The organism is Sunxiuqinia sp. A32, from assembly GCF_052690465.1.
The window spans coordinates 57,672-115,342 of sequence record NZ_JBQYLI010000002.1; the positions used below are offsets into that span (position 1 = coordinate 57,672).

Sequence of the window (57,671 nt, forward strand, 5' to 3'; positions counted from 1 at the left end):
GAAAGTGAGGTTCTCTGCCAATTGGTTGAAGCCTGTTGAAACAAGTTTTGAAATCCGCTAAAATTATTTAAAATGAAAAATGTATATCAATTTTGGATGTTGATAGGAGCTATGATCTGGTTTGTTAATGTTCAGGCTCAAGATGATAAGGCTTTTGAATTCCAAGCTACGGGAAATCCTGTAATCACACATAAGTATACTGCTGATCCAGCAGCATTCGTCTACGACGACGTATTTTATGTGTATGCCGGGCAAGATACAGGAGATGGTAGATGGTATGATATGCCTAACTGGTTGGTTTTTTCAACTGAAGACTTTAAAACCTGGAAGGAATACCCGATACCATTGAAAACAAGTGATTTTGAATGGGCCAAAGACCATAGTTCTTGGGCAGCACAAGTGATTGAACGCAATGGTAAATTCTATTGGTACGTTTCTACAGAGCATCAGACAGGAGGGAAAGCAATTGGAGTGGCAGTTTCCGATAATCCCACAGGCCCATTCATTGATGCGCGCGGTACCGCTTTGGTCACAAACGATATGACGACCGAATGCACAAGCATTTCCTGGGATGATATCGACCCAACCGTTTGGATTGATGATGATGGACAAGCGTATCTGATTTGGGGAAATACCTGTTGCTACTATGCCAAATTAAAAGAAAATATGATTGAATTGGACGGTGAAATTGGCACCTTTATTTTGCCCCACTTTACCGAAGCACCCTGGATTCACAAACACGGCGATTGGTATTATTTATCTTATGCTGCCTGGTTCCCTGAAAAAACCTGTTATGCTATGAGTAAAAGTATCACTGGCCCTTGGGAATACAAAGGAATTCTAAACGAAGTGTCCGGTAATAGTAATACCAACCATCAGGCAATTGTGGAATTCAAAGGTGATTGGTACTTCGTATATCATAACGGCTCAATACCAACAGCTGGAGGCAGCTTTTTACGCTCGGTATGTATTGATCGCCTGTATTACAATGAAGACGGAACGATGAAACGTATTCAGATGACAACGGAAGGAGTTGTGCCAAGGGATTACAGATAGAAGTTGCCAATCTTGTATTGGTGAGCGTTTTAGAATGATACATTGCCTTGTCTTTCATATATTCATCATAGGGGGCTAAACCATTTGCTTTACGTCATGAAAATTCAAAATACTATTTTGATCATAGAAAATTCACTAGACCTGAATTGATAAAAAGCTTTTATTGTTGAATTTTGGCAAATTATCGGATGTTATTTTAGGAAATGCAGAACAAAAATTTTATCACCCTTCAATAATGGTTTCGGATATTGAAACAATTTGAAATGAAGTTACTTATCGATATGAAAAGAAATTGAACCTAACAAGCAGGCCTGTAGAATAGTATATGTCACAACTAATAATTTAAAATGGTAGTAGAAAAAAGCGATAGAATTTAATACTAAATTCACAAGTTGTAAAATCAAATTAAATTTTATTCTTTTATCGGAAATCAAATGGGAAAAGTGTTAGAAATGGAATCTTTTATAATGCAGAAGATGGTTGAAGGAGACGAGATTGCCTTCAAATATTTTTTTGACACATACTATGATGATTTATGCAATTTTGTTAACAGTTATTTACGGGATACCACGCTTTCAGAGGATATTGTTCAAAATATTTTTATTTATCTATGGGAAAAGAGAAAATTGCTCCCATCTGATTGTTCTATTAAATCGTACTTATATACTGCGTCAAAGAATAAGAGTCTGAATTTTTTACGTAATCAAAAAAGTAGGAATCAAATTCTTGAAAATTTTAAGATCGCTGGACAAAACGAGTTTTTTGAATATTCATCTGACCAGTATATGGAATTTGAAGAACTAAAAACAATTATTGAGAATGCTGTTAATAATTTACCCGCAAAATGCAAAACAGTATATCAATTAAGCAGAAATGAAGGTTTGACTAACAAAGAGATTGCCGAAAGATTGCAAATTTCTGTTAAAACAGTTGAAAATCAAATTACAATTGCTATTAAAAAATTGAAAGAAAACCTGCAACCTTACCAAGATAGAATATTCATTCTATTTCTATTTTCAAATTTTTTCTGATTTTATTTAGGGGGTATTCGAGACTTACGTGCTATAAGAGTATTAAACACATAGCACAATGGAAACTAAAATTCCTTTTTATAAGATCATTCAAAATATTTCATCTCAGGGGATAGACAACAAAGATGAAATTAAAGAGTGGTTAAATTGCTCATCTGAAAATAAAAAAGTTTACCGGGACCTGAAAGATTTGTGGCAGGTGACAGGAAGTTTTCCAGAACGCTTTTCTCCAGATAGGATAAAGGCGTGGAAAAAAGTGAAACGTCATATTCACTCACAGAAAAGTAAAAATATTATTATCATAAGATTTGCTCAAATCGCAGCTGCTATTGTTTTGGTGTTTCTGAGTATCTGGGTCGGTACCGAAATTGGAGATCGGGGACATTCACCTTTATTTACTGAAGTTATTGCGCCCAAGGGACAAAAAACTAGTATTATTTTACCTGACAGTTCATCTGTTTTACTGAACGGAGGTTCAAGTGTGCGTTATAGCAATGATTTTAACGAAAGTGATCGGCATATTGTACTGCAAGGAGAGGGGTACTTTGATGTGCGAAAAAATCTAAAGAAACAATTTGTTGTTCACACCACAGATATTGATGTGAAAGTTTTTGGTACTTCATTTAATATTAAAGCATATGGGGATGATCAAACAATTGAGGTTGGGCTTAAGAAAGGAAGTATTGGTATTGACAGGAATGGAAAAGAAATATTAAAACTCGATCCGGGGCAATTAGCAACTTTTGACAAAGAAGAAAAGAAATTGGACATACAAACCTTCGATATTGCTGTTGTTTCAGCATGGACGAAAAATGAATTAGTTTTTGAGGAAAATTCTATCGAAGAGATTTTTAAATATTTAGAGCGTTGGTATGGTGTTGAATTTGAAGTTTCTCCCGATGTTTTGAGTGAAGATCGTCTCACCTTTAAAGTTAAGACAGAGTCTCTTAGCGAGACTCTGACATATCTTGGAATCCTTAAACCAATTAAATTCCAAATTGACGGTAAACATGTGATTATTTCAAACCCTTAAAATACAGAATGCCAATGAAAAAAATCACCTAATTAGATTCTAAAAACAAAAAGGTTTGCCCTAAGACAAACCTTCCTAATCAATTTTTATTAACCCAGCTTAGATAATGAGGTTACTGGAATAACCGAATTCATTGAAAGCTGAATTAACACATCAAAATTATGAAAAAAAACTTTAGTTCGGATAGATTTTCCGTTTATCGGTCTATTCGGCGAAAATTTATTTTAAAAATGAAGCTAGTTATAATTCTGACATGTATTATCGGTTTAACGGGGAGTTATGCTTCTGTATACAGTCAAAAAGCAAAGCTGAACCTCAACGTGCAAAACATGACAGTAAAAAATGTTTTAAAGTTAATTGAGGATCAGTCAGAATATACTTTTATGTATAATGCTACAAAAATTGACGTTTACAGAGAGGTTGATCTTAATGTTGAAGAAAGCAATATCGAAGACATTCTTGAAAAGATTTTTGGTAGAGAAAATGTGTCATATACAATAATAAATAGGCATATCATCATTTCATCAGGCATGAATGATTTCATGCAACAAGAAAAGTCTATTTCAGGAAAAGTGTCTGATTCTTCTGGTTCTCCCTTGCCTGGAGTAACCGTTGTGATGAAGGGAACCACTCAGGGAACGATAACAAATGAAGATGGGATTTACTTTCTATCAAATGTAAGAAGTGATGATGTTTTGATTTTTTCTTTTGTTGGAATGAAGACCCAAGAAATACCTGTAGGAGATCAGACAAAGATTAATGTCAAGTTGGTAGAAGAGACTGTTGGAATTGAGGAAGTAGTGGCGATTGGTTATGGGACTGTGAAAAAAAGTGATTTGACAGGTGCTGTTGGCAGTATTAGAGGGGATAAGTTACCCATATTAGGTGAAAGTTCTGTTTCGAAGGCGTTACAGGGTGTGTTGGCTGGAGTTCAGGTAGAATCGGCAGGCGGCGATCCTGGGACAGGAATGAGAGTCCTGATCCGGGGAGTAGGTACCTGGAATAATAATGATCCGTTATATGTATTAGATGGTGTACAAGTTGCAAACATTGATAACATAAATTCTAGTGATATTGCCAGTATATCAGTATTGAAAGATGCCTCTGCTGCGGCAATTTATGGTTCTCGGGCTGCGAATGGAGTAGTGCTGGTAACTACGAAATCAGGAACCGCTGGTAAAACTTCTATGGGGGTGAATGCTTATTTCGGTGTACAGCAACTACCTCATAAAATGGATGTGCTAAATGCAGAGGAATTTGCCCAGGTGGATAATGCAGCTCATGACGCTGCGGGCGTCCCACGTCTTGATTTTTTAAAAGAACCTGGATCGAATGGAGTTGGGACGGACTGGCAGGACGAGATATATCGTATAGCTCCTATACAAAACTATGACCTTAGTGTGAGTGGAGGAGGGAAGGAGAGCAACTATAGTGTGTCATTTGGCTATCTTAGACAGGAAGGCATTGTAAAAGAGACGAACTATTCACGTTATAACCTACGGGTAAAATCCCAAACCACCCTGGGCCGACTCACAATTGGGGAAACCGTTCTTGTTTCCAATGAGAACCGAAAACTTATACTTAGTGGATGGGGGGGGCTCGGAGGTAATGCCGTTGGGGCAGCCCTCCATATGATTCCAAATTTTGACATCTACGATAGTAACGCCATAGGTGGATATGCTGGAGCTTACGGACAGGTCTCAAATGTAGAAAATCCGGTAGCCTTGCTGAATCTGAAAGACCCCAAAAGTCAGACAACGGATATAATGGTAAATGCTTATGCTCAGGTAGATTTAATTAGTGGATTATTTTACAAGCTGAATCTTGGTTATACCAATAGTTTGGTAGCTGACTATCTTTATACAAAACGCTATCAAGTAGGACAGTTCTTTACTAATCCGACAAACAACCTGACTGAAGGTAGCAGTAGAAACCCTTTTATGATGGCAGAAAATACATTGAACTATGAAAAAACGTTCGGCAAGCATAATATCCGAGGCTTAGCGGGGTACACTATGCAAAAAAATCAGTACAGAAATATATCTGCAACCGCCCAAGGCTTGCCTGATGGAATAGCTGTACTGGATGCGGGTCAGGGTACAAAGTACAATGGAGGTTCGGAAACGGAAAACACGCTTGTTTCCGAATTTGGCAGGATAGACTATACTTATGACCAACGTTATATGTTAACAGTTAATTTTCGCAGGGATGGCTCATCACGTTTTTCACAGAAATACCGTTATGGGAATTTTTCTTCTGTTGCTGTAGCATGGAATATTGCCAAAGAACAATTTTTTAGCACCTTAGTTTCAAAGGTGTCATCATTGAAGCTAAGGGGTAGCTATGGTAAATTAGGTAACCAATTAATTCCAGATTATGTTTATATCCCCGTTATCAGGCTCAATCAAAATTGGGTAGCAGGAACAGATCAACATTTGTGGCCAGGTGCCATCCAAACAGATCTTGCAGCTCCTGACATTCAGTGGGAAAGTACAAAGACATTTGATATTGGGCTGGATCTTAGTGTATTCAACAATAAAATAAACCTCACTGCAGATTATTACAATAAGGAAACATCTGGTATTTTGGTAGGGATGCCGATTCCAGGCTCTGTGGGGGCTAATAATGAACCCACAGTCAATGCTGGTAACATTCGGAACCGTGGATTGGAATTAGCTCTATCGTATGCGGGAGGACATGAATTCAGGTATAATATAAATGGAACTCTCAGCATTAACAGAAATCGCGTGTTATCCTTAGCGGGTGGAAGACCATTGCATGGCCCTGTTAATATCACAAAAGAAGGAGGTCCGGTCGGTGCTTTTTATTTAATCAAAACAGACGGAATTTTTAATTCAGAGCAGGAAGTACAATCCCACAATAAGGACGGGAATCTTATACAACCTAATGCAGCTCCCGGTGATATTCGCTATGTAGACGCTAACGGGGACGGTATGATCTCAAGTGCTGATCAGGTATATTGTGGAGATCCCAGCCCTAAATTTTCGGGTGGCATTGGTTTTAATATTTCTTGGAAAGGGTTCGATTTATCAGCGTTTATGCAGGGAACATATGGTAATAAAATCTATAATGGAATTGGTAGAAATCAAATGGTATTGTACGTGGGCAATGAGGGTAATGTACTTAGCTCTTTGTTAGATTCCTGGACACCTGATCACCACACTAATATTCCAAGATTAATCTTGACTGATCCCAATAATAATAGTCGTTATTCTGACCGTTTTCTCGAAGATGGTTCTTATCTGCGTATGAAAACCATGCAGCTCGGTTATACTTTTAATTCGAATATGATTAAACCGGTAGGTTTTTCATCCCTTAGAGTTTATGTAAGCTCCGATAATGTATTTACCATTACAAATTATTCAGGGTATAATCCTGATATTGGGAGAGGTGGAAGTGTATTAAATCGTGGTGTAGATTTTGAATCAGTAGCCTATCCATTGGCTCGCACTATTGCGCTTGGTGTCCAATTAGGTTTATAATTTTTAATTTATTTTATTATGAAAAGGATTTTTTCAATATTATTTATAGTAATATTTTTCGTGGGATGTGGAGACGATTTTTTAAACGAATCTAATCCTAATACCATTACAAAGGAAGCTTTTTGGAAATCTGAGGGTGATGTACTAAAGGCTTTGGCCGGCACTTATAATTATTTAGGAAACTTAGATAACGGTGGGTATTATGATCACAGTGGGATGGATTTGACTATCGATAGGGGAGATGATTTCACTGCTGCTAATTCTTTTAACTATTTACCTGGGATAGGAAGCAATGTATGGAATGGGGCTTATAAAGGGATATTTCGTGCAAATCAAATAATTGAAGAGACACCACAAATATCTACTATAAGTGATGATAGTAAGAAGCGTTATATCGCAGAAGTAAAATTTCTAAGAGGCCTGAATTACTTTCACCTAGCTAGCAACTGGGGAGCTGTCCCGATTCATTTGACAACACCTAAAAGCATGGATGAATATTTTGTAGCTAAATCTCCTGAAGATTCAGTGTATATACAGATTATTAGTGATTTTACTGATGCTGCAGAGGGCTTGCCAATATCTTATTCATCAGAATGGGTTGGAAGAGCAACAAAAGGAGCGGCACTGGGATTCATGGGGAAGGCCTATTTATATCAAAAAGATTATGCTAAAGCGGAAATCGTATTTGAACAATTAATGCAGCCCCCTTTCTCCTATGCTCTTATGAACAACTATGCTGATAATTTTGATTTGCAACATGAAAATAATATAGAGTCAGTATTTGAAATACAAGTGCAGGATGTAGGAGGAACGTATATGTGGGCTAGTGATGCAAATGAAAACTTAGGAACCAGGTTAAACATGGAGTATATGCCCAGAGAGGTTGGTGGTTGGAGTCAAGTGTATACTACAAATAAAATATTAATGGAATTTCAAAAAGAGAAAACTACAGATGGCGAATTTGATCCCCGTATGGTAGCCACATTAATATGGGAGGGAGAACCCGGACTTTTTTATCAAAGACCAATATCTGACTTTTTCCCAGACCTATATGATACAAAATGCAAGCTTAAGAAGTATCTGAATTGGCAACAGGAAAACGAAGAGATTGGAATTAATGGTGGTGTTCACTCAAGCAGTATTAATATAAGAGCCCTGCGTTATGCTGATGTTCTGCTGATGCATGCCGAAGCGGTAACTATGCAGGGCCGCCCACAGGATGCTTATAATGATGTAAACCTTATAAGACAACGCGCTCATCTTTCTGACTTACCTGCAGGATATAATCAGGGGCAGATGATGGCTGAAATACGCCATCAGCGTATGATTGAATTCGTCTTTGAAGGCCAGCGTTTTTATGACCTGAGACGGTGGGGTTTATTGCAACAGGAAATCAGTAATAGTGACAAAAGAGGAAGGGAAAATTTCGATCCAGAAAAACATCAGTATCTTCCTATCCCCCAGTCAGAAATGGATAATAATCCAAAAATGGAACAACTGCCAGGATGGTAATTAAAGAATCACTGCTTTTCCAAGATGGAGGCCGATTTGATTCTGGTAAGTTCTTATAATCAGGAAGTGCCCCAATTGGGGCACTTCCTGAACCTGTAAATTTTAAATGTCGGTAAATAAACGTACAATAAATAAACTAAAATTTTATGACTCGTAATCAATTCATTTTTACAACTTTGTTGTTGGTAGTTCTCACAAATTTTGCTTCTGCACAAGGGAAAGATAAAGCTAAAAGCGCCTCTAAAGGTATATCTTCTGCAACGCCATGCATGGACGTACTGGGGCTATTTACTGCTAGTAATGTTCCGGAGTTTGGCCCAGATGAAACTCCAGCGGTTGCAGGTAACTGGAGGTTTGGAGAAACTCCTCCCAATTTGCCCGGGAATGGTTTAGCTCAGCATCCAATGCTCTTAGTGGGTGAAAACTACGACAAAATGTTCCTGATTAATGAAGGAAAAGTGATTTGGACATATTCTACGGGTACAAGCTACGAATATGACGATGTGTGGATGCTCTCTAACGGTAACATCCTGTTTACCCGTCAGGAATATGTAGCAGAAATCACACCAGATAAAAAAGTAGTATGGCGCTATGATTGTAACATTGAACCTGGACCTGATCATACCGAGATACACACTTGTCAGCCCATTGGATTAGATAAAGTAATGTTTATTGTGAATGGCTTGCCACCAAAGTTGATGATTGTTAATATAAAAACCGGAGACGTTGAGGTAGAGCATGAGCTTCCATATACGCACCCTGCAAATCCCAATGGCATCCATGGGCAATACCGGAGGGCCCGTGTTACCGCTGACGGGACTTATCTTATTGCCGTTTTTGGTCTTGGATATGTAGCGGAATACGATAAGGACTTTAATGAGATTTGGAGGTATAACTGTAAGTTGCCTTGGTCGGCTCTTCGTTTAAAGAATGGCAATACGTTAATTACCAATGAAGCTGATGCACTGACACTGGAAGTTAATTCCAAAGGGGAGACGGTATGGGAATTCAATACCAGAACCGATCTGCCAGAGGCTTATCGGTTTGCTTCAGCTCCTCAAACCTGTACCCGTTTAGCCAATGGTAATACCATTTTTACATCACGTGGAGACAATGATGGTAATGGTCCACAGATGGTAGAAGTAACAAGAGATAAGCAGGTTGTGTGGGTTATGCAAGATTGGAAGACGCTTGGTCCAGTCACTACAGTTCAAATTCTTGACGATCCAGGCATTCCTGAAATTCCGGGTCAATCAGAGCATTGATATGAAATTAACTGTTCTAAGGTAGATTGTTTTGTAAAGCAGCAAGCACTTTAAATCGTTTAGATTCTTGTTTATGTGATTGATTAATATGTGCTTAACGTAAGTGTAGTTTCTTTCGGTGTCCACTTTGTCGACGAAGAAAGTTAGTCACCTCTTTTCAAGACGATACGGACGGAAAAAGATGGCGTATGTGATCGGTTGTCAGGTCAACCGATCACTATGTCTTCCAAAAAAATAAATGGAGCTATCATTAAAAGTACTGCAAGGCAAGAATATCGTTGCGTAATGATACCATAAGGAAGGATTCCAAATTGTCCTTCATGACCTTTGTTTCAGCCCTATAAATTCCGCAGTTTGCATGTAGAAAATGGAAAATTACGGATTTCATTGACTTTTGATTTTAACCTTGAATTAATAATAATATTTAATCATCATGAAAAATATTCTTCAAAAACTAGTATCTTTTTTTAGTGCCAGGTGGACTAAAATAGTGAGCATTGCGATGGGGATGGCGGCCTTAGTTTGGTTCCTAATCAGGGTTATCCCAAAACCAAGCCGCGCTTCATATCCGTGTCAGCAGGCCGCATTCCCGTTAGCCAGTGCTTTTGTAATTTGGTTGACTGGTTTAATAGGAAGTTTAGCAGGAATCAAATATTTAGGAAAAAGACTGGGTAACTATCGCTGGGTTGCTATTGGAAGTTCTGCGATGGTTGTTGTCGTTTTGTGCGTGTGGTTACAAATTATTCCGTCTAGTATTTTAGATTCTTTTGCGTTAGGTTCGGGTGATGGATATCAACCTGCTGTCGGTTTCAATTGGATACCAGGCCCATCGAATCAGCCGATTGGTGATGCAAAGGGGGTTTATCCGGGCCGGGTTGTGATGACCCGAAATCCGGAAGCAACCAAGTGGTCTGGTAACTGGCAGCTAAATGAAGACCAGTGGTGGTTGGATGAAAATACCGATACTGAAAAAGTCGCAGAAATGTTATCCGTGACTTTACAGGAACTTACCGGAACAAAAAAAGACAAAAAAGCCTGGGACAAAATTTTTAAATATTATAATAAAAATAGTCGGGGTTTGACAAAAAGGGGATACGAACCGGGTGAAGTCGTCGCTGTAAAAATTAACTTAAATAACAGTGGCGTTTCAAAAGTTGATAACCAATCGGATGCTTCACCACAAATGGTTTTGGCGATGATTCGCCAATTGGTGAATGAAGCTGGAATTCCACAAAAAGATATTTTTATTTACGATGCCCGCAGGCAAATTTATCCGTATATGTTGACTACAATATGGAAGGAATTTAAAGATGTTCGATTTTTGCAGTGGGGCGAGGCTCAGGATGCTCAGCCTGTTAATCCGGCATACGGTGATCATACCGGAATAGAAGCAGTTGACTGGGTGGAAGGCATTAGTTATTCGGCAGGCAAGTTTAATGAGGCGAAATTGATTCCCCGACAGGTAAAAGAAGCAACCTATCTTGTAAATTTTGCGATGCTTAAGTTGCATTCATATCCTTACAATTATATGGAAGATGGTGATGAAGGTCAAACTGCTGTTACCATGTCTGCAAAAAATCATGCGGGCTCCATTAAAGGAACTCCTGAATTGCACGATTACCTGGATACAAAGAAATTGGGAACTAAAAATGCCTACTCACCTTTGGTTGATCTGGCTACATCGCCAAATCTTGGAGCCAAAACAATTTTGTACTTACTTGATGGATTATATTGTGGACGAAAATGGCGAACCTACCCATTGCACTTTCCCAATCCACCATTCAATAATAAGGTTGAGCCTTACGAAAATTCGGAGTGGCCGGCATGTTTATTGGCTTCGTTTGACTGTGTTGCGCTTCAGTCCGTTGGTCTGGATATTATGTACGCGCAAAGCAAAAACAATAATGAAACTGCTTACCACGATGTGCCACGAATTTTAGTTCGCGATAATGCGGATGATTTTCTGCGAGAAATGGCAGATCCGGATCATGCACCTTCTGGGACACGATACATTCAGGGAGGCAAGCCAATTGAGAGTTTGGGGGTTTTTGAACACTGGGATGATGATCTTACGATGAGATACTCGCGTAACCTGGATCCAAAGAATGGAAAGGGAATTGAGCTAATCTATCTTCCTTTGTAAATTTAATTAGTTAACTACATATCACTTGGGACAAATCTAAACCACGTTCTCTAAAAATATGACTGTTTTTACTACGTTAGCTGTCTTCGGACAGCTTTTTTATGTCTGAAAATTGGCAAATAATGATAGGTAATATAAAATAGATATATTGGAAAAACTATAAGACGTTAAGCAAAGGAACAAAAAGACTAAAGTTGACAAAAAGCTAGAAGTTTTTGTCCTCGGGTTTGATCAAGATAACTTGAGTTTCAAACCTACTATATATATTAGCTTATCCAATGCCATTTATGATGAAGATGATGAAATTATATTGAATGACATTTAATGATAAGAATAGATAAAACTAAATTTCACTTTTTCATCCTGTTTTCCAACGAAATTCACTCATGTCCGAAGTTCAACCGAATAATTTAATTAGGAAGTATACAACCAGAATTATATTCTTTTTAATATATATGTGACTAAAGGACAATATTTTTAAATTTGCAGTCATGCAAACCATTGGAGGCATATTGGAGAAGGACCTAATTGTTCGTCTCAAAAGTGGAGACCAAACTGCTTTTGAGTTATTATTCCATTTTTATTACCCGGGACTTGTGATATATGCCTCGCAATTTACCCTCGATACGGAAGATGCTGAAGAGATTGTTCAGAGCTTTTTTGTGCGTTTCTGGGAAAAACACACGCAATTGATCCCAAGAGAATCACTTAAAAATTACTTTTTTTCATCGATAAAAAACGGAAGTCTTGATTTTTTGAAACATCGAAAAATTGAACAAAAATACATCGATGAAATGAAGGAATTATCAAAAAATCATTTTGCGTATGATATTGATTTGTATGTGCACTCTGAACTTCAGGAAAAACTGAAGCAAGGGATTGATCTCCTTCCGGAAAAATGCCGCGATATTTTTATGATGAGTCGTATTCGTGGCCTCAAAAATGAAGAAATTGCTGAAGAATTAAATATTTCAAAGCGAACTGTAGAAACGCAGATCAGCAAAGCCTTAAAAATCCTTCGTGTTGAACTGAAAGACTACGTTGGATTATTATTCCTTTTAGGGCTTTAAAAACCCAAAATCTAAATTTTATTCATTTTTTTTCAAATTGCGTACGTGCATTTGTTCATTCAATCGTATTTAATACAAATTCAGGAAAAACTGAAAAATTCAAAGAATGACAAAAATCCGACATAATACGCAGCAATACGCAGAATTTCTTCAAAAAAGGAAGGAACAAGATGTTGAAGCACAAATCACAGAAGCAGAAGTCATTGTTCATAACATTGACAAAGTTGATTCAGGGAAAGCATTTGCGCTGGTAAAAAAGCAAATTCAAGAAAGCAAAGGTAATCTTCGTTATATCAATATCCTTAGTCGGGTTGCGGCAATTCTTTTTGTTCCTGTTCTAATTGCATCCATCTTGTTTTTTTATAAAATGAAAAATGAATTTGGTACAGATCAATTTGCAATGCAAAAAATCTCCAACCCCTTGGGGATTCGCTCTGAAATAGTATTGCCAGATGGATCAAAAGTGTGGTTAAATGCAGAAAGTACCATTAGTTATCGTATCCCATTTGATCGTAAAACCAGAAATGTAAAACTTATTGGGGAAGCATTTTTTGACGTACAAAAAGATGAGCATAAACCCTTTGAAGTGGAGTCGGAAAATGTAAGCGTAACCGTATTGGGAACCCGATTCAACTATAAAGCATTTCCCGAAGACACAGTTGTAGAAGTTGTTTTGGAGGAAGGAAAGGTGAGATTGAACTCAATCGATCAAAAAGTTGGTGGTGAAGTTATTATGAAGCCTGGAGAGCGGGCTGTGGTTAACAAGGCTACCTATCAAACAGAACTTGCAGCCGAAGATATAAATAAGTTTATTGGCTGGCACGAGGGGAAATTAATTTTTGACGATTCTCCTCTCTCAGATGTAGCAAAACGTTTGGAACGTTGGTTTGGGATTGAAGTAAAAATAGCTGATCCGGAAATAATGAATAATAGAATTTCAACGACATTCGAAAATGAATCACTTCGTCAAATTGTGACCATGTTGGAATTAGCTTCTCCAATATCAATTAAGCTAATTCCTGCTAATCAGGATAAAACCAGTAGAGAAATATTAATAATATCCAATAACGAATAACAGCCAATGAAAATTTAAAATCACTGGGAAAAGAAAGGAAGTGCGTCAACACTTCCTTCCAAATTGCCCAAAAAGAGCAGATTAAATTTCAGTAATTTAAACATTCAAATTTATGAAAAAAAAAGCGAACTTATTGTGTTCGGGTTTTCCCGAGCATAGAAAAATTTTTAGGATTATGCGACTTACTTTATTTCTTGTTTTTATTAGTACGTTCCAGTTACTAGCGGAAAATAGCTACTCACAATCCGCACGGTTTACTCTGGAAATGAAAAATGTAACGATAAAAGATGTACTTTCTCAAATGGAGGAGCAGAGTAATTTCTACTTCCTTTACGATAATGGATTAATTGATGTCTATAAAAAAGTAGATATTGTCGTTCAAAATGAACCGATAAATGAAATATTGAATAAGTTATTTGGAAAAGGAGAAGTCGATCTGGAAATTAGAGAAAGGCATATCATAATTACTCCTGCAAAGATTAGGGTTGTTCAGCAAAATCTGACTATTTCAGGAATAGTTAATGATTCTAACGGTTTGTCACTTCCTGGTGTAACAGTAGTTGTGAAGGGAACCACACAAGGAACCATTACCGATATGGATGGTAATTATACGTTAACAGATGTTCCCGGGGATGCAATTCTTGTGTTTTCATTCGTAGGGATGAAAAGCATTGAGGTTCCTGTTTCCGGCAGAAGTACAATTGATGCTGTTTTGGCTGAAGAAACCATTGGATTGGAAGAGGTCGTTGCAATTGGTTATGGTTCAGTAAAAAAATCAGACTTAACCGGTTCTCTAACATCTGTAAATAGCGATGATTTTAAAGAGCAGAATGTAACCAGGGTGGATCAGGCTTTGCAGGGTAGAGCTTCAGGTGTCCAGATTTCAAATACTGCAGGTGCTCCCGGAGGTGATGTGCGAATTCGTATTCGTGGTGCCAACTCTGTTTTAGGTGATAATAGTCCGTTGTTTGTTGTTGATGGATTTGTTGGAGTTGATTTTAACATGATCAATCCCAATGATATTAAGTCAATGGAGGTATTAAAAGATGCTGCGTCAACAGCTATTTATGGTAGTCGGGGAGCAAATGGTGTTATCCTTATTACCACTAAAAACGGTAATAAAGACGGAAAAGTATCTGTTGATTATCAGGGGAGCGTTTCACTTTCATCGGTCGTAAAAAAATACGATAAAATGTCAGCTGCTGAATTCGCAGAGACAGTAAATGAGAAGAACCTGGCACTTGGTCTGGATCCATATTTTAGCCAGGCACAGCTTAGCGAATATCAACAAAACGGTGGATACGACTACCAGGATGAAATTTTCAGTGAAGCAATTTCAAATCAACATCAGCTGAGTGTTTCTGGTGGAACCGAAAAAACACAATACCGGATTTCTGCAAACTATGTTGATCAAAAAGGAATTGTCAACAATTCTGACTATAACCAAATCAACTTTCGCACAAACATAGCTTCTCAGTATAACGAGAAATTGTCGTTCAGATTTACGATGAATGGAGCTTCAACTGTTGGATTAAATACTCAGTCTCGTACTGGTGGAGAAGGTAATCCAATTGTTCAGACTTTGGCATGGGCTCCAACAACAAATCCTTATGATGGAGAAGGTGGTTATACCCTGAGCGATCCGGTCGGTTCAATAAAAACCAATCCGCTGGCAATTATTTACGATACAGAGAACCGAAATGAAAAAACATTTGCAAATCTGGTTGGAGGTATTAATTATGAATTGGTAGATGGATTGTCTGTTGATTTTCAGGCAGGTGCTGATTTGTCGTTCAGAACCTTAAAAACTTTTGGAGGTAACTACGCGACAAATTATAACCCAATTGCTTCCATAACAAGTGGGAAATCAATCAATTTTCAAACAACCAGTCAGATAAGCTATGCGAAAGAGTTTAATGAAAAACATAGGATAAATGCTGTTGCTGTTTTTGAATCGCAGGAATATAGATACAATTATTCTATGGCTGCGGGAGCGATGTTGAAATTTCCTGATTTGAAGTACGATAACCTGGCTCAGTCAGAATCCTATAATATTGGTTCAGGATTCACAAAGTGGACACTTTTATCCTACCTTGGGCGTATCAATTATTCGTTGATGGATAAATACCTGCTTTCTGTATCGGTGAGGCATGACGGTTCTTCAAAATTTGCAGAAGGGCACAAGTATAGTACATTCCCTTCAGCGGCCCTGGCATGGAATATGGGAAGAGAATCATTTATTTCTGATTTGAACGCTTTCAGTAGTCTTAAACTCCGCTTAAGTTGGGGATTAACAGGAAGCCAGGCGATTGACCCTTATTCCACCTGGTCCACGTATAACACCGACATTTATTATGCATTTGCAACAGGTGATCAAACAAGCGGAATACAGATTGGTGACCCCGGAAATAATATGCTAAAATGGGAGACAACCGAACAAAAGGACTTAGGATTAGAAGCTAAGTTTTTTGATGGCAGGTTAACGATGGAGTTTGACTATTTTATAAAAGATACCCGTGATCTGTTGTTAAATAAGTCGGTTCCTTTCTATTCAGGTGGTGGCAGTATGACATCCAATGTTGGTAAAATAAGGAATACTGGTTGGGACTTTAGTCTCGGAGGCAAAATTATTTCGAAAGAGGATATTTCGTGGAACAGTGATTTTAACATCTCGCATGTGAAAAATGAGGTGGTAAGTCTGGGTGATGAAACACGTATTTTTTCTCAGCCTGATTTGATTGGATTTAATGGTCAGCCTGAATTTATATATGCAGTTGGTCAGCCACTCGGTTCGTTCTGGGGATTGAAATACCTTGGTCCTTGGGGGGCAAACGAAAGTGCCGAAGCAGCAAAATTTGGTCAGGTGCCTGGAGATGCACGTTATCAGGACCTAAATGGTGACAATGTAATTGATGGGAGTGATTACCAGATAATTGGCAACGGACTGCCTGCTACTACATTGGGTTGGAATAATACCATTAATATTAAGAAGTTCGTGATTAACATGTTTTTCCAGGGAGTGTTTGGTTTCGATAAGCAAAACTATACCCGCGCGGTACACCTAATGGGAGCCCGCGACGCTCGTCAAGCGACGCTGTCAGAAATACGCGACCGTTATATTCCTGGAGTAAACGAAGACGCCTACCTGCCTGCATTTAGTGAGTCTAGCTTAATTGAACCACAATCAAGCATTTGTCTTGAAAATGGAGGTTTTATGAGATTGAAGAACCTGAGTGTTGCATATAATTTTAAGCTTAAAAATGCAACGAATATGAAGGTGTATGTGAGTGGTTCAAATTTGCTAACATTCACAAAATACAAAGGAATTGATCCTGAATCGAGCAATGTTGGTGGAGATGGTTCAGACATTAATCAAAGTGTCGATTACGGTTCTTACCCTAATTCACGGACCTTTACTCTGGGAGTTGATTTCAATTTTTAACCGAATCTAAAAATTAAAAGATATGAAAAAGACAATATATATATTTCTTCTTTCCGCGTCCATGCTGTTTAGTGGATGTTCAGACTTTTTAGAAGAAGACATGAAAGGACAGGTTTTAGGTGATGCCATTTTAACATCTCAGGTGGGACTTGAATCTGCTTTGACTGGCGCTTATCGGGGACTTTCTAATACGTGGTACTATGGATTTACTACTGGATGGTCGACAGAAATGAGTCTCGGTGGCGACGATATAACCACCCTTCCAGGAACCGGTCAGGCACAGGAATTTGACCGTTTGGGCGTAAAATCAACGAACGCTAGTGCTTCGCCTGTTTTTCTAGGATGTTATAAAGCCATTCAGGGAGCAAATAATGTAATTTTAGCTTATGAGAATACAAAAGGCGACGAAAATACAATTCAGATTATTGCAGGTGAAGCATATTTTCTAAGAGCGTTTAGTTATTTCTGGCTAGTTCGTTGTCATGGTGAGTTACCATTGGTTTTAACTGCTGATTTTTCAGCTGATATGTTTGAAATCGAAAAAGCATCTGTTGCTGAAATTTATCAGCAAATTGAATCAGATCTTGAGCAAGCTGAAGCAATGTTGGCAGATACAAAACGTGAAGATGGACGTCCAAATGTTGGATCGGCAAAAGCATTACTTGCTGAAGTATACCTCCATGAGGCAGGGTGGCCGTTGAAAGATGAATCGAAATATGCGATGGCTGCCGCTAAAGCAAAAGAAGTTATCGATAATAAGGAAACGTACGGTTTTGGTTTGGTAAGTACTTTCGACGAGCTTTATGAAAATGATGAAACAAAATCAAGCATTAATCAAGAGCATGAATTTGTTATTCCATGTAATAAAACCGCTGGTAATACGATGAACACCACTTACGGATTTTTCTCATATCCAGGTGAAATAGGTGGATGGGATGGTGTATTTTCTGAATTGACGTTTTATAACGATTTTCCAGAGGGACCAAGAAAAGAGGCAACTTTTGCCACAAGTTTCACTACACAGACTGGTGTTACTTTGACATGGCAGGAGCTACAATATAAGAGACCCTACTATAAAAAGTTAATGAAAAACGAGAATGTAGCTAATTTTTATTCCTATAATTCGTCTCTTCCGTTACCATTATTACGATACACACAAACCATACTGACTTATGCCGAAGCAAAAGCCCGTTCTGGGGGACCTGACGCGTTAGCTTACGATTGTATCAACGAAATCAGGCAAAGAGCTGGGCTTGAAAATTATTCAGGATTGTCGGCAGCTGAATTTGTTGATGCGGCTGTGAACGAGCGTGCATGGGAGTTGTGTGCCGAAACTGTTCGTTGGTTTGATATTGTTCGTCTGGATATTGTTCCTGAAGTATATTCAGGAAGAGATCCGTCAGATAATCAGCCTTTCAACGTTAGTATTTCAGAAGCGCAATATCTATTCCCAATACCGGAGCATGATTTACTGCTGAATCCAAACCTGAACTAAATATTACAAAAGGTACATCTAAAAAAAGGATGACAGGAGCTGTGATTCACTTCTGATCTTGATGATCAGCTCCTGTATAACCAATTGATTCCCGCTGAGTTTATACCCATGTGATTTAATTCGTATTGCCTTCTAAGAAGCTGCAAGATAGCAGTTTGCAAGTGACTCTTTGCCCATTTTTTAATACGGCCAGCCATAATGTTCCGGCTGAAGACAATCTTTTTGGCGATGTGTATATAAAGTTTATTCATTGAAAGAACTTGATCTTATGAAGAATTTACTACTGCTTGTTTTTGTAATACAAAGCATTTTTTCGTTTGGTAAATCAACGGAGAACAGCAAACCAAACATTATTGTCATTCTTGCCGATGATATGGGTGTTGGTGATATTAAAGCACTTTATCCGGGATGTAAAATAAAAACACCAAATCTTGATAAGCTGGCAAATGAGGGACTCGTGTTCAGCGATGCGCACAGCGCATCTGCAGTGTGCACTCCGACTCGTTACTCATTATTAACAGGCAGATACGCCTGGCGAACTAAACTGCAATATCACGTGCTGCTCGATTATGACAAACCTTTAATTGCTCCCGATATGCTTACAATGCCCGAAATTTTGAAGGAGTGCGGTTACCAAACAGCAGCTATTGGCAAATGGCATTTGGGATTTGACTGGAAGCAGAATGCTGACGATTCCTGGGATTATAAAGCAAAGTTGGGTGGGGGACCGGTAAGTCATGGCTTTGACTATTATTTTGGCACGGATGTTCCAAACCTGCCTCCTTACACCTATATTGAAAACGATTATATCGCGATTCAGCCAACCAGTTTTTTGCAGGATACAATTGCTCCTTGGGTGCCAGATGGGCCGCGAATTGGTTATGATATTGATGAAGAGATATTGCCTTTCCTGCCTCCAGGCGAAATGGCACCGGATTGGAAATTTGACGAAATTCTACCGGATTTAACGAAGAAGGCATGCCAGTATATTCAGCAACAGGCAGAAAATGAAAAGCCTTTCTTCATATATTTTTCCATGACTTCACCACATGTTCCAATTGCTCCATCTGGAGATTTTCTGGGAAAAAGCGGCATTCACCAAATGGCAGATTTTATCATGGAAACCGATTGGTCAGTTGGGCAAATTCTGGATGAACTTGAAAATGCTGGAATTGCCAAAAATACCTTAGTTGTTTTTGCTGCCGACAATGGTCACGATGATCACGCTTATGGTAATGAGCTGGAAAAAGCTGGGCACATTGGCAGTGGGCCTTATCGGGAGAGTAAAGGTTCAATTTATGAGGGGGGGCACCGGGTTCCATTCATTGTGCGTTATCCGGCAATGGTAAAAAAAGGGGTAAGCGATCAATTGGTATGCTTAAACGATATCTATCCAACGGTTGCCGAAATGATTGGATTTAAAATACCCGAAACTGGTGCTCCCGATGCCGTTTCAATTCTACCGGCCTTAAAAGGAAATCACAGCAAAGTTCTGCGAAAAAATATTGTTCATCATGATGTTCGGGGGCGATTTGCAATCAGGGCTGGCGACTGGAAACTGATTGTATTCCCACCGGAAGATGGGAGTCTCCTGAGAAAAGAATTGTACAATATGCGTAACGACGTTGAAGAAAAAACAGACTTATGCGCTCAATATCCAGATATTGTTTGCAGGCTGGAACGCCTGCTGAAGAAACAGATTAACGATGGACGATCCACACTGGGCCCGGTTTTGAAAAACGACCGGACGGTCGATTACCGGATTCTATACAAGGAAAAGTATGCTTCCCAAAAATAAATTGTTTACGAAAGTTGAGATCCAGCTTTAACTTCAATTATATCCAATAAAATATTTCAAAATTATGACTTTACGGTTTTTTATTAATATGCTGCTGGTTGGTTTTGTAGCAGTTTTTTACAGTTTCAATAAGGTTGACGACTCAGCACCCGCTGTAACAAAAGAAAACAAGGAGATTGACCGGAAAATAGATGTGCTTTTAAGCCAAATGTCGTTAGAAGAAAAGGTTGGGCAGATGGCGCAGGTTTCAATCGAGCTAATTTCGGTAACGGATGAAAATGGAATTGCTGAACCGCATCAGATAGATACCTCTAAATTGCAAAAAGCAATTATTGATTATCATGTAGGCTCTATTTTAGACGCTGGTAATCATTGTCATACTCGCGAACATTGGCATGAAATAATCGGAGCCATCCAGAAAATGGTGAGTGAGCAAACGAAAAATAAGATTCCGGTAATTTACGGAATCGATGCGATTCACGGCACTACCTATACCGAAGGATCAACGCTGTTTCCGCAGCAGATTGGTATGGCTGCAACCTGGAATCCCCAGTTGGTAGAAAAGGGGGGCGAGGTTACTGCTTATGAAACTCGGGCTTCCGGTATACCATGGGATTTCTCACCTGTTCTCGACATTGGACGCAATGCGGTGTGGCCTCGTTTTTATGAAACATTTGGCGAAGATGTTTATCTGGCCCGTCAAATGGGGAAAGCCATTATTCGGGGCTACGAAGGCAATAATATTGGCGATAAATACAGAGTTGCTTCTTGCATGAAGCATTTTATTGGTTACAGTTTTCCGCTTTCGGGAAAGGATCGCACCCCGGCATGGATACCGGAAAACTTTTTGCGTGAATACTTTCTGCCAACTTTTGCCGATGCTGTAAACGAAGGAGCTCATACTTTAATGATCAATTCGGCAGAAGTGAATGGAACACCGGTACATGCCAACCATCAACTCTTGACAGATGTATTGCGCGGAGAGTTGGACTTTAAAGGTTTTGCCATATCTGATTGGGGAGATATCAAATTATTGCATTCTCACCATCACATTGCTGCAACAGATAAAGAAGCAGTAAAAATAGCAGTAAATGCAGGTGTTGATATGAGCATGATTCCTTTTGATTTTTCTTTTTGCAATTATTTGATCGAACTGGTGAATGAAGGCGAAGTGTCGGAAGCCAGAATTGATGAAGCAGTAAGCCGTATTCTTCGTGTAAAGTTTGAGCTTGGTCTTTTCGAAAATCCTGTTTTCCCATTTAATGAGTATCCTAAATTTGGTTCAGAAGAATTTCGTTTGGCAAGTTTGGAAACAGCGGGAGAGTCGATTACTTTATTAAAGAATGAAGCGAATGTTCTCCCACTGCAAAAGTCAGCAAAGATTCTGGTTACGGGTTTTGCAGCCAATTCAATGCGTTGTCTAAATGGAGGCTGGTCTTACACATGGCAAGGAGAGGAAACCGACAAATATGCAGCGGATAAACTAACAATTCTGGAAGCTGTTCAGGCAAAGGTTGGTGATGAGAATGTGTTTTATGCAGAAGGTGTCAAATACGATTCAAAGTCGGATGAAAACAAGGCTCTGCGATTGGCAAAATCGGGTGATTGTATTGTATTGTGCCTGGGCGAACTTTCGTATACCGAGCAACAGGGTAATATAAATGATCTTTCGCTGCCTGATGTACAGATTGAGTTTGCGAAAAAACTTGCAGCAACCGGCAAACCGGTCATTCTGGTATTAACCGAAGGTCGTCCTCGCGTGATCAGTAAATTTGCCGATCAGATGAACGCAATCTTACAGGCATACATTCCTGGTAATGAGGGTGGATTGGCCATTGCTGATATTCTTTTTGGCGACACAAATCCGTCGGGGAAACTGCCATACACCTATCCGATAAATTCAAATGATTTAACGGCTTACGATCATAAACATGCTGAAAATACAGCAAATCCGCTAACTTCAAACACAAGTTACAATCCTCAGTATCCATTCGGACATGGCTTAAGTTATACCCATTTCAGTTACAGCAACCTCACACTTGACCAGCAAACTTTAGCTGCAAACGGAACTCTAAAGGTTTCGGTTGAAGTAACAAATACCGGCAAAGTAAAAGGGAAAGAAGTTGTTCAGCTTTATATCAGCGATTTGTATGCAAGTATTACTCCTGCAGTAAAACGACTTCGTGGATTCGATAAAGTTGAACTTGCTCCGGGAGAAAAAAAGACCGTCACTTTTAGTGTAGCTTCTACTGATTTGGCTTTTGTGAACCGGGATATGAAATGGGTGGCCGAGCCAGGTGAATTTGAAGTAGAGATTAGCGGGTTGAAGCAAAAATTTGAGTTGAAGTAAATATCAAAATCATTTATCCATGAAAAAATTACTTTGTTTTCTTTTTGTTAGTCTGTCTTTATTGGTAAATGCTGCTACTGATGGGGAGCGCGCGGTAATCAGCTTGAATGGCACCTGGCAATTTGATCAAACTATAAATTCTTTTCCTCCTAAGAAGTTTACACGTACAATTCCTGTTCCCGGATTGGTTCATTTGGCAACACCGAAGATTGAAGAATACGATAAATTTTTCAAACGGGAAGAAAGCGTTGAAGCCAAGGAGCAACACAATCTCTACAATATTGACTACACTCCACGATACAGTTGGTATCGAAAAACAGTTTTTATCCCTGCAGAGTTGGAAGGAAAAAACGGTATTATCACTATTAAAAAGAGTCAATATGTAACACAGGTGTACATCAATGGGATGGATATGGGAACATCAATGAGTTGTTACACGCCAATAGAGTTTCCGATTTCCAGAGCAATTAAATTTGGTTCTGAGAATGAAATCCTAATTAAGGTGGGCGATCGTGTTTGGCTTCCATCTGAAGCTGCTGGCGGTACTGATAAGGAAAAAGAGCATTATTTACCCGGAATATGGGATGATGTTGAGCTTTCATTCACCGGAAATGTGCGGGTGAATCGCTTATTGGCTCTACCATCAGTAAAGAATAGAAATATCACCATAAAGGCACAAATCCGCAATTTTAAACCAGCCCAGATTTTTTATGGCGATGCGATGAGTGACTCGATAAATTTAAGCATTTCAATTGCTGAAAAGCTGTCAGGTAAAATAGTTGCTAATAAGGAAATTAGAGTTAATACAAAGCGAGATAATCTTAGTGAAGCGGTTATCGATATTCCTATGGATGAATTTACAAACTGGAGTGTCGACAATCCTTTTTTGTATAAGGCTAAAGTAACATTAACGAGCAACGGTGATATTTCCGATGAAATAAGCAAGCAATTTGGCATGCGTGATTTTACACGCAAAGGAAAATTTTTCTATTTGAATGATGAAAAGATTATCCTTCGCGGAACCAATATTACCCTGCAACGCTTTTTCGAAGATCCTGATTGTAGCAATCTTGTTTGGGATAGGGAATGGGTTAGAAAATTGTTGGTGGATTATCCGAAACAACTGAATTGGAACATGATGCGCATCTGTGTTGGTATTGTTCCTGACTTTTGGTACGACATTGCTGATGAAAATGGTTTGTTATTTCAAAACGAGTGGTTGTACTGGCAAAATCATGGATGGGATGATCAAATTCGAAAAGAATATACCGATTGGGTCTGGACTGATGGTTGTCATCCGAGTATTGCAATTTGGGATGCGATTAATGAAAATTGGGACGATTATATTGGGAATACGCTGATTCCGGAGTTAAAAAAAATGGACAATACACGGGTTTGGGACTCAGGGTACATGACCGCAGAACAAATGCAGAATGACGAAATGGATGAGCCTCATCCTTATCAGGGGGTCATTTCCTGGATTCAGCCTGGCGCAAATAGAAATGTCTATCCGCTTGGAAATCTAGATTTCAAGCCAGAGTCTTTAGTGGAAATACAACAGTCTGGTTCAGCCCAGCTTGTAAATGAATATGGTTGGATCTGGTTGTGGCGAAACGGAATCCCCAGCAAATTAACTGTTGAAACATTCGAGTATTACCTGGGGGAAAACTCAACACCCACTCAAAACTGGGAATTTCAGGCTTACTGGATGCAGTTGGAAACCGAATGGCTTCGCAGTGAACCTGCTTTAGCCGGGGTGCTTGCCTTCTCCTATCTAACGAATAATTATGGTTATACAGGAGACTGGTTTGAGGGAAATATTAAAGAGCTAAGACCAACAGAAACTCTCGCATGGTTGCAACATGCATTTGCCCCAGCAGCAACGTTCATCAACCTCACAGATGAACGATACATGCATATTGTTGAGCCTCATGTGCCTGGCTCTACATTGCTTTTTAATCTCACGGGAATCAACAATTTCACAATGCCAATTAATGGGACGGTAAAAGTTAAATTTTTAAATGAGCATGGGGAAACTGCCATAAATCAAAACTTTCAAGTTAAACTGGAATCCTTTCAACGAACTGATTTCCCTGTTTCTATCAATTTGCCCAAAGAGGCAGGAGGTTATGTTTTAGTAGCCGAATTTACCTCTGAAAACGGACAGCCAGTTATAAGTAGGAGGTTTATAAAGGTTGGGCAGGCTGACAAATACAATTACTATAAACTAAATACAGAACTGAAATGAAAAAAATGAGAATGCAGAAGTCTCCAGTGTATTTGAATCTGGAAGACTACGAGATGACAGGTGAACCTATTATAAATCAGGTTCGGAGACTTCAGGATATTTCAGGAATTTTTAAAAATGAACAGGCGTTTAAAGAGATCGATCAAGAACAACTGGCTTACACTGTGCAGGCTTGGATGCCAGTTCCAGAGAAGACCCCGGGGGGATTATTTTTCGGTGTTTCAACAATCTATCCTGGCAAAGTTGGGAATGAATATTTCATGACTAAAGGCCATTTTCACTCCGAATTGGATCGCGCCGAATTTTATTGGGGAATCCAGGGGCGGGGAGCACTGATCCTAATGGATCACAATCGACGCGTTTGGGCTGAAGAGGTATATCCTGGCAGTCTACATTACATTGGCGGACATATTGCCCATCGACTAGCAAACACGGGAGAAAAAAATCTGATTGTTGGTGCTTGCTGGCCGTCAGATGCTGGACACAATTACGAGGAGATCGCAATCAATGGATTTTCTGGAAGACTTGTGGAACAAGATGGAGAGCCAGTTCTAATCGAAACATTTTAAAATTTTATCCATGAAAAACTATGTAGTTTTTATTTCAGTAATAGTTGCATTCGGGGGGCTTTTGTTTGGTTTCGATACAGGAGTAATTGCTGGTACTTTAATTTTTATACAACCCTATTTTGGACTCTCTGAAGTTGCTTTGGGATGGACGGTAAGCAGTCTGTTGTTTGGATGTGTTTTGGGAGTGTTAATGGCCGGAAAAATTGGCGACAAATACGGTCGTAAGAAAGTATTAATGTTGGCTGCATTTCTATTTTTAATTTCTTCCATAGGCAGCGCAACTTCAAAGATGGTACTGGTTTTTATTTTTTTCCGCATAATCGGTGGAGTTGCAGTTGGTGTCGCTTCTATTCTTTCTCCCATGTATATCGCCGAAGTATCACCAGCAAAATATCGAGGTCGTTTAGTTTCTCTTAATCAGTTGGCGATAGTTAGTGGGATACTGGTGGCATTTTTCACGAACTATTTACTGGTTGATACCGGAATAAATAATTGGCGCTGGATGTTGACCATCGATGCAATCCCTGCGATTATACTTTTTTTCGGACTTTTCTTTGTGCCGGAAAGTCCCAGGTGGCTGGTAGGAATTGGGAAGATAGAAAAGGCGATGGCAGTTTTGCTTAAAACGTCTAAGGATAGCGAAGCCACATTGCGTTTGGAGGAAATCAAACAAACAGTCACTGTAAAGGAACAGGCTTCGTATAGAGATCTTTTGTCTCCGAAAGCAAAACGTATTTTGTGGATTGGAGTGCTTCTGGCAATCTTTCAGCAAATTACAGGTATTAATACGATCATGTACTATGCTCCTAAAATTTTTGCACAGGTTGGACAATCAAATGATTCGGCTTTGTTGCAGACGATTGCTATAGGGGGAACAAACCTTGTGTTTACAGTCGTTGCAATGCTGTTAATCGACCGCCTCGGACGAAAAAAACTAATTCTTTTGGGTTCAGCAGGTATGGCCGTTATGCTAATCAGCCTATCGTTTCTATACTTCCAGAACATTACAACCGGAGCGTTGATATTAGTATTTGTTCTCGGATACATTGCCTTTTTTGCTGCTTCGTTTGGTCCTGCACTGTGGGTTATCGTTTCTGAGATATTTCCAAACAAACTTCGCAGTAAAGGAATGTCAATCACTTTGGTATCATTATGGGCCGCCTGTATTGGAGTAACTATTGTATTCCCGGTTATGCTGGATGTTTTTAGCGGTGCAGCAACCTTCTTAATATTTGGACTGATTTGCATACTTAGTTTTTGGTACGTATGGCGTTTTGTGCCTGAAACAAAAGGGAAAACATTGGAAGAGTTGGAAAAAGAACTAATAAAATAAGTTGGTATGTGGACAATTGCGATTGATCTTGGAGGAACAATTATGAAGCTTGGATTATTGAATGAAACTGGCCTGGTGGCGACCAGTTTTGCTAATGCAGCTTCACTGGATGGATTGGCCAACAATCTGCCGGTTGTTGAAAAGGAAATTAACCTCTTGCTGAAAGAGCAGAATTTATCGACAAAAGATTTGCTGGGAATTGGTTTTTCCTTTCCCGGTTTGGTGGATTCTGCGAGAAACAGGGTTTTGTCAACCAATAAAAAATACGACGATGCCCCTGATCTGGATTTGGTTCAGTGGGCAAATCAAAACTGGGGAGTTCCCTTGTTTCTGGAAAACGATGCCCGGGTTGCGCTTCTTGGAGAGTGGAAACACGGCGCCGGCGCCGGATATGAAAATATGGTAATGGTGACCCTGGGAACAGGAATCGGTTCAGCCGTGCTGATTGAAGGAAAATTGCTGCGGGGAAAACACTTTCAGGCAGGAAATCTGGGCGGACATTTTACGGTGAATCACCGAGGCGGAAAATGCACCTGTGGCAACATCGGGTGTATGGAGTCGGAAGCTTCAACATGGAAACTACCGGAGCTCATCTGCTCAAATTCCAAATTTGAAGCAAGCTTGATGAAAAGTGAGGAATTACTCGATTTTGAGGCCCTTTTTCGAAATGTAGCATTAAAAGACCCGGTAGCAGAAGAGGTACTTGATCATTGTTTCTCGGTATGGTCGTCCGGATTAATTACCATGATTCATGCTTTCGATCCGGAAGTAATAATTCTGAGTGGTGGGATCATGAAAAGTGCCGCCGTCATTCTGCCCGAACTACAAAAGCGGATGAACCAATATGCCTGGACTCCGTGGGGCAATGTGAAACTAATCGAAGCAAAGAGTGTCAATTCTGCCGCTTTATACGGAGCTGATTACCTGGTTCGATCGGCAGTCGAAATTTGAAAAAAACACTGGACAATCACAACATGCAATTCATCAATATTTACTACGACAATAGATGCATAAATTTTAAACGATGGAACGAAAAGATTTTATTAAATATTCAACGCTTGTAACCGGGGCAATGCTCAGTGGAGGTATAAGTACAGCAAGCCGTTTTGCAAAACCTTCAGCCAAAAAAATCGAGCCACTGGCAATAGCCATGTGGGATTTTTCATGGTTGGAGCGGCGATGGGCCGGTGCTGGCTATGAAGATTGGGATCAGGCTCTCGATGAACTGGTTGAGCGAGGTTACAATGCAGTTCGGATTGATGCGTATCCGCATTTAATTGGGGAAGATTCAACAAAAGAATACACGCTTTTACCGGTTTGGAATGTTCAAATGTGGGGAAGTCCGGCTAAAACAAAAGTGAGAGTGCAGCCCTTTCTGAATCAGTTTATTGCAAAATGCCGGGAGCGGAATGTGAAAGTAGGCCTTTCGAGCTGGTATCGTGAAGATGTTGATAGGGTACTCATGAATATTGACGGGCCGGAAAAGATGGCAGAAAACTGGATTAAAACGCTTGACAGTATTGCCAAAGATGGCTTGCTCGATTCGATTTTGTATGTTGATTTATGCAACGAGTGGCCGGGAGATATCTGGTGTCCGTACTTTAAAAACGATCCTCCTGAAAATACCTGGACTTACTGGCACACGGAGAAATCCATCCAATTTATGAAAGAATCCATCGGGTTTGTCCGATCGGCTTACCCGGAACTCCCTTATTGCTATTCATTTACAGGAGGAAAGCCTGAATTATATGCTGAGCGTGATTTATCCTATTTTGATTTTATCGAGCATCATTTGTGGATGGCCCAGTTAAATGATGGTGAATACGACAAAGCTGTTGACTACAATTATGAGCGTTTTTCACCTGTTGGTTATCAAAATCTGGTGGCAAATTACGAGCGGGTATATCATGAACGAAAAAGTTATTGGCAGCAATTACTTACTGATGAGATTCAGTTGGTAGCGAATTCTGCTAAAGCAACAAATCAGCCTCTAATTACCACCGAATGCTGGGGGTTGGTTGATTTTAAAGACTGGCCGTTGTTGAAATGGGACATCATTAAAGAGCTTGGTGAACTGGCAGTAAAAACTGCGGCAAATACAGGACAGTGGGTTGCCATGGCAACCAGCAATTTCTGTGGTCCTCAGTTTGTCGGCATGTGGCGCGATGTTGAATGGCATCAGCGGATGACTAAGATCATCAAAGACGCATCCATTTCAGAAGAGTTAAAAACCAGGAAAATAATAAGCAGACTTTAACCGAATTAGAAGAGTCTTGCAATAGAATATTATTAAAGATGAAAAGATATTTAAACAAGCCCTCAAAGTTCAATAACCTTCCTTTTGTGGAGGTGAAAAATACAAAGTATAAAGTTGAAAACGGCTGGGAAGCTATTTGTTCGCGGTTAAACAAGAAAATTGAAACCTTGACATGCAAGAAAAAACTGGTGGTGATTGAAACCTATCAGGGAGTAATTCACGAGGAGGTGATTTCAAATCTGAAAGTCGGCTTAAAAGCTGACTGGTTTATTCTCGCTGAAGATTATATGCTTGCTGAAGATGAAATCAAAAAACTGGTTTTTCCGGATGTAACCAACGACCGTATTTTTGGGTTCCTGACTCGACTGGGTATTGAACCATTTTTTAATCCTGAAAAAGTAAGAAATCTGCAGAATGATATCGAAAATGCAGGTGAAGAAACAATCGTAATTTATGGAACAGGGGCTGCTCATATTTGCCCAAAACCGGATTTGTTGGTGTATGCCGACATGGCACGCTGGGAAATTCAATTACGAATGCGAAAACATTTGGTTGACAATATTGGCGTGAAAAATCGCAATATCCCCGATTGGATGCTATTGTACAAACAGGGCTTTTTTGTGGATTGGCGCGTGTGCGACCGTCTGAAAAAGAGATTATTTGACAAATGGGACTTTGTTTTGGATACCAACAAACAAGGGCACCCGAAACTGGTTGAAGGCAAAGGCATTTTGGAAGGATTGGAGCTGGCTTCGAACCGTCCCTTTAGTGTCGTGCCGTTTTTTGATCCGGGACCATGGGGCGGCCAATGGATGAAAGAGGTCTGCAATCTTGATCCGGAACCTCAAAATTATGCATGGTGCTTCAACTGTGTACCTGAAGAAAATAGCCTGTTATTAAAATTTGGGGGAGATATTATTGAAATTCCATCCATCAACCTGGTATTTCGTCATCCTAAAAACCTAATGGGTGAAGCGGTGCACGGCCGTTTTGGTGATGAATTCCCGATCCGCTATGACTTTTTAGATACCATGCAAGGTGGACATTTGAGCTTACAGGTTCACCCGCTTACAGAATACATTCAGGAAAAATTTGGCATGCATTATACACAGGACGAAAGTTACTACATGATGGATGTAGAAGAAGATGCCATTGTTTATCTGGGCTTAAAAGAAGGTGTTAATCCTAAAGCAATGTTGAGTGATCTGGAAGTAGCTCAGGAAGGTGGTGCTGTATTCGACGCAGAAAAACACATACAGACCTGGCCCATGAAAAAGCACGATCATGTATTGATTCCTGCCGGAACAGTTCATTGTTCAGGAAAAGGAAGTATGGTACTTGAAATTAGTGCAACTCCGTATATTTTCACCTTTAAACTTTGGGATTGGGGAAGACTTGGAATGGATGGAAAACCACGGCCAATTAACATTGAGCATGGGAAAAATGTGATTCAGTGGGACAGAACAACCGAATGGACGCAAAACAACCTGGTCAATCAAATTGAAAAGGTTGCTGAAGGTGATGGTTGGGTTGAAGAACGCACAGGGTTACATGAACGTGAATTCATTGAAACACACCGGCATTGGTTTACTGAAAAAACCGAACACCACACAAATGGGGGTGTTCATGTGATTTGTCTGGTTGAGGGAGATGAAGTGATTGTGGAAAGTCCAACTGATGCATTTGAACCCTTTGTCGTGAATTATGCCGAAGTTTTTGTTGTACCGGCAAAAGTTGGAGCATATACCATTCGTCCATATGGTTCAGAAGTTGGTCAGAAATGCGCAACATTAAAAGCTTTTGTAAGAGTCTAATTTTGAATGCTTCGTCCGGTGGCTTTTGGTCACCGGACAATGAAAAATACAGAACAATGAAATTTAATCCAGGATTTGAGATAAAACCAACTATAAACCCAATGGGGTTTGAATATGGAGAAAGTGTTTTTGGACCAAAGGTTGAAAATCGTACGCTAGATGCTATTCGGAAAAGTTTGCGTGATCCAAACTGCAGTGGCCCGGAGATTGTTTATTCTATAGCTATGGATGTGGGCAAAAAAGAGCACTTACGCCTATTTGAGAAGCTTCATTTATTATTTGGAGTAGTTACTTATGCAGCTGGTAGGTTAGGTGAAGAACCGATTCGGAGTCAAGGTCATATCCACAAAATTTCGCCACATTCTAACTGGTCAACACCTGAAGTATATGAAATATGGAGCGGAAAAGCTATCATTTATATGCAGGAAACTGCTAATGATAATCCCGGACGCTGTTTTGCTGTGGTAGCCAACCCTGGCGACGTGGTGATTGTTCCACCATATTGGGCGCATGCCACTATCAGTGCCGACCCGAACCAACCACTGACTTTTGGTGCCTGGTGCGACCGCGAATATGGTTTTGAATATGACGACGTTCGCGCGCATAAAGGTTTAGCCTGGTTCCCTATACTAACTCCGGGCGGTAAGATAGAATGGCAGAAAAATAAGAATTATGCAGACTGTGAATTGATTATCAAAAGCCCGGAAATATATCGCCAACTTAAAATAACCCCGGAAAAATCTATTTATAACCAATTTGAAGAAGATAAATTCCGGTTTATGTTTGTGCCATATCCTGCCTTACAAAAAGAAGTTTGGAAAGGATTTATCCCGTAAATTCTTAAACTTTACTTGCCGATACAGAAATTTTTAAAGATATGTCCAAGGATTTCATCGGACGATATTTCACCGGTTATTTCCCCCAGGTAGTGAAGGCACTCGCGGATATCTTGTGCAAGAAAGTCTCCTGAAATGTTGGTTTTAAGACCATCAATTACCCGAAGAACTGCTTCGTGAGCGTGTTTTAATGCCTCGTAGTGTCGAAGGTTGGAAACAATTACATCATCATTTTCAAGTGTGCCAACACCAGCGTCTTCTTTCAATAAATCAATCAGGCTTTCGATATTTTGTCCCAGCTTAGCAGAAATGAAAGCAATGTCTTCGTTATCTGCTAACTGAATGTCTCCAAGTAATTCATTAATTTTTTCCCGACCACCTGCATCAGCCTTATTGCCTACTATTATCAATTTTTGTGAAGAAATACGCTCCCTTATTTTTTCAAGTCGCTGAGTCATGAGGGAAACAGGATTTGTTAGATCTAAAACCAAGAGAACAATTGAAGCCTGTTCTAATTTGCTGTAGGTTCGTTCAATTCCGATTGTTTCAATTTTATCAGTAGTCTCGCGGATTCCTGCAGTATCAAAAAAACGAAAAGCTGTTCCGTCAATGTTTATCACGTCTTCAATCACATCGCGTGTAGTACCATGGATTTCTGAAACAATAGCTTTTTCCTCATTTAAAAGTGCATTAAGTAAGGTGGACTTTCCAACATTTGTTTCACCAACAATAGCAACAGGTACACCGTTTTTTAAGGCATTTCCTAATTGAAACGAATTAGCCAGCTTGCCGATCAATTCCTCAATTTCATTGGTTAGTTTCACGAGTTGTCCTCTATCTGCAAATTCTACATCCTCTTCGCTGAAGTCAAGTTCCAATTCAATCATCGCTATAAAATGTAACAGCTGCCCACGCAAATTACTTATCTCTCTTGAAAAGCCTCCACGCATCTGGTTTAGAGCCATTTTGTGAGCTGACGCAGTGTTTGAAGCGATCAAATCAGCAACAGCTTCCGCTTGAGATAAATCCATCTTGCCATTCAAAAAAGCACGTTGGGTAAACTCCCCAGGTTTTGCCATTCTGGCACCGTTCTTCATTAATACTTCCAATATTCGCTGTTGAATAAAAGTAGCACCATGGCATCCAATCTCGACGATATATTCACCAGTAAAAGAGTGGGGGGCTTTGAAAAGACTAATCAATACTTCATCAATAATTTCATCACCGTCTACAATCTCTCCAAAATGAACACTGTTTGCTGACTGGTCAGATAACTTTTTTCCAGACTTTTTAGATTTGAAAACAACGTCGGCGATTTCAATCGCTTTTTCACCGGATAAACGTAAAGTTGCAATTGCCCCCATTCCCGGAGCAGTTGCAATGGCACATATGGTAGATTGATCAAGCATGCTGCAAAAGTAAGGAATTATCCAGAATCATCGTATAAACTGTAAATCTTCGCTGTTCAACTTTTCAAAACATTTCACTGATAAAGACGATTTTTTTAGTTCAGTTTGTAAAAAGTGACTTCATTTAATAAATTCTGACTGTTAAATTATAACAAGGGGTTCAATCTTTTTATATTTGTCAAGTTTTTTGGATACTCAGTAGGAAGTTTCCATTTTAATCTGATTAAATCAAATCTTTTAAATACTAAATGATGAAGCTATTAGAAGGAAAAACAGCCATTGTAACCGGGGCTTCCCGTGGAATTGGCAAAGCAATAGCATTGAAATTTGCAGAAGAAGGATGTAATATTGCTTTCACTGATCTTTTTGAAGATGAGAATATGAAAGCTACCGAAGCAGAATTAGCTGCTATGGGTGTAAAGGCTAAAGGTTATGCCTCAAATGCTGCAAATTTTGAAGAAACTGATAAAGTGGTTAATGAAATTGCTAAAGAATTTGGTAGCATTGATGTATTGGTAAACAATGCCGGTATTACCAAAGATACTTTATTAATGCGTATGACCGAAGATCAGTGGGATGCAGTAATCAACGTAAACCTGAAATCTGTATTCAACTTCACAAAAGCTGCTCAGCGTACCATGTTAAAGCAACGTTCTGGTTCTATTGTTAACCTAAGTTCTGTTGTTGGTGTTAGCGGAAATGCTGGACAATCTAACTACTCTGCGTCAAAAGCTGGTATTATTGGATTCACTAAATCTGTTGCAAAAGAACTTGGTTCACGTGGTATCCGAAGCAATGCAATTGCACCAGGATTTATTATTACTGAAATGACTGGTCAAATTCCGGAAGAAGCACGAAAAACATGGGAGGCTTCTATTCCACTAAAACGTGGTGGAACACCAGAAGAGGTTGCGAAGACCGCATTATACCTTGCTTCTGACTTATCAAGCTATGTTAGCGGACAGGTTATTAATGTATGTGGTGCAATGAATACCTAGAATTTTCCGATCACAAAATAATTCAGCCGTCTCTAATTTAGGGGCGGCTTTTTGCTAAAAATCGTTCTCTAATTAACCAGATATGACCACCTTATTTGTTGGATTATCAACTCTCGATATTCAGTATTTTACAGATGTATTTCCATCGTCAAATGAAAAAGTAAAGACAAATGAGCCCTTGCTTCTTGTTGGAGGTCCTGCAACTAATGCGTCTGTTGCATATTCATTTTTAGGAGGTCAATCAACTTTAGTAAGTGGAGTTGGAAACAGCCCATTTCGAAAACTTTTTACTGACGATTTTGAGCAAAATAGAATCGAGCATATTGATTTATATACAGATAGCGAACAGTTGCCTGTTTTAGCTTCAGTTATTACCTCAAAATCGAATGGTGACAGGAATATTTTTACTTATAATCCATCTGATAAGGTAACGGTCGATGTTCCATCCTTATTTAATAAATTCAATCCGAAATTAGTGCATATTGATGGATTCTATCCTGAAGTGGCAGAACAAGTATGCATTGAGGCAAAAAAGAGAAATGTTCCGATTGTTTTTGACGGCGGAAGTTGGAAACCACACTTGAATAATCTTCTAAAATATGTTGATTACGCTATTTGTTCTGCGAATTTTCACCCTCCAAAATGCACTTCGCCAAATGATGTATTTCTGTATTTAGATAGGGAAGGAGTATCCTTTCCCGTAATTACACAAGGCGAAAAATCTATCTTGTATCTGCATGAAGGAAATATACGCGAAGTGCCCGTCAATAATATAGATCCGGAAGACACACTTGGCGCCGGAGATTTCTTTCATGGAGCATTCTGTCACTATATTCTGCAACAAATCTCGATGAAATCTGCATTGGAAAAAGCGGCTGCATTGGCTACCAAAACTTGTCAATATATTGGAACGAGAGAATGGTTAATTAAAGAGTCAAAAAAATCTTTCCTTTGAAATTCATTTTTCATAACTTGTAATAGGTTGTTTGGAGGAAAATCTTTATGAAGAAACATAGTATTGCTTTTCGATTGAGCTTGTATGTTTTGCTTACAGTATTTGTTGTAATTGGAATAGTCAATTATCTAAATTATGACTTTGGGAAGAAAGTCTTGATGCAAAATATTACTGAAGCAGCAACAAATCAATCAGGACTTATAATTAATCAAATTGCCAGGAATGTAATAACAACTCAGGAAATCAGTAAAAACGTGGTTTCTCAAGCGCCTTATTATTATATGCATGGAGATCTCGATCTGTTTTTAGAAGAAGTGATAAAAGACAACGAGATTCTTTATGCAATGCATGGTGAAATTGAAATGCCAGGTTACAATCATCACAGTGTGAGTGTCATTCGTAAGAATAATGAAGCGGTTTTATTAAAAGACACATCTGAACTTTGTTTAAAGAATCGATTTCCTGATATAGTCAAAAATATTATTGGTAAAAAGGCAGGAGAGTGGTCTGATCCATTCTATTGTGAAGATGATGATAATACCTTGTTAATCTCATATATTCAGTCTATTACAAATTATGAAGGTAGAAATATTGGGGCGTTGATAAGTGAGATAAATCTTGATTTCCTAAACAAAATTGTTTCAGGAATAAAAATTCAGGAAAGTGGATTCACTTTTATCGTATCGAAAGATGGAACCTATTTGACGCATCCAAAGAAGGATTGGATCATGAATCGAAATATATTTGAAGTCTCTAAAAAGATTTTTCCCAATGATCCGGAATTTTACCGAAAAAAATTAGAACAAGAAGGTTCAATTAACGGATTTGCATACCCTGAATTACTGAATTACCAAAAAGCCTGGTTTTATGTGACGAATATTCCTTATACCGATTGGTTGGTATTTACAGTCGTTCCGACCAAGGAATTGTTTAAGGATTTAACGCTGGTTTTTAGGAAAATAGTGACTGTTTCAATTGTTGGATTACTAATCATTTTTTTGATTATTATTCTGCTTTTTAAACAATTATTATCACCTCTCATGCAAGTAATCCGATCGTTACAACAGTATGGTTCAGGAAAGAAACCCCATAGCAATCGGAGGAATGAACTGGAGTTGCTAAATGAGAGTCTGGAAGAACTTCAGAAGCAATATAGCGCCTACTTGAAGGAACAATCGCAAAGTAGAAAAGACCGTCGGAAATACGAGCGCGATATAAAATCTGCTAAAGAAATACAAACAACCATCGTTCCTGAATCTGATCCGGAATTCCCGGAAAGTAAAAGAATTGATTTATATGCGGAATTACACCCTGCTGAAAGCATTGGTGGAGATTTGTATGATTACTTTTTTATTGATCGGAAACACTTCTTATTCACCATAGGAGATGTTTCGGGGAAAGGTATTCCTGCGGCACTTTTCATGGCGGTTGCTCACACTCTAATAAAAAGTAAAGCAACTATTTTATCTGCCAGCAATATTGTTGAAAATGTTAATAAGGAACTTAGTAAACAGAATAACAGTCAAAATTTTCTTACACTTTTTCTGGGAATTTTAGATATTGAAAGTGGTGTGTTGAGTTATTGTAATGCAGCGCACAATTATCCTTTTATCATTCGAGACGAAAAATCAGCAGAATTATTGGATAAAACACATGGACTGCCGGTTGGGCTTTATCCAAATAAAACATACAAAGGGGATTCAGTTGTTTTAAATCCGGGAGACAGTATTCTAATTTATACTGATGGCGTTATTGATTGTAAAGATGCCCAGGATCAATTCTATGGAACAGATCGCTTGGCCGAAAACGTAAATAACTTAACGGAATTATACCCAAAAGAACTTGTCAAACGAATTTTAAAAAGTCTTTGGTTATTTAAGGGGGAAACTAAGCAAGCTGACGATATTAGTTTAATGGCTATCCGTTTTTTAGGTAAAAAGTAATGCTGTACTTAAACAATTAGCTACTGTGTTGTTCTATTTAGTAAACACAAAAATTTTATATGGATATTTTAATTAAAACAGGGATCACCATTGGGGGGATATTATTCGGTATTTTGCTGGGATATTTAATCGTATCTTATTTAAAAAGACTTGTGAGAAACCGTTATCCTGGCAAGGTTTGGATTAAATTTGTAGGACTGGTTAGCACACCCCTCATTTTTTTATTCATTGTTATTGCGTCCACGGTATTTTATCCACTGACACAATTTGGCGAAGATTTATTAATAGATATGAATATTTTCGCCACTATCTTTATTAATATTTCAATATCATGGTTAATAATAAATGCAATACGCGGAATAAAAATAATCGTATTAGATAAATATGATCTTGGGTCAAAAGATAATCTCAAAGCGCGAAAAATACACACTCAGTTATTGGTTCTGGAAAGGATATTGATAACCATTATTTTGATACTTGCATTTGCAATAACACTGATGGCTTTTCCCGGAATAAGAAAAGTGGGAATGAGCTTATTGGCAAGTGCTGGTATTGCCGGTTTGATTATTGGTTTTGCTGCTCAAAAAAGTATTTCATTATTTCTGGCAGGCTTTCAAATAGCCATTACGCAGCCAATTAGGCTTGATGATGTAGTTATAGTAGAAGGGGAGTGGGGATGGATTGAAGAAATAACGCTAACCTATGTTGTTGTTCGAATATGGGATAAAAGAAGATTAATTGTACCAGTGAATTATTTTATTGAAAAGCCTTTTCAGAATTGGACCAGAACTTCAGCGGAGATTCTCGGAACAGTATTCGTTTATGTTGATTATGGCTTTCCGATAGATAAAATGCGCACCGAGTTGACCAATATTTTGAATCGTACTGATAAGTGGGATGGAAAAGTAAATGTTTTGCAAGTAACCAATACAACCGATAAGACCATGGAAGTTAGGGCATTAGTCAGCTCTGCTGATTCTCCATCTGCATGGGATTTGCGGGTATTTGTTCGGGAAGAGTTAATTCGGTTTATCCAGGAAAAATATCCTCAATATTTACCAAAATCCAGAGTTTTAATTCCGGATGAGAAGCAATAAAAAATCCGGTCAGCTTGACCGGATTTTTCTATGTTGTTTTCTTTGTCGCTAAAATCTTTATTTTGATTTTTTCATTCTTCTTGTCAAATCCGATGGAAATGGTATCACCCTCCGAAATAGAAGCTCTGATAATTACTTCTGCCATCTCGTCTTCCAGATACTTTTGAATGGCTCTTTTTAATGGACGGGCGCCATATTGAGAATCATATCCTTTTTCTGCGATAAAATCTTTTGCAGCCTTGGATATTTTAAGCTTATAATCAAGTGATTCAACTCGCTGATATAATCCTTTCAATTCAATATCAATGATTTCAGAGATATCATCTTTAGAAAGTGTATTGAACATGACTACATCATCAATCCTGTTCAAAAATTCAGGAGCAAATGCACGTTTCAGTGCTTTCTGAACAATGTATTTAGCATGATCACTTTCATCTTCTGCTGTTTTTTGTGTCGTAAAACCAACTCCACGTCCAAAATCCTTCAATTGTCTTGATCCGATATTGGATGTCATGATGATGATTGTGTTTTTGAAATCAACACTTCGGCCGAGACTATCCGTCAATCTTCCTTCATCTAACACTTGCAAGAGTAAATGAAATACATCAGGATGCGCTTTTTCTATCTCATCCAATAAAACAACAGCATATGGTTTTCTGCGAACTTTTTCTGTCAGCTGACCACCTTCTTCATATCCAACATATCCGGGAGGTGCACCAACCAATCGCGACACAGAGAATTTCTCCATATATTCACTCATATCAATACGAATGAGAGAGTCAATGCTATCAAATAAATATTTTGCTAAAACCTTGGCTAATTGAGTTTTTCCAACACCGGTAGGTCCAAGAAATACAAATGAACCAATGGGTTTGTTTGGATCTTTCAAGCCAGCTCTGTTTCGTTGAATTGCTTTTACAATTTTAGCAATAGCATCATCTTGGCCAACAACACTGCCTTTCAGCTCTTTGCCCATGTTCATCAATCGCTTGCCTTCAGCCTGCGCAATTCGCTGAATTGGTACGCCTGACATCATGGCAACAACTTCTGCCACTTTTTCTTCAGAAACGATTTCTCGATGATTGATCAGTTCTTTTTCCCATGCTTCTTTTTCCTGATCAAGCAATTGAAGCAAGTTTTTCTCCTTGTCCCTAAAGCTGGCAGCCACTTCAAAGTTCTGACTTTTTACAGCTTTAATCTTCTCCTCGCGAGTTCCTTCAATCTTTTCTTCCAACTTAACAATCTTATCAGGTACATTAATATTGGAGATGTGAACTCTTGAGCCAGATTCATCTAACGCATCAATAGCCTTGTCTGGTAAATATCTATCGGTGATGTATCTTGAAGTGAGCTTCACACAAGCTTCAATAGCCTCGTCAGTATAAGTGACATTGTGATGCTCCTCATATCGTTCCTTAATATTGTGCAGAATTTCAACAGTTTCATCCATTGAAGTTGGTTCGACCATCACTTTCTGAAAACGTCTTTCCAGAGCACCATCTTTTTCAATGTGCTGACGATATTCATCCAGAGTAGTGGCTCCAATACATTGAATTTCACCTCTTGCCAATGCTGGTTTCAACATGTTTGCAGCATCCAAGGATCCAGTTGCACCACCTGCACCAACAATTGTGTGAATCTCATCAATAAATAGGATGACATTTGTAACTTTTGCCAATTCGTTTAAGATTGCTTTCATGCGCTCTTCAAACTGTCCGCGATACTTTGTACCTGCTACTATTGAAGCAATATCAAGACTCACTACACGCTTGTCAAACAACACGCGAGATACCTTTTTTTGTATAATGCGAATAGCCAATCCTTCTGCAATTGCTGACTTACCAACACCGGGTTCACCAATAAGTATCGGATTATTTTTCTTTCTTCTGGAAAGAATTTGCGCTAATCGCTCAATTTCGCGCTCACGTCCAACAATAGGATCCAGATTATTATCTTCTGCTGCACGAGTGATGTCAATTCCAAAATTATCCAGTACAGGAGTTTCAGATTTTGGATTATTGCTTTTTTTAGACGTCGATCCAGAGGAAGGAGGTTTTGAAAATGCATCATCAGCATCATCATCATCTTCTCCAAAATCCGATCTGGATTCAGGTTGTTTATAGTCCTCAAGTCGAGACTTTAGAATATAATAATTGATGTGAAATTCATTTAATAAATTGGCGATTTTGCTTTCCTTATCTTTCAATATTGCTAACAATAAATGACCAGTATTGATTGTTGAACTGTTAAATGCCCGGGCTTCCAGGTATACTAACTTTAATGCCTTTTCGGCTGATTTTAAGAGCTGTACAGAAGCTTGTGGGTCAATTTCATTTTCTGTTCGTAAGCTATCTTCAATAACTTCCTTTATTTCAATAAGATTAACCCCAAGATTGGTAAGAATATCAATTGCTATCCCTTCTCCATCTCTCAAAATCCCCAAAAAGATATGCTCAGTCCCAATCTGATCATTGCCTAACCGAATAGCCTCCTCCCGGCTATAGGTAAGAACATCTTTTATTCTTGGTGAAAATTGAGAATCCATAATTAATAAAATATAGTATCGTTTAAATTACCATCTTAAACAAAAACCATTCCTAAAAGTTGATGTGTCAGATGTGCTATAAATATAGCTTATAAGATCTAAAATTACATATTATTTGATAACAGTTTTATTTAATTTGTTGATTTTTTGAACATTGACCTGTTAAAATCTTATAAAATAACATCAACTAAAAACCGCATATTATAACCGGTTTAATTAGTATTTTTGTATTTTTGTGACTTTAATTTTCAAATCTAAACAAGCTTGAAAAGGAGGAATAAATGTCTGAAGGCGAAAAGATAATAAAAATCAATATTGAAGAACAAATGAAGTCTGCCTACATCGATTATTCGATGTCGGTTATCGTCTCAAGAGCATTACCTGATGTGAGGGATGGATTCAAACCTGTTCACCGCCGTGTTTTGTACGGTATGAATGAACTTGGAGTGTTTTCAAATCGTCCCTACAAAAAATCTGCTCGTATAGTTGGTGAGGTTCTTGGTAAATATCACCCACATGGTGATTCATCAGTATATTTTACGATGGTGCGGATGGCCCAGGAATGGTCCCTGCGATATCCATTGGTAGACGGACAAGGAAACTACGGTTCAATTGATGGCGACAGTCCCGCTGCAATGCGTTATACAGAAGCACGCCTTGCAAAAATCGCAGAGGTAACTCTTACTGATCTTGACAAAAATACAGTTGATTTTCAGCCGAATTTTGATGAGTCGTTAAACGAACCTACTGTTCTTCCAACAAGAATTCCTAACCTTTTGGTGAATGGTGCGTCTGGTATCGCAGTTGGTATGGCGACGAATATGCCACCTCACAACTTATCAGACACGATTGATGCAATCGTTGCATACATTGATAATAGGGAAATTGAAATAACTGAGCTTATTCCAATCATCAAAGCACCCGATTTTCCTACTGGTGGAATTATTTATGGTTACAAAGGAGTTGAAGAGGCATTTGAAACTGGCCGTGGACGGATTGTTATTCGTGGAAAAGCTCATATTGAAACAACTTCAACCGGCCGTGAAAAGATAATTATTACCGAAATTCCATACTTGGTTAACAAGGCTGAATTGATAATGAAAACAGCTGAGTTAGTCAATGAGAAAAAGATTGAAGGTATCAGTAATGTCAATGATGAATCGGACAGAGATGGAATGCGCATCGTTATTGACATTAAGAAAGATGAAATTTCGAATGTTGTCTTAAATAAATTGTACAAATACACACAGCTTCAAACCAGCTTTAGTGTAAACAATATTGCCCTTGTTAAAGGTCGTCCAAGAATGTTGAACCTGAAGGATCTGATTCACTATTTTGTTGATCATCGTCACGAAGTAGTTGTTCGACGCACTCAATACGAATTGGACCAAGCTGAAAAAAGAGCACACATTTTGCAAGGTTTAATTATTGCAAGTGACAACATTGATGAAGTAATTGCTATTATTCGCGGATCAATGAATCCGGATGAAGCTCGTGAAAAATTGATCCAACGTTTTGAGTTGTCTGAAATTCAGGCAAGAGCAATTGTTGAAATGAGACTTCGTCAGCTTACTGGTCTTGAGCAAGATAAGCTAAGAGCTGAATATGAGGAAATAATGAACTTCATTGAGGAGTGTAAAGCAATTCTTGCAAGCGAAGAATTGCGAATGAATATCATCAAGGACGAACTGCTTGAAGTAAAAGAAAAATTTGGAGACGAACGCAAAACGGAGATTGTTCCGAATGCGGAAGAATTCAATCCTGAAGATTTCTATGCTGATGAAGAGATGGTAATTACTATTTCTCATTTAGGATACATTAAACGTACACCGCTTACAGAATTTAAAACTCAAGGTAGGGGAGGCGTTGGTTCTAAAGGAAGTACAACTCGTGATGAAGACTTTCTGGAGCACATGTTTATTGCAACCATGCACAATACCTTATTACTATTTACTGAAAAAGGTAGATGTTTTTGGTTAAAAGTGTATCAAATACCAGAAGGAAGTAAAACTTCGAAAGGCCGAGCTATTCAGAACTTGTTGAATATTGAGCAAGATGATAAAGTGTTGGCTTACAACAAAGTGAAAAAATTAGATGATGAGGAATACATCAACAATAACTTTATCATTTTATGTACTAAGAAAGGTATCATAAAGAAAACGTCTCTTGAAGCGTATTCACGTCCGCGTCAAAATGGTGTAAATGCGATTACGATTCGTGAAGGAGACCAATTACTGGAAGCTCGCTTAACAGATGGAACTGAGGATATCATGATCGCAGTTAAATCGGGAAAAGCTATCCGATTCAATGAAAGTATTGTACGTGCTATCGGAAGAACAGCGTCTGGAGTGAGGGGCATAACCCTTGGAAATGAGAACGATGAAGTAGTTGGCATGATATGTGTGAAAGAAGAGTCTGAAGACGTTCTTGTTGTTTCCGAAAATGGATATGGTAAACGTTCAAGCATTGAAGATTATCGTATTACAAACCGAGGCGGAAAAGGTGTTAAAACCATAAACATTACTGAAAAGACTGGTAGGTTGATAGCAATTAAGAGTGTTAGTGATGATAATGATTTAATGATCATCACACATAATGGACTAACAATCAGACAGCCAATTTCAGGTTTAAGAGTTATGGGACGTGCCGCTCAAGGTGTGAGATTAATCAACTTGAAAACTGATGATAAGATTGCTTCTGTTGCCAGAGTTCAAATAGAAAATGAGGATACTGTAGAAGAAACAGGTACACCTGAGGAAACTGGAAATGAATAGGTAAGCTATCTCAAATTTATTTGAAAGAGAAACTAAAAAAATTAAATTTGTAGCAAAAAAAATAAAAAATTAATAACATGATGAAGAGAACTATTCTATTAATCGCTTTAATTGTTTGTGTTGCTGCCACTTACGCCCAAAAAGGGAAAGTAATCAGCGCTCAAAGTTATAAAGATACCCAGAAGCTGCAGGAAGCATTGGATGCAATTAAAGAAACTATTGATCCTAACAATCCAAAAGCTGAAAAAACAATTCCTTGGCCAAAAACATGGGAAGTTAGAGGCGAAATTTACCAAGCGGTTTATCAATCAAAAGATGAAAACGTAAAGAAACAAGTTGAGAATCCATTAAGTACAGCGCTGGAATCTTACAAAAAAGCGTTAGAACTGGATGATAAAGATCGTAACAATCCAACTATTAAAATTAAACTTACCCTGCTGACTTCTGACTTTACAGACCAAGCGGTAAAAGCTTTCAATGATAATGATTACAATACAGCATTGGAATCGTTTAAGAGGATTTTAGAAATTGAAGAAATGCCATTAATGGCTGAAGAAGGAGAAGCTTCAATTGATACTGTAATTATTTATAATGCCGGTTTAGCTGCTTATAATGCTGAAAAATTTGATGAAGCCATTAAATATTATAAAGATGCCGCTGAATTAGGATATAACGGTGCTCGTACGTATGAGTTAATTGCATCTAGCTATATATCTAAAACTGATACTCTTGGGGCATTGGAGACTTTACAGGAAGGTTTTGAAAAGTATCCTGAGAATAGTTCAATCATGGTTCAACTCATTAATATCTATCTAAATTCTAACAAGGTAGATGATGCAATGAAATACTTAAAACTAGCTATTGATCAAGATCCAACAAATGCAACTTTCTATTTTGCTCAAGGTTCATTATTTGATAAATTAGAAAGAATAGAAGATGCTGTTGTTTCGTATAAAAAAGCTATCGAGTTAAAAGACGATTATTACGATGCATATTACAACCTGGGAACTATATATTATAACTTAGGTGTAAAGCAAATAGATGTTGCAAATTCAGTTCCTGCCAGCGAACCTGATAAATATGATGCAGAAATTGCTAAAGCTGATATCGAGTTTAAGAAAGCAATTCCTTATATGGAAAGAGCTTCTGAGCTTAAGCCAGAAGATTCTTTTTCACTTGAAGCACTTAAAACACTTTATTACCGTCTGAAAATGATGGAGAAATATGAAGGCGTAAATAAGCGACTTGAAGAAATCAATCAATAAGAGATATAAAGGGAGGGATTAATTTTCCCTCTTTTTTTAAACACACATAAATAACATAATATCAACTATAGGACAAATGTGTTTTTTTGAAAGTTTTACTGTAATTCATTAAATAAGACAATTATACTCTGTCAATAGCTCAATTTTATCCATACTTTTTCTCAGTTAGAATATTTCGTTAAAACAGTTATATAAAACTTTAATTGCATTAGAAACACAGCCTATAACTAACGTTTACCATGTATTCCAACTTTAAATACAGTTTTATAGATTCTAATTTTCTTATAAGAGTTCAATTGAGTTTGAAATATCGCCAAGAAATTGACTTAATTATGTTATAATTCTGAAGTCCTTTTTTGAGAATACTTTCTACTTTTATACTACCATTAACAGATTTGTATCAATTATATGCCTGGAATAATCAGAATACATTTAATAAAACTATTTGAAGATTCACTCAAATCAACCATTAGTAATCTGTATAATATCCGTATTTGAAACATATATTATCTGGTATATTTTTTTAAAAAATCAAGAACGGTACATATGTAAATTGCCCGACAGCCACATAAAGTCTTAACCAAGAGTTGTTTATACATGCATATTTACATATATCGTCACTGCATTACAACTTAGTTTACATTAATTAATTCACATTTAGCCATTGATTGTCACAGATCTACTTCCCTTTTAATGTAAGTTGAATAATCTTTTACAGTGGGTTTGTATTCTTGATGAAACAGTTTTGAAGAAATCATAAAATCAGCTGTAGACCGATTAGATGCAGTTGGAATATTATATAATACTGCTATTCTTAATAGCGCTTTCACATCAACATCATGAGGTTGCGGTTGCATTGGATCCCAAAAAAAGATAAGCATATCCACCTTTCCTTCAGCAATCATCGATCCAAGTTGCTGATCTCCTCCTAACGGCCCCGATTTTAAACGAATTACTTCCGGAGGAGCAATATCGTGCTCATGACATCTATCTGTCAATACATCCTGAACATGCTTTCCGGTTGTTCCAGTGCAAACGATACTATGAGGAACAAATTCGTTCCAATTCCAGGAAACCCATTCCATCATATCTTTCTTTCTATTATCATGTGCCACAAGGGCTATCATTTTCTTTTTCTTCATGTCTTTTAATTGTTTAATTCGCTGGTAAAGATATCCTTTTTGTAAAGGAAAAACCGACTTATCTCATATCTCTCAGATATGGAATAAAAAAAACAGGCATTAGCGAATAGCCTATGCCTGTTAACTTCAAAATATTAGCAATCTATTTTTTGAATACTTTAACAATCTCGGTTACCCAATCATCTATGCGCTTTTTTGAAAGTCGAGCCTGGTTTTCCTGATCTAATACCAGCCCCATAAAATTACCATTTTCCAACGCATGAGATGACTCAAATTCATACTTTTCGTTTTTGGTTGAACCAACTATTGTGGCACCTCTATCTCGAAGTAACCGAGCCATAATGCCAACCCCATCTGCAAAGTTTTCCGGATAACCAACTTGATCAGCAAGTCCATAAATAGCCACGGTTTTTCCTTTGAGATTCAAATCCTCCAAAGCGGGCACAAATTCATCCCAATAGTTCGGCAATTCTCCATCAAACCAGGTTGGAACTCCTAATATTAGTTGATTGTAAGAGAGAAATTTATCTTCGGTTATATCCTCTGCATTAACAACTTCGACATCCAGAGATTTGCCAATTGCTTCTTTGATCTTTTCCCCGGCTTTTGCAGTTTTATTAGAATTGAAACTATAAATAATTGCAGTTTTGCTCATTGTAATTCTTGTTTTAGTTAGTAAGCTAAGATGTTTTTGGCTGCATTGTAAATTTTTTCTGCATTTGGGAGAATTATCCGTTCAAACGACCGGTGGAAGCCAACTGGAGTAAAAGAAGAACCTACTCTATTTACAGGTCCATCCAGGTATTCAAAAGCTTCTTCCATAATAGTCGATGACAATTCAGCACCAAACCCTGAATGCACTTTATCTTCATGTACAATCAATACTTTACCAATCTTCTTAACACCGGCAACAATTGCTTCCTTATCAAGCGGAACTAAAGACCTTAAGTCAAGTACCTCGCATTCAAATCCTTCATCAGCAAGCTTATTAGCTGCCTCCAGGCACATATGTGTTGTATTACCATATGTAATAATGAAAAGATCAGATCCTTCTCTTCTTGTTCTTGCTTTTCCAAATGGAACCTCAAAATCATCAGGAATCACAGTTGCTGCTTTAGGATCGTTATATAAGGCTTTTGGCTCCATAAACATGGTCATACCTCTCGAACGCAATGCGGTTCTCAACAGACCAGCTGCATCATCAGCGAATGAAGGATAAACAATTCTAACTCCAGGAATAGAAGTTAGTGCACCTTCAATTGTTTGTGAGTGATAAAGCCCACCTCCAATATATCCTCCGGATGCCAATCGAATAGTCACATTCGGAGTAAACTGTCCATTTGATCGCCAGAAATCATGGCTTGAATCTACATATTGTTCCATCGCCGGCCAGAAATAATCAGCAAATTCAGCCCCTTCAACGACAATTCGAATTTTTTCATCATATCGGGACATACCATTTGCTGTTCCCATAATGAAATCCTCTGCAATAGGCGCATTAAATACTCGCTTAGGACCAAATTCTTGCTGTAAGCCTTTTGAAACGTTAAAAACGCCTCCTTTGTCCTTATTCGCCATATCCTGTCCCCAAATAAAAGTGTCTGGGTTATGCCGGAATTCAGCTTTTAGAGTTTCATTCAAAGCAGTAATGAGCTTTTTACTTTCACCATCTTCCTGATGAGTACCATCTGTGTACTTCGCAGGTTGATATGGCTCAGGGAGAACATGATCCAAGTAGGTGTTTGGATCAGGATCCGGAGCTTTTAATGCCGCTTTATGCGCTGTTTTAAGGATTTGCTTCGCTTCGACAATAATTTCCTCCATCTCCTCTTCAGAAAGCCTGTTGTAACGCTTAAGCATTCTTTCAAATTTGTCCATTGGATCATAATCCAGAACATAGTTACGCTCTGCTTCTGAACGGTACAATTCGTGTCTGTCAGAATTAGAATGCGAATGAACACGCACACAATTTGCCTGAACGATCACTGGCTCTCCTTTTTCAAGAACATGCTTCTTCGCTTCAGTCATCGCATTCATTGAATCAAATACATCCTTTCCGTTGCAATGAATAATCCTCAAATTTTTAAATCCAGAGAAATTATTGGCAACTTTTCGGTTTGCAGTTTGATCTTTTTTGGGAACAGAAATACCGTACCCATTATCCTGAATTACAAAAATCACAGGAAGCTTTTCTTTAGAAGCACCATTAATTGCCTCATAAACATAACCTTCTGAGACAGATGACTCACCTTGTGAACTGATTGCGACTGCCTTTTCGCCATAATATTTTATAGCCCGAGCCACTCCAACGGCATGAAGGGTGTGATTTCCAGTAAGTGATGATACATTGTGAATATTCCAATCAATTTTGGCATAATGATTTGACATATGCCGCCCTCCACTGGTTAAGTCCGTTGCTTTGGAAATACCATTCAGTATTATTTCTTCAGCTGTCAGACCAGCAGAAAGAGCCGATAGTAAATCACGATAGTAAAAAAACATGTGATCAACTTTCTTTTCAAACAATTGGCCAATTGCCAGCTGAATACCGTCATGTCCAGCATAAGATGCATGGTAAGACCAACCAATTGCCTGTTTCAGGTAATTGGGAGCTTTGTTATCAATCTCACGTCCTAAAGCCAAAAGCCGGTACCAGTTAACAATCGTTTCTTTTGGAGTCTTTTTTATTGAATATACTTTTGGAACAGTTGTCATATTATTTTTGATTTTTAGACATTCTACACTTAGACTTCACGAGAAGGATCAAAACCTTCCAGTATGTCTGCAATTCTTCTTAGGAAAGCACCTCCTAAGGCACCATCGATAATTCGATGATCATAAGAAAGTGATAAAAACATTTTATGCCGAACTACAATTACATCACCAGTTGAAGTTTCCATAACGGCAGGTTTTTTCTCAATACTTCCTGTTGCAAGTATTGCAACTTGTGGCTGATTAATAATTGGTGTTCCAATTATGTTTCTGAAAGAACCGAAATTCGTAATCGTAAATGTACCGCTCTGGTAATCATCCGGACTTAATTTATTATTGCGGGCACCATTGGCCAATTGATTCATGCTTTTTGTCAAACCGAGCAAGTTCTTCTGTTCAGCTTCCTTTATTACCGGAACAACAAGGTTTCCATCTGGTTTGGCAACAGCAATTCCCATATTTACATTTGGATGTAAATAGATTTTATTATCTTCTACTGATGAATTCACTAATGGAAACTCAGTTAAAGCCTTGGCTACTGCCTCAATAAACACGGGCATGAAAGTAAGTTTCTCTCCATATTTTTGTTGGAATTGATCCTTAACTTTTGTTCTCCATAAAACCAAATCAGTTACATCTGCTTCTACAACTGACGTTACGTGTGCTGATGTTTGTTTTGACTTGACCATGTGATCCGCAATCAATTTTCGAACGCGATCCATTTCAATGATTTGTTCTCCTGATGCAATTGATGGACTAACTTTAGGCATTGATGGTTTCTCTACTTTATCAGCAGCAGGTTTCGTAATTTTACCTGCTTTACGATCTTCCAGATATTTTAGCAAATCATTCTTTTGAACACGTCCATTATGACCAGATCCACTAATCGATTCCAATTCAGCCAAGCTAATTCCTTCCTGAAGTGCAATGCTCTTAACTAGCGGTGAATAAAATCGGTTACTTGAAGACTTAAAATCATCCGTTACTTTTTGTTCCTGAACGACTGGCTTAACTTCTTCCTTTATTTCCGGAGCTTCCGGAGCTTCTTGTATCTTTTTCTCAGCAACTGGCTGTTTTTCTTCGACTTTCAGTTCTGCGGCCTCTTTCTCTTTTGTTGGCTCTTCTAGGATTTCATCGTCATCATCATCCAATTTTACGATGGCAACAACCTCACCAACAGGAACCAATGCGTCTTCTTCAAAAAATACTTTTGAAATTACACCATCAACAGGAGAAGGTATCTCAGAATCAACTTTATCGGTAGCAACTTCAAAAATTGAATCATCTTCTTCAATTTTATCACCTTCTTTTACGAACCATTTGGTAATAGTTGCTTCCTGTACACTTTCTCCTAATTTTGGCATTAGGATTTTAAAATCAGACATATACCTAACTATTTATTTAACATTTAATTATTCCTAAAATCAACTTAACTAACAAGCTAAGAGTTTAAAAGTTCACCCCATAAAAAGATGAACAAAACAATTAAATGCCTGCATAGAATGCGAGGTATCGGCGAAATTTAAATAAATAGTTGATTGCTGATAAATTGAAATTAATTGCGCCTATTCGATTACAATTTTTTGAAAAATACCTAATATTTCTGTCGGATTATTGGCAGCTTTTAACTCTTGCTCAATTGGAGATGTTTTTAACGAATGTAATGCCATGCATTTTTGTAGAATATCCTGCAGTTCCTTTTCAGCCTCATTTTTATCAATTATTCCTTTTTTGAGACCTTTAAAATAATATTTGGATAGTTTTTTTATCGAATAGTATAAGTCTGGTTTGTCTATTTCAACACTTGAAATATGAGCCGGCGGGCCACAATCTATTTTTCGGGTGTACATCCTGTTGAATTGCTCATACATTACAGAGACATCAGCACTCATATACGGCAGGCTTTGACAATCATTAACAGCAACCTTCGGACAGGTCACAGAATCAATATTAAAAACATATTCTTCCTGTGAAAATACAACTTGTGAAATCAAGTAGACTAGTAAAAAAAGCAGCAAATTTTTCATATCCCCTCATATCTTATTCACTCTAAAAATAGAAATTATTTATTAGCAAGAATCTAAAAATGAATGAAAAATGCTGTAAAGCAGTTTACTGAATGAAAGCGATTTCTAAACTTTCAATGGGATAATAATTGAAAAGATCTACATCTGGCCACTGAGAAACTCTAGATGTTATTTGGTTCATGAAATAGTTAATGTCAGTAGTGAACTTGGATCCTTTCCAACTGCTGGTGTTGGAAAGAAAAATCCAGGTTAAACCATCATTCTGACGTTTAATCATTGCAGATGTACCAGCCATACTTCCAGTACGTGTCCAAATACCGGTCCCAGAAGCAAAACGCCACCCCAGCGGGCCCTTCGCATAGGTATTGTCAGTCATAGTTTCAATTGAAGCATCAGATAATATATCTCTTACAAAGGGGTGTCCGTCGACCAAAACCAACAATCTTGCCAATTCAACCGAAGAACAAATCCATCCACCAGCAGCGCTTAGGAGTTCAATAGGATTACCTCCATATGTTTTTGGTACATAATCACCTCTACCTTCAAAAGAAGGAACCTTCAAGCTTCCACGCTGTTCGTAGTAATTTACCTCATTTGAATATTGTCCATCCTTGTAACTGGAACCAATATGCATGTCTAATATTCCATTAGGAACTAAAATTTCGTCCCGAATATAAGATTCATAGTCTTTACCTGTGATCTTTTCAATTACTTCCCCTAAAAACATATATCCCATATTCGAATAGGAAACCCTTGAGCCTGGAGGAAATGAAAGTCTTCTACTCGCTACAAATTCATTGTATGTATCTATTGTGGCAGGTAGCGGATCTCCTACCTTTTTGGCAATGCTTATCGAATTAAATGCCGGATCTCCATAACTCTGAGACCAACCTCCAGAATGCGCCAACAAATGCTGTATTGTAATATTGTAAAGTTTTTTATCTCTAACCTTATTAAATGTACTATCGTTTATAATGGCATCAGGGCCAAACACTTTATCTGTAAGTCTAAGCTTTCCCTGCTCTACCAAATACATAATAGCAATCCCTGTAATTAACTTAGAAACACTGGCTACCCGAAAAAGATGACCAGGTTGTACTGGCTCATTTTCATCATTTGCAATTCCAAATCCCTGAGCATAAACAAGCTGCTCATCCTTAATTATAGCAACTGAAACTCCTTTCAGCTCCCATTTTTTGATGAATCGATTTACTTTACTGGAAATATATTCAGCCTTATCAAATTCAGATAGGTCATTGCTTATCCTATTATTCAAACCTTTTAGTTCAAGTTCATAATAAGCAGGTATTTTCATATGGTTCAATGTACTCTTTGAACCGATTGATAAAACAAATGCACTAAAAAGAAATATATATTTCAAATACCTCATTTACAAATGTAATCTTAGTAATTTATATTTGTAACTCCCCAATAATATCCTTCACCTCCGCAAAATTATGCTTCTCCAAATATTGCTCTATTCCTTCTACAATTTGCACTGGAATAGTAGGATCAATAAATATCGCAGTACCAATCTGAACTGCAGTAGCACCAGCCAGCATAAACTCAATAGCATCAGTTGCATTCATTATTCCCCCCATGCCTATGACCGGAATATTAACCGCTTGTGAAACCTGCCATACCATTCTAAGCGCAATTGGCTTTATCGCGGGGCCTGACAGTCCGCCAGTAATAGTTGAAAGCAATGGCTTTCTATTATTTGCGTCAATTGCCATCCCCAGAAACGTATTCACCAACGAAACACCATCAGCACCTTGACCTTCAACAGCCTTGGCTATCTCTGCTATGTTAGTCACATTAGGTGATAACTTAACAATTAACGGTTTATTGTATACATCCCGAACAGCTTTCACAACCCTTTCAGCAGAAGGACAACTGACACCAAATGCCATACCTCCCTCTTTAACGTTTGGACAGCTAATATTTAACTCAATTGCAGGGATTTTGTCCAATTCATTGATTTTCTCTGTCAAGTCAACGTACTCTTCAATAGTTGAACCATTGACATTTACAATAAAATTGCTGTCTATATTTTTAATATTTGGGTAGATGTTCTTTATAAAGTTCTCTACTCCTTTATTTTGAAGTCCTACTGCATTTAGCATTCCTGATGGTGTTTCAGCCATCCTGGGATAATCATTTCCCTGTCTGGGATGCAAGGTTGTCCCTTTCATAACAACACCACCAAGTTTCTCCAAATCGACAAAATCAGCGATTTCTTCACCAAAACCACAAGTTCCGGACGCTGTTAAAACAGGGTTTTTAAATACTAAATCTTTTATATTGACTTTTAAATCTACCATGACAATTCTTTGATATTAAAAACCGGACCTTCAGTGCACACACATACATGACCTTCTTTTGTTTTTTCCACGCAACAAAGACAAACTCCAAAACCACAAGCCATCAGATTTTCTAATGACACTTCACAATAAACATCATTCTTTGCAGCTTCTGCTGCTATTGCCTTCATCATCAAATCCGGACCACAAGTATATATTTTATCAAAAGACGCTAAGTCATTATTAAATACCGAGTGATGCGTTACAAATCCTTTTTCACCAAGACTTCCATCCTCGCTAGAATAGTAAAATTGACCATATTTCTTGTATTCACTAACATCAACGTGATCAGCCTCACTTCTGGCCCCCAACAATACATGCACCTGATTAGGGTCCAAACCGCAGGTCTTTGCTAAAAAGAGCATAGGAGCAACACCACTGCCACCTCCAATTAATAGAACTTTATCCTGCTTATCTGGCTTTGTAAAACCCTTACCCAGAGGAAAAACCATACTTATTGTATCTCCTTCATTATACGAAGTAAGTACTTTAGAACCTCGACCAAGTATCTTAACTAGCAAAGAAAGAGTGTTTTCCTCGTAGTCAGCATCAAGAATCGAAAATGGCCTACGCAAAAATGTTTCCGTAGATTTTTTTATCTCAACATTTACAAATTGGCCAGGATACACCTCCTGCAATAGCAAGGGTGATTTTAATTTAAGCAGAAAATTATCGTGATTTAATTGGGTATTGCTTACCAGTAAAAATTCCTGTACAGCTTTTTTCATGTAGAAAAAATGTTATTCAAATTGACAATCAATACTTTGCATATATACTTATAAGGTCGCATGAATAGAATTCTATGCCACATTATAACTGCAAAGCTATTATTTGCTCGCAAAGATAACCAGAAAAATTTATTTTGATGGAGTGTACTCTCTAAAAGTTTGATCGGTATAAAACACCACTATTCTTTCAACACTTTTCGCCTCAGGTTCTGACGGAATTTCATTTTTTAAAGGAGCACTCTGAATATCAGGCTTAATGTCGGCACTCTTGTTCGTAGATTCAACAGGTGGCTCAGGGGCTTTCGGAGTATCAAATAAATTCACCGATATTTCTGTATTCGTTGATTCAAGCATATCACCAACGCCCATAATCAACCACTTAGCATCTATTTCAGGATAAGTTTCCAGAAGTTTAGCAATAAATTGAAAACTTGGCTTATTGCGTCCATTTAACACGTGAGTAACATTTGAACGCTGCACTCCAATATTATCTGCCAACTCTGAAGGAGTAATGCCCTTATGGCTCATGAATTGCTTTATCCTGTCATTCATAAATGTTAATTGTAAGATGTTACAAATATAAACATTACGAATAAACCAACAAGTAACATTTGTAACTTACTGTAATATACATATGTGATCAAGCTCGCTGTTTACAATTTAAATATCGATCTTTCAACTTAATCTAATACATTAATTAAAACTTATATATACTTAATATAAAGACATATAAATACTGCAAGCGATGCATTTTAAGTCCTATTGCTTCAGATTACTGCCCATGCTTAAATAAACAGATCAAATAACAAACCGTAAGCGACTGATAATATATACTATATATATTTGAAAGTGAAATATATTCGTTATTAACTCGGGGTTGATTACATTGTAAATAGTCAAACTAAATTCTTATTTACAATATTGCATATTACTCTAGGATACGGAAATGTGACAATGGATTTTAACTATTTATATTTGTAAACTACAAGAATTTACCTTTTTCTTTTATGAAATCAGTTGAAGACAGATTAAGAAGAAATGCATATCTAAGCTAGATTCACTATTTTTTCCAGGTGGATGAATAAGTTAGCATCCGAAAGATGGGATTATTGAATAAACTACAGACCTGAGAATTGAAAAATACTTGGTGATACCCTATACAATTACAGCTATTTAATTCTCAGCGAGTCAAAACTCAAATTCAAACAATACTAGTTCACTATATTTTAACGAATTAGTTGATTCTTACGCTTAATTATTTGAGTTGACTTAATTGTTCAGAAAAATAAAATAACAAAAAAAGGAGTGTTCTTTACCTATATTAACTTGTTCCAGTCATCATTAAACACAATTTGGTCAAACGTTTTTCTGGTTCTCGGTTGTTGATCTTCTTTTTTAAGATCATCCGAAATCCCATCTTTATTTTCAATATATCCGACAGCAATAACTGTCATGGGAATAAACTGTTCCGGAATGCTAAAAGCATCTGTCGCCATTTCTTTGTCAAACCCTCCCATTTGGTGAACATGTAGTCCCATATAAGTAGCTTGCACACATAGATTACCAATTGCTAATCCAAGATCATGCTGTGCATAGAAATTTGGTCGGCCATGATATGAGCTATCTTTTTTGATAAGTGTCATTATTAACAAGGGAACTTTTTCATTCCAAAGTTGATTCGAAGATGTTAAGGTGCTAAATATGTTTTTATGATTTATACGATCTCTTTCTCCGATGATAAATCGCCAGGGTTGTTCGTTTCGGGAAGATGCTGCCCATTTTGCAGCATCAATTAACAGACGAACTTTTTCGACTTCAACTTTATTTGCTGAAAATGCCTTGGGACTGTACCTCTGTTCAATCAACTTGTTTAACTTAGCATTCATATTTAATTGTCTTTTTTCTAATAACAGGTTTTATATATTATTGTTGTATGAGAGGAATTGGATCCGCATTTTATTTCTTTTTGATTTTTATGATTTTGGTTGAAGTACTTGCTTATTTGGCGGCGCATCAACTCTTGCCCAAAAAAAGTAAAAAGTTCACCTATTTGTATTCAACTCTAAGTTTGATTTTTATAGGCATTTTGGCATTTGCCTTTTTGAATCCCAGCAGAATCAGAGAAACTGTTGATTATCAATTTTTCTATTTTGTAATATCCATAACAGTCTTAAATCTAATCCCTAAATTAATCGTAATCGTATTTCTGTTCATTTCCTGGATACTAAGACTTATGCGATTAAAGCAGCTTGCAAAGAATGTTTTGATGGGTGGTTTAATATTAAGCCTTGGCATTTTAATTAGCATTGGCTGGGGTATTACTTTTGGAAGGCTCAGCTTGCGATTGGAAAAACAAGAAATTCATTTATCTGATTTGCCTGAATCACTGGATGGAATATCAATTGTGCAATTATCTGATTTACACCTGGCGAGTTTTAAAAATACTGAAACAATTGCTGAAACCGTTGATATCGTTAATAAATTGGAGCCTGATATTATTGTTTTTACAGGAGACATGGTAAATAATTACTATGAGGAAATGGTAGGTTTTGAGGATGAGTTAGCTGCATTAAAATCAAAATATGGAAAATTTGCCATTTTGGGTAACCATGATTACGGTGACTATTCAAATTGGGAGACGGATTCTGCAAAAATCATGAACCACCGGAAACTGTGCAATGCGATTGAAGAGGCAGGTTTTGCTTTACTTTTCAATGAATCAGAAAGCATTCAAATAAAAGACACTTCAATTTTTATTGTTGGAGTTGAAAATTGGGGACATCCACCTTTTCCACAATATGCGGAATTGGATAAAGCAATAACAGGAACTCCAGATGACGGATTTAAGATTTTGCTGTCTCATGATCCGGCACATTGGGAAGCCAAAGTTTTACCAGACACGAAAATATCCTTGACACTCTCGGGGCACACTCATGCCGCCCAGTCAGGTTTCAAAATTGCAGGGATTGAATTTAGCCCCATGTATTTCCTACAAAAATATTGGGGAGGTTTATATGAAAATGAAAATAGATATTTATACGTGAACCGAGGACTTGGATGTGTTGGCTTATTGGGAAGGATGGATATGAGACCTGAAATAACTCTTATCAATTTATTTTCAGATGGAGTCGAAACTAACCGAGAATAAAAACTCAAAACTAAAGGTTTGTTTATTGGGATGATAAGAACCACGAATTCCTGTTGAAACCGGAACAACTAATCTTAAGAAATGACCATCTCCAATAAGTTCAGCTCCAACAGATTTCAATGCTCCTGAAAACGTTCCTGTAACCTGTCCATCAGTATCATATATATTTCCAGTCAGATGAGCATAATCATAAAAAACTGAAGTTCTTATTCGTTTTAGATACGCTAACGGCCCAAAATTTATATCGGGATACAAAAGAGGCATGGCGTAATCTATCCCGAATGAATACATTTTATTATTGTGGAAACTGTTAGTTCCTCGAGGATACTTCAGGATATCGGAATATGAAATTGTTCCATCATATCGTCTTTCCTGGTATCCATTATACACACGAATCCCATGATTTCCCATCACTCCCGGAAAAAACAGATAGGATTGAACTGCTGCAAGAGAGCCAAGTTTTTCTCCATTAAAAGGATTGTGACGATAAAATACTTCAGCTGTCTGTCCCCAATTTGGATACACATCCAACTCTGATTTTAATAACAAATTTTGAAAATAAAGTTGATAGGCCATTGAATGATAATGCCCCTCAAAATATTCGTCAGGAGTAGTGTCGTCATGTGAAACTTTTCGCAACGAATATCCAATAGTTGGCTGAAGAACCTGAACATATTTCCCCTGGCTAAAATAGATCGGTAGTTTCATCTCAAGATTTACATCCAGTTCGTTCCA

At 38.0% G+C, this 57,671-nt stretch carries 41 protein-coding genes (2 of these 41 cut by a window edge); 28 read left to right on the top strand and 13 right to left on the bottom strand.

Annotation, left to right across the window (positions count from 1 at the left end; all coding sequences use genetic code 11):
• The 21 genes from ACUNWD_RS02220 to ACUNWD_RS02320 form a co-directional block, all read left to right on the top strand.
• Positions 1-61: the 3' portion of a sugar-binding domain-containing protein gene (locus ACUNWD_RS02220; protein ID WP_445586128.1), read on the top strand. The gene continues 2,435 nt to the left of window position 1, outside the view; only the last 61 of its 2,496 coding nucleotides appear in the window; its start codon lies beyond the left edge, outside the window; it ends in the stop codon at positions 59-61.
• Positions 62-72: 11 nt separating this feature from the next.
• On the top strand, positions 73-1,056 hold the full coding sequence (locus ACUNWD_RS02225; RefSeq protein WP_445586129.1) for a glycoside hydrolase family 43 protein: 984 nt from the start codon (positions 73-75) through the stop codon (positions 1,054-1,056).
• 476 nt (positions 1,057-1,532) lie between these two features.
• The gene (locus ACUNWD_RS02230; protein ID WP_445586349.1) at positions 1,533-2,087 is read left to right on the top strand and encodes an RNA polymerase sigma-70 factor; all 555 of its coding nucleotides are present in this window, start codon (positions 1,533-1,535) and stop codon (positions 2,085-2,087) included.
• Positions 2,088-2,145: 58 nt separating this feature from the next.
• The gene (locus ACUNWD_RS02235; protein WP_445586130.1) at positions 2,146-3,120 is read left to right on the top strand and encodes a FecR family protein; all 975 of its coding nucleotides are present in this window, start codon (positions 2,146-2,148) and stop codon (positions 3,118-3,120) included.
• 230 nt (positions 3,121-3,350) lie between these two features.
• The gene (locus ACUNWD_RS02240; protein ID WP_445586131.1) at positions 3,351-6,623 is read left to right on the top strand and encodes a TonB-dependent receptor; all 3,273 of its coding nucleotides are present in this window, start codon (positions 3,351-3,353) and stop codon (positions 6,621-6,623) included.
• Positions 6,624-6,641: 18 nt separating this feature from the next.
• On the top strand, positions 6,642-8,135 hold the full coding sequence (locus tag ACUNWD_RS02245; RefSeq protein ID WP_445586132.1) for a RagB/SusD family nutrient uptake outer membrane protein: 1,494 nt from the start codon (positions 6,642-6,644) through the stop codon (positions 8,133-8,135).
• Positions 8,136-8,281: 146 nt separating this feature from the next.
• Positions 8,282-9,400 carry a hypothetical protein gene (locus ACUNWD_RS02250; RefSeq protein WP_445586133.1) on the top strand — a complete coding sequence of 373 codons (1,119 nt, stop codon included), beginning with the start codon at positions 8,282-8,284 and terminating at the stop codon, positions 9,398-9,400.
• Positions 9,401-9,833: 433 nt separating this feature from the next.
• Positions 9,834-11,543 (top strand): DUF362 domain-containing protein, encoded by a 1,710-nt coding sequence (locus ACUNWD_RS02255; protein WP_445586134.1) that lies wholly within the window; start codon positions 9,834-9,836, stop codon positions 11,541-11,543.
• A 491-nt stretch (positions 11,544-12,034) separates the two neighbouring features.
• On the top strand, positions 12,035-12,613 hold the full coding sequence (locus ACUNWD_RS02260; RefSeq protein ID WP_445586135.1) for an RNA polymerase sigma-70 factor: 579 nt from the start codon (positions 12,035-12,037) through the stop codon (positions 12,611-12,613).
• A gap of 106 nt (positions 12,614-12,719) precedes the next feature.
• Positions 12,720-13,688 carry a FecR family protein gene (locus ACUNWD_RS02265; protein WP_445586136.1) on the top strand — a complete coding sequence of 323 codons (969 nt, stop codon included), beginning with the start codon at positions 12,720-12,722 and terminating at the stop codon, positions 13,686-13,688.
• Positions 13,689-13,863: 175 nt separating this feature from the next.
• Positions 13,864-17,130: a SusC/RagA family TonB-linked outer membrane protein gene (locus ACUNWD_RS02270; RefSeq protein WP_445586137.1), complete on the top strand. Its 3,267-nt coding sequence runs from the start codon at positions 13,864-13,866 to the stop codon at positions 17,128-17,130.
• Between the two features lie 22 nt (positions 17,131-17,152).
• Complete coding sequence (locus ACUNWD_RS02275; protein ID WP_445586138.1) at positions 17,153-18,625, top strand: RagB/SusD family nutrient uptake outer membrane protein; 1,473 nt, start codon at positions 17,153-17,155, stop codon at positions 18,623-18,625.
• Between the two features lie 268 nt (positions 18,626-18,893).
• Entirely contained in the window at positions 18,894-20,423 is a 1,530-nt protein-coding gene (locus ACUNWD_RS02280) for a sulfatase family protein (RefSeq protein ID WP_445586139.1), read from the top strand.
• Positions 20,424-20,487: 64 nt separating this feature from the next.
• Positions 20,488-22,773, top strand: coding sequence for a glycoside hydrolase family 3 N-terminal domain-containing protein (locus tag ACUNWD_RS02285; protein WP_445586140.1), 2,286 nt, complete (start codon positions 20,488-20,490; stop codon positions 22,771-22,773).
• 19 nt (positions 22,774-22,792) lie between these two features.
• A complete protein-coding gene (locus ACUNWD_RS02290; protein ID WP_445586141.1) occupies positions 22,793-25,021 on the top strand; it encodes a sugar-binding domain-containing protein in 2,229 nt (742 codons plus the stop codon).
• Complete coding sequence (locus ACUNWD_RS02295; RefSeq protein WP_445586142.1) at positions 25,018-25,590, top strand: glucose-6-phosphate isomerase family protein; 573 nt, start codon at positions 25,018-25,020, stop codon at positions 25,588-25,590. The genes ACUNWD_RS02290 and ACUNWD_RS02295 overlap by 4 nt, the downstream gene beginning before the upstream one ends.
• A gap of 10 nt (positions 25,591-25,600) precedes the next feature.
• Positions 25,601-26,923: a sugar porter family MFS transporter gene (locus ACUNWD_RS02300; protein ID WP_445586143.1), complete on the top strand. Its 1,323-nt coding sequence runs from the start codon at positions 25,601-25,603 to the stop codon at positions 26,921-26,923.
• 6 nt (positions 26,924-26,929) lie between these two features.
• Entirely contained in the window at positions 26,930-27,874 is a 945-nt protein-coding gene (locus ACUNWD_RS02305; RefSeq protein WP_445586144.1) for an ROK family protein, read from the top strand.
• 73 nt (positions 27,875-27,947) lie between these two features.
• A complete protein-coding gene (locus ACUNWD_RS02310; RefSeq protein ID WP_445586145.1) occupies positions 27,948-29,180 on the top strand; it encodes a cellulase-like family protein in 1,233 nt (410 codons plus the stop codon).
• Between the two features lie 38 nt (positions 29,181-29,218).
• Positions 29,219-30,994, top strand: coding sequence for a class I mannose-6-phosphate isomerase (locus ACUNWD_RS02315; protein ID WP_445586146.1), 1,776 nt, complete (start codon positions 29,219-29,221; stop codon positions 30,992-30,994).
• 56 nt (positions 30,995-31,050) lie between these two features.
• Positions 31,051-31,830, top strand: coding sequence for a glucose-6-phosphate isomerase family protein (locus ACUNWD_RS02320; protein WP_445586147.1), 780 nt, complete (start codon positions 31,051-31,053; stop codon positions 31,828-31,830).
• 11 nt (positions 31,831-31,841) lie between these two features.
• Here ACUNWD_RS02320 and mnmE read toward each other — a convergent pair whose 3' ends face one another.
• On the bottom strand, positions 31,842-33,239 hold the full coding sequence (gene mnmE / locus ACUNWD_RS02325; RefSeq protein ID WP_445586148.1) for a tRNA uridine-5-carboxymethylaminomethyl(34) synthesis GTPase MnmE: 1,398 nt from the start codon (positions 33,237-33,239) through the stop codon (positions 31,842-31,844).
• A gap of 248 nt (positions 33,240-33,487) precedes the next feature.
• Here mnmE and fabG point away from each other — a divergent pair, with 248 nt between their 5' ends.
• The 4 genes from fabG to ACUNWD_RS02345 all read left to right on the top strand — a co-directional run bounded on the left by fabG (position 33,488) and on the right by ACUNWD_RS02345 (position 38,232).
• Positions 33,488-34,237, top strand: coding sequence for a 3-oxoacyl-[acyl-carrier-protein] reductase (gene fabG / locus ACUNWD_RS02330; protein ID WP_445586149.1), 750 nt, complete (start codon positions 33,488-33,490; stop codon positions 34,235-34,237).
• An 82-nt stretch (positions 34,238-34,319) separates the two neighbouring features.
• The gene (locus ACUNWD_RS02335; RefSeq protein ID WP_445586150.1) at positions 34,320-35,192 is read left to right on the top strand and encodes a PfkB family carbohydrate kinase; all 873 of its coding nucleotides are present in this window, start codon (positions 34,320-34,322) and stop codon (positions 35,190-35,192) included.
• A gap of 47 nt (positions 35,193-35,239) precedes the next feature.
• The gene (locus ACUNWD_RS02340; protein ID WP_445586151.1) at positions 35,240-37,135 is read left to right on the top strand and encodes a SpoIIE family protein phosphatase; all 1,896 of its coding nucleotides are present in this window, start codon (positions 35,240-35,242) and stop codon (positions 37,133-37,135) included.
• 59 nt (positions 37,136-37,194) lie between these two features.
• Positions 37,195-38,232: a mechanosensitive ion channel family protein gene (locus ACUNWD_RS02345; RefSeq protein WP_445586152.1), complete on the top strand. Its 1,038-nt coding sequence runs from the start codon at positions 37,195-37,197 to the stop codon at positions 38,230-38,232.
• Positions 38,233-38,260: 28 nt separating this feature from the next.
• On the opposite strand, the gene ACUNWD_RS02350 is transcribed toward ACUNWD_RS02345, so the two are convergent.
• Positions 38,261-40,777 carry an ATP-dependent Clp protease ATP-binding subunit gene (locus tag ACUNWD_RS02350; protein WP_445586153.1) on the bottom strand — a complete coding sequence of 839 codons (2,517 nt, stop codon included), beginning with the start codon at positions 40,775-40,777 and terminating at the stop codon, positions 38,261-38,263.
• A 281-nt stretch (positions 40,778-41,058) separates the two neighbouring features.
• Here ACUNWD_RS02350 and gyrA point away from each other — a divergent pair, with 281 nt between their 5' ends.
• Both gyrA and ACUNWD_RS02360 read left to right on the top strand, forming a co-directional pair.
• Positions 41,059-43,551, top strand: a complete 2,493-nt coding sequence (gyrA, locus tag ACUNWD_RS02355; RefSeq protein WP_445586154.1) for a DNA gyrase subunit A — start codon at positions 41,059-41,061, stop codon at positions 43,549-43,551.
• A gap of 77 nt (positions 43,552-43,628) precedes the next feature.
• Positions 43,629-44,816 carry a tetratricopeptide repeat protein gene (locus ACUNWD_RS02360; protein WP_445586155.1) on the top strand — a complete coding sequence of 396 codons (1,188 nt, stop codon included), beginning with the start codon at positions 43,629-43,631 and terminating at the stop codon, positions 44,814-44,816.
• Positions 44,817-45,487: 671 nt separating this feature from the next.
• Here the strand turns inward: ACUNWD_RS02360 and ACUNWD_RS02365 are convergent.
• From ACUNWD_RS02365 to ACUNWD_RS02410, 10 genes are all read right to left on the bottom strand, one after another.
• Positions 45,488-45,958 (bottom strand): methylglyoxal synthase, encoded by a 471-nt coding sequence (locus tag ACUNWD_RS02365; protein ID WP_445586156.1) that lies wholly within the window; start codon positions 45,956-45,958, stop codon positions 45,488-45,490.
• Between the two features lie 142 nt (positions 45,959-46,100).
• The gene (locus ACUNWD_RS02370) at positions 46,101-46,613 is read right to left on the bottom strand and encodes a flavodoxin (protein ID WP_445586157.1); all 513 of its coding nucleotides are present in this window, start codon (positions 46,611-46,613) and stop codon (positions 46,101-46,103) included.
• Between the two features lie 17 nt (positions 46,614-46,630).
• Positions 46,631-48,673 (bottom strand): alpha-ketoacid dehydrogenase subunit alpha/beta, encoded by a 2,043-nt coding sequence (locus ACUNWD_RS02375; RefSeq protein ID WP_445586158.1) that lies wholly within the window; start codon positions 48,671-48,673, stop codon positions 46,631-46,633.
• Positions 48,674-48,702: 29 nt separating this feature from the next.
• Positions 48,703-50,055, bottom strand: a complete 1,353-nt coding sequence (locus ACUNWD_RS02380) for a dihydrolipoamide acetyltransferase family protein (protein ID WP_445586159.1) — start codon at positions 50,053-50,055, stop codon at positions 48,703-48,705.
• 180 nt (positions 50,056-50,235) lie between these two features.
• Positions 50,236-50,697, bottom strand: a complete 462-nt coding sequence (locus tag ACUNWD_RS02385; RefSeq protein ID WP_445586160.1) for a hypothetical protein — start codon at positions 50,695-50,697, stop codon at positions 50,236-50,238.
• An 85-nt stretch (positions 50,698-50,782) separates the two neighbouring features.
• Complete coding sequence (locus ACUNWD_RS02390; protein ID WP_445586161.1) at positions 50,783-52,012, bottom strand: serine hydrolase domain-containing protein; 1,230 nt, start codon at positions 52,010-52,012, stop codon at positions 50,783-50,785.
• 97 nt (positions 52,013-52,109) lie between these two features.
• A complete protein-coding gene (locus tag ACUNWD_RS02395) occupies positions 52,110-53,021 on the bottom strand; it encodes a dihydroorotate dehydrogenase (RefSeq protein WP_445586162.1) in 912 nt (303 codons plus the stop codon).
• Positions 53,015-53,788 (bottom strand): dihydroorotate dehydrogenase electron transfer subunit, encoded by a 774-nt coding sequence (locus ACUNWD_RS02400; RefSeq protein ID WP_445586163.1) that lies wholly within the window; start codon positions 53,786-53,788, stop codon positions 53,015-53,017. Before ACUNWD_RS02400 ends, ACUNWD_RS02395 begins: the two co-directional genes overlap by 7 nt.
• A 129-nt stretch (positions 53,789-53,917) precedes the next feature.
• Positions 53,918-54,340, bottom strand: coding sequence for a helix-turn-helix domain-containing protein (locus ACUNWD_RS02405; RefSeq protein ID WP_445586164.1), 423 nt, complete (start codon positions 54,338-54,340; stop codon positions 53,918-53,920).
• Between the two features lie 764 nt (positions 54,341-55,104).
• Positions 55,105-55,674, bottom strand: a complete 570-nt coding sequence (locus ACUNWD_RS02410) for a nitroreductase family protein (RefSeq protein ID WP_445586165.1) — start codon at positions 55,672-55,674, stop codon at positions 55,105-55,107.
• A 47-nt stretch (positions 55,675-55,721) separates the two neighbouring features.
• On the opposite strand from ACUNWD_RS02410, the gene ACUNWD_RS02415 reads away from it, so the two are divergent.
• The gene (locus ACUNWD_RS02415) at positions 55,722-56,936 is read left to right on the top strand and encodes a metallophosphoesterase (RefSeq protein WP_445586166.1); all 1,215 of its coding nucleotides are present in this window, start codon (positions 55,722-55,724) and stop codon (positions 56,934-56,936) included.
• Here ACUNWD_RS02415 and ACUNWD_RS02420 read toward each other — a convergent pair.
• Positions 56,907-57,671: the 3' end of a TolB family protein gene (locus ACUNWD_RS02420; protein WP_445586167.1), read on the bottom strand. It continues 2,127 nt past the right edge of the window; 765 of the gene's 2,892 nt are visible here — the last part of the coding sequence; its start codon lies beyond the right edge, outside the window; it ends in the stop codon at positions 56,907-56,909. The genes ACUNWD_RS02415 and ACUNWD_RS02420 overlap by 30 nt on opposite strands.

What these genes read in the sequence shown, in the direction of transcription:
- ACUNWD_RS02260 (WP_445586135.1), top strand. Translation starts at nt 12,035, where the DNA reads ATGCAAACCATTGGAGGCATATTGGAGAAGGACCTAATTGTTCGTCTC.
- gyrA (WP_445586154.1), top strand. Translation starts at nt 41,059, where the DNA reads ATGTCTGAAGGCGAAAAGATAATAAAAATCAATATTGAAGAACAAATG.
- ACUNWD_RS02295 (WP_445586142.1), top strand. Translation starts at nt 25,018, where the DNA reads ATGAAAAAAATGAGAATGCAGAAGTCTCCAGTGTATTTGAATCTGGAA.
- ACUNWD_RS02395 (WP_445586162.1), bottom strand. Translation starts at nt 53,021, where the DNA reads ATGGTAGATTTAAAAGTCAATATAAAAGATTTAGTATTTAAAAACCCT.
- ACUNWD_RS02415 (WP_445586166.1), top strand. Translation starts at nt 55,722, where the DNA reads ATGAGAGGAATTGGATCCGCATTTTATTTCTTTTTGATTTTTATGATT.
- ACUNWD_RS02255 (WP_445586134.1), top strand. Translation starts at nt 9,834, where the DNA reads ATGAAAAATATTCTTCAAAAACTAGTATCTTTTTTTAGTGCCAGGTGG.
- ACUNWD_RS02400 (WP_445586163.1), bottom strand. Translation starts at nt 53,788, where the DNA reads ATGAAAAAAGCTGTACAGGAATTTTTACTGGTAAGCAATACCCAATTA.
- ACUNWD_RS02370 (WP_445586157.1), bottom strand. Translation starts at nt 46,613, where the DNA reads ATGAGCAAAACTGCAATTATTTATAGTTTCAATTCTAATAAAACTGCA.
- ACUNWD_RS02350 (WP_445586153.1), bottom strand. Translation starts at nt 40,777, where the DNA reads ATGGATTCTCAATTTTCACCAAGAATAAAAGATGTTCTTACCTATAGC.
- ACUNWD_RS02385 (WP_445586160.1), bottom strand. Translation starts at nt 50,697, where the DNA reads ATGAAAAATTTGCTGCTTTTTTTACTAGTCTACTTGATTTCACAAGTT.
- ACUNWD_RS02345 (WP_445586152.1), top strand. Translation starts at nt 37,195, where the DNA reads ATGGATATTTTAATTAAAACAGGGATCACCATTGGGGGGATATTATTC.
- ACUNWD_RS02285 (WP_445586140.1), top strand. Translation starts at nt 20,488, where the DNA reads ATGACTTTACGGTTTTTTATTAATATGCTGCTGGTTGGTTTTGTAGCA.
- ACUNWD_RS02310 (WP_445586145.1), top strand. Translation starts at nt 27,948, where the DNA reads ATGGAACGAAAAGATTTTATTAAATATTCAACGCTTGTAACCGGGGCA.
- ACUNWD_RS02270 (WP_445586137.1), top strand. Translation starts at nt 13,864, where the DNA reads ATGCGACTTACTTTATTTCTTGTTTTTATTAGTACGTTCCAGTTACTA.
- ACUNWD_RS02305 (WP_445586144.1), top strand. Translation starts at nt 26,930, where the DNA reads ATGTGGACAATTGCGATTGATCTTGGAGGAACAATTATGAAGCTTGGA.
- ACUNWD_RS02375 (WP_445586158.1), bottom strand. Translation starts at nt 48,673, where the DNA reads ATGACAACTGTTCCAAAAGTATATTCAATAAAAAAGACTCCAAAAGAA.
- ACUNWD_RS02280 (WP_445586139.1), top strand. Translation starts at nt 18,894, where the DNA reads ATGAAGAATTTACTACTGCTTGTTTTTGTAATACAAAGCATTTTTTCG.
- ACUNWD_RS02340 (WP_445586151.1), top strand. Translation starts at nt 35,240, where the DNA reads ATGAAGAAACATAGTATTGCTTTTCGATTGAGCTTGTATGTTTTGCTT.
- fabG (WP_445586149.1), top strand. Translation starts at nt 33,488, where the DNA reads ATGATGAAGCTATTAGAAGGAAAAACAGCCATTGTAACCGGGGCTTCC.
- ACUNWD_RS02290 (WP_445586141.1), top strand. Translation starts at nt 22,793, where the DNA reads ATGAAAAAATTACTTTGTTTTCTTTTTGTTAGTCTGTCTTTATTGGTA.
- ACUNWD_RS02320 (WP_445586147.1), top strand. Translation starts at nt 31,051, where the DNA reads ATGAAATTTAATCCAGGATTTGAGATAAAACCAACTATAAACCCAATG.
- ACUNWD_RS02390 (WP_445586161.1), bottom strand. Translation starts at nt 52,012, where the DNA reads ATGAAAATACCTGCTTATTATGAACTTGAACTAAAAGGTTTGAATAAT.
- ACUNWD_RS02410 (WP_445586165.1), bottom strand. Translation starts at nt 55,674, where the DNA reads ATGAATGCTAAGTTAAACAAGTTGATTGAACAGAGGTACAGTCCCAAG.
- ACUNWD_RS02250 (WP_445586133.1), top strand. Translation starts at nt 8,282, where the DNA reads ATGACTCGTAATCAATTCATTTTTACAACTTTGTTGTTGGTAGTTCTC.
- ACUNWD_RS02245 (WP_445586132.1), top strand. Translation starts at nt 6,642, where the DNA reads ATGAAAAGGATTTTTTCAATATTATTTATAGTAATATTTTTCGTGGGA.
- ACUNWD_RS02235 (WP_445586130.1), top strand. Translation starts at nt 2,146, where the DNA reads ATGGAAACTAAAATTCCTTTTTATAAGATCATTCAAAATATTTCATCT.
- ACUNWD_RS02275 (WP_445586138.1), top strand. Translation starts at nt 17,153, where the DNA reads ATGAAAAAGACAATATATATATTTCTTCTTTCCGCGTCCATGCTGTTT.
- ACUNWD_RS02300 (WP_445586143.1), top strand. Translation starts at nt 25,601, where the DNA reads ATGAAAAACTATGTAGTTTTTATTTCAGTAATAGTTGCATTCGGGGGG.
- ACUNWD_RS02230 (WP_445586349.1), top strand. Translation starts at nt 1,533, where the DNA reads ATGGTTGAAGGAGACGAGATTGCCTTCAAATATTTTTTTGACACATAC.
- ACUNWD_RS02380 (WP_445586159.1), bottom strand. Translation starts at nt 50,055, where the DNA reads ATGTCTGATTTTAAAATCCTAATGCCAAAATTAGGAGAAAGTGTACAG.
- ACUNWD_RS02405 (WP_445586164.1), bottom strand. Translation starts at nt 54,340, where the DNA reads ATGAATGACAGGATAAAGCAATTCATGAGCCATAAGGGCATTACTCCT.
- ACUNWD_RS02225 (WP_445586129.1), top strand. Translation starts at nt 73, where the DNA reads ATGAAAAATGTATATCAATTTTGGATGTTGATAGGAGCTATGATCTGG.
- ACUNWD_RS02315 (WP_445586146.1), top strand. Translation starts at nt 29,219, where the DNA reads ATGAAAAGATATTTAAACAAGCCCTCAAAGTTCAATAACCTTCCTTTT.
- ACUNWD_RS02360 (WP_445586155.1), top strand. Translation starts at nt 43,629, where the DNA reads ATGATGAAGAGAACTATTCTATTAATCGCTTTAATTGTTTGTGTTGCT.
- ACUNWD_RS02335 (WP_445586150.1), top strand. Translation starts at nt 34,320, where the DNA reads ATGACCACCTTATTTGTTGGATTATCAACTCTCGATATTCAGTATTTT.
- ACUNWD_RS02265 (WP_445586136.1), top strand. Translation starts at nt 12,720, where the DNA reads ATGACAAAAATCCGACATAATACGCAGCAATACGCAGAATTTCTTCAA.
- ACUNWD_RS02240 (WP_445586131.1), top strand. Translation starts at nt 3,351, where the DNA reads ATGAAGCTAGTTATAATTCTGACATGTATTATCGGTTTAACGGGGAGT.
- ACUNWD_RS02365 (WP_445586156.1), bottom strand. Translation starts at nt 45,958, where the DNA reads ATGAAGAAAAAGAAAATGATAGCCCTTGTGGCACATGATAATAGAAAG.
- mnmE (WP_445586148.1), bottom strand. Translation starts at nt 33,239, where the DNA reads ATGCTTGATCAATCTACCATATGTGCCATTGCAACTGCTCCGGGAATG.